Origin of the sequence: Chitinophaga sancti (genome assembly GCF_034087045.1) — a bacterium.
Taxonomy (GTDB): domain Bacteria; phylum Bacteroidota; class Bacteroidia; order Chitinophagales; family Chitinophagaceae; genus Chitinophaga; species Chitinophaga sancti_B.
In genome coordinates this window covers 2,585,240-2,642,910 of the sequence record NZ_CP139247.1, presented here as the reverse complement: position 1 = coordinate 2,642,910, position 57,671 = coordinate 2,585,240, and the positions used below count along the sequence as shown (strand labels likewise).

46 protein-coding genes (1 of these 46 cut by a window edge) are annotated in these 57,671 nt (G+C 44.8%); 15 read left to right on the top strand and 31 right to left on the bottom strand.

Annotated features, from left to right (window positions below):
* The first annotated feature begins 14 nt into the window (after positions 1–14).
* Positions 15–1,094 (top strand): S1C family serine protease, encoded by a 1,080-nt coding sequence (locus SIO70_RS11050; RefSeq protein WP_320580925.1) that lies wholly within the window; start codon positions 15–17, stop codon positions 1,092–1,094.
* 127 nt (positions 1,095–1,221) lie between these two features.
* Here SIO70_RS11050 and SIO70_RS11045 read toward each other — a convergent pair whose 3' ends face one another.
* The 15 genes from SIO70_RS11045 to SIO70_RS10975 all read right to left on the bottom strand — a co-directional run bounded on the left by SIO70_RS11045 (position 1,222) and on the right by SIO70_RS10975 (position 18,376).
* The gene (locus SIO70_RS11045) at positions 1,222–1,932 is read right to left on the bottom strand and encodes a carboxypeptidase-like regulatory domain-containing protein (RefSeq protein ID WP_320580924.1); all 711 of its coding nucleotides are present in this window, start codon (positions 1,930–1,932) and stop codon (positions 1,222–1,224) included.
* A 105-nt stretch (positions 1,933–2,037) separates the two neighbouring features.
* On the bottom strand, positions 2,038–2,187 hold the full coding sequence (locus tag SIO70_RS11040; RefSeq protein ID WP_320580923.1) for a lmo0937 family membrane protein: 150 nt from the start codon (positions 2,185–2,187) through the stop codon (positions 2,038–2,040).
* Between the two features lies 1 nt (position 2,188).
* The gene (locus SIO70_RS11035; protein ID WP_320580922.1) at positions 2,189–2,374 is read right to left on the bottom strand and encodes a CsbD family protein; all 186 of its coding nucleotides are present in this window, start codon (positions 2,372–2,374) and stop codon (positions 2,189–2,191) included.
* Between the two features lie 68 nt (positions 2,375–2,442).
* Positions 2,443–3,393: an aldose 1-epimerase gene (locus SIO70_RS11030; RefSeq protein WP_320580921.1), complete on the bottom strand. Its 951-nt coding sequence runs from the start codon at positions 3,391–3,393 to the stop codon at positions 2,443–2,445.
* An 80-nt stretch (positions 3,394–3,473) separates the two neighbouring features.
* Entirely contained in the window at positions 3,474–4,802 is a 1,329-nt protein-coding gene (gene xylA, locus SIO70_RS11025) for a xylose isomerase (protein ID WP_320580920.1), read from the bottom strand.
* Positions 4,803–4,845: 43 nt separating this feature from the next.
* Entirely contained in the window at positions 4,846–6,312 is a 1,467-nt protein-coding gene (locus tag SIO70_RS11020; RefSeq protein WP_320580919.1) for a xylulokinase, read from the bottom strand.
* 72 nt (positions 6,313–6,384) lie between these two features.
* Positions 6,385–8,082 (bottom strand): sodium/sugar symporter, encoded by a 1,698-nt coding sequence (locus SIO70_RS11015; protein WP_320580918.1) that lies wholly within the window; start codon positions 8,080–8,082, stop codon positions 6,385–6,387.
* Between the two features lie 103 nt (positions 8,083–8,185).
* Complete coding sequence (locus SIO70_RS11010) at positions 8,186–9,295, bottom strand: FAD-dependent oxidoreductase (protein ID WP_320580917.1); 1,110 nt, start codon at positions 9,293–9,295, stop codon at positions 8,186–8,188.
* A 10-nt stretch (positions 9,296–9,305) separates the two neighbouring features.
* Positions 9,306–10,262 carry an NADP-dependent oxidoreductase gene (locus SIO70_RS11005; protein ID WP_320580916.1) on the bottom strand — a complete coding sequence of 319 codons (957 nt, stop codon included), beginning with the start codon at positions 10,260–10,262 and terminating at the stop codon, positions 9,306–9,308.
* 101 nt (positions 10,263–10,363) lie between these two features.
* Positions 10,364–11,620: a threonine ammonia-lyase IlvA gene (ilvA, locus tag SIO70_RS11000; RefSeq protein WP_320580915.1), complete on the bottom strand. Its 1,257-nt coding sequence runs from the start codon at positions 11,618–11,620 to the stop codon at positions 10,364–10,366.
* A gap of 61 nt (positions 11,621–11,681) precedes the next feature.
* On the bottom strand, positions 11,682–12,272 hold the full coding sequence (gene ilvN / locus SIO70_RS10995; RefSeq protein WP_083721410.1) for an acetolactate synthase small subunit: 591 nt from the start codon (positions 12,270–12,272) through the stop codon (positions 11,682–11,684).
* Positions 12,273–12,300: 28 nt separating this feature from the next.
* On the bottom strand, positions 12,301–14,058 hold the full coding sequence (ilvB, locus tag SIO70_RS10990; protein WP_320580914.1) for a biosynthetic-type acetolactate synthase large subunit: 1,758 nt from the start codon (positions 14,056–14,058) through the stop codon (positions 12,301–12,303).
* Positions 14,024–15,703 carry a dihydroxy-acid dehydratase gene (gene ilvD / locus SIO70_RS10985; protein WP_320580913.1) on the bottom strand — a complete coding sequence of 560 codons (1,680 nt, stop codon included), beginning with the start codon at positions 15,701–15,703 and terminating at the stop codon, positions 14,024–14,026. The genes ilvB and ilvD overlap by 35 nt, the downstream gene beginning before the upstream one ends.
* 450 nt (positions 15,704–16,153) lie before the next feature.
* Complete coding sequence (locus tag SIO70_RS10980) at positions 16,154–17,059, bottom strand: branched-chain amino acid transaminase (protein WP_320580912.1); 906 nt, start codon at positions 17,057–17,059, stop codon at positions 16,154–16,156.
* Positions 17,060–17,473: 414 nt separating this feature from the next.
* Positions 17,474–18,376: a nucleotidyltransferase family protein gene (locus SIO70_RS10975; RefSeq protein ID WP_320580911.1), complete on the bottom strand. Its 903-nt coding sequence runs from the start codon at positions 18,374–18,376 to the stop codon at positions 17,474–17,476.
* Between the two features lie 232 nt (positions 18,377–18,608).
* Here SIO70_RS10975 and SIO70_RS10970 point away from each other — a divergent pair, with 232 nt between their 5' ends.
* From SIO70_RS10970 to SIO70_RS10955, 4 genes are all read left to right on the top strand, one after another.
* Positions 18,609–19,952 carry an alpha-L-fucosidase gene (locus tag SIO70_RS10970; RefSeq protein ID WP_320580910.1) on the top strand — a complete coding sequence of 448 codons (1,344 nt, stop codon included), beginning with the start codon at positions 18,609–18,611 and terminating at the stop codon, positions 19,950–19,952.
* A gap of 83 nt (positions 19,953–20,035) precedes the next feature.
* Positions 20,036–22,312 carry a family 20 glycosylhydrolase gene (locus tag SIO70_RS10965; RefSeq protein ID WP_320580909.1) on the top strand — a complete coding sequence of 759 codons (2,277 nt, stop codon included), beginning with the start codon at positions 20,036–20,038 and terminating at the stop codon, positions 22,310–22,312.
* Positions 22,312–23,199: a 1-aminocyclopropane-1-carboxylate deaminase/D-cysteine desulfhydrase gene (locus SIO70_RS10960; protein WP_320580908.1), complete on the top strand. Its 888-nt coding sequence runs from the start codon at positions 22,312–22,314 to the stop codon at positions 23,197–23,199. The genes SIO70_RS10965 and SIO70_RS10960 overlap by 1 nt, the downstream gene beginning before the upstream one ends.
* Before the next feature lie 107 nt (positions 23,200–23,306).
* Positions 23,307–24,107, top strand: coding sequence for a hypothetical protein (locus SIO70_RS10955; RefSeq protein WP_320580907.1), 801 nt, complete (start codon positions 23,307–23,309; stop codon positions 24,105–24,107).
* 66 nt (positions 24,108–24,173) lie between these two features.
* Here the strand turns inward: SIO70_RS10955 and lipB are convergent, their stop codons facing one another.
* Positions 24,174–24,887, bottom strand: a complete 714-nt coding sequence (gene lipB / locus SIO70_RS10950; protein ID WP_320580906.1) for a lipoyl(octanoyl) transferase LipB — start codon at positions 24,885–24,887, stop codon at positions 24,174–24,176.
* Between the two features lie 316 nt (positions 24,888–25,203).
* Between lipB and SIO70_RS10945 the strand changes: the two genes are divergently transcribed.
* Positions 25,204–26,271, top strand: coding sequence for an RluA family pseudouridine synthase (locus SIO70_RS10945; RefSeq protein ID WP_414017925.1), 1,068 nt, complete (start codon positions 25,204–25,206; stop codon positions 26,269–26,271).
* Between the two features lie 123 nt (positions 26,272–26,394).
* On the top strand, positions 26,395–28,056 hold the full coding sequence (locus SIO70_RS10940; protein WP_320580904.1) for a gliding motility-associated C-terminal domain-containing protein: 1,662 nt from the start codon (positions 26,395–26,397) through the stop codon (positions 28,054–28,056).
* A gap of 94 nt (positions 28,057–28,150) precedes the next feature.
* Here SIO70_RS10940 and SIO70_RS10935 read toward each other — a convergent pair whose 3' ends face one another.
* The 9 genes from SIO70_RS10935 to SIO70_RS10895 form a co-directional block, all read right to left on the bottom strand.
* A complete protein-coding gene (locus SIO70_RS10935; RefSeq protein WP_320580903.1) occupies positions 28,151–29,077 on the bottom strand; it encodes a hypothetical protein in 927 nt (308 codons plus the stop codon).
* A 27-nt stretch (positions 29,078–29,104) separates the two neighbouring features.
* Positions 29,105–29,935 (bottom strand): anti-sigma factor, encoded by an 831-nt coding sequence (locus tag SIO70_RS10930; protein ID WP_320580902.1) that lies wholly within the window; start codon positions 29,933–29,935, stop codon positions 29,105–29,107.
* 3 nt (positions 29,936–29,938) lie between these two features.
* Positions 29,939–30,490, bottom strand: a complete 552-nt coding sequence (locus SIO70_RS10925; RefSeq protein WP_320580901.1) for an RNA polymerase sigma factor — start codon at positions 30,488–30,490, stop codon at positions 29,939–29,941.
* Positions 30,491–30,706: 216 nt separating this feature from the next.
* Complete coding sequence (locus SIO70_RS10920) at positions 30,707–31,522, bottom strand: anti-sigma factor (RefSeq protein ID WP_320580900.1); 816 nt, start codon at positions 31,520–31,522, stop codon at positions 30,707–30,709.
* 49 nt (positions 31,523–31,571) lie between these two features.
* A complete protein-coding gene (locus tag SIO70_RS10915; RefSeq protein WP_083721395.1) occupies positions 31,572–32,120 on the bottom strand; it encodes an RNA polymerase sigma factor in 549 nt (182 codons plus the stop codon).
* 68 nt (positions 32,121–32,188) lie between these two features.
* Entirely contained in the window at positions 32,189–32,767 is a 579-nt protein-coding gene (def, locus tag SIO70_RS10910; protein ID WP_320580899.1) for a peptide deformylase, read from the bottom strand.
* 108 nt (positions 32,768–32,875) lie between these two features.
* Positions 32,876–33,286, bottom strand: coding sequence for a Holliday junction resolvase RuvX (gene ruvX, locus SIO70_RS10905; protein ID WP_320580898.1), 411 nt, complete (start codon positions 33,284–33,286; stop codon positions 32,876–32,878).
* Complete coding sequence (locus tag SIO70_RS10900) at positions 33,286–34,152, bottom strand: UbiA-like polyprenyltransferase (protein WP_320580897.1); 867 nt, start codon at positions 34,150–34,152, stop codon at positions 33,286–33,288. Before SIO70_RS10900 ends, ruvX begins: the two co-directional genes overlap by 1 nt.
* Positions 34,153–34,158: 6 nt before the next feature.
* Positions 34,159–34,689, bottom strand: coding sequence for an RNA methyltransferase (locus SIO70_RS10895; protein WP_320580896.1), 531 nt, complete (start codon positions 34,687–34,689; stop codon positions 34,159–34,161).
* A gap of 54 nt (positions 34,690–34,743) precedes the next feature.
* Here SIO70_RS10895 and mutS point away from each other — a divergent pair, with 54 nt between their 5' ends.
* Entirely contained in the window at positions 34,744–37,350 is a 2,607-nt protein-coding gene (gene mutS / locus SIO70_RS10890) for a DNA mismatch repair protein MutS (protein ID WP_320580895.1), read from the top strand.
* A gap of 145 nt (positions 37,351–37,495) precedes the next feature.
* Here the strand turns inward: mutS and SIO70_RS10885 are convergent, their stop codons facing one another.
* The 6 genes from SIO70_RS10885 to SIO70_RS10860 form a co-directional block, all read right to left on the bottom strand.
* The gene (locus SIO70_RS10885) at positions 37,496–38,797 is read right to left on the bottom strand and encodes a cytochrome c (RefSeq protein WP_320580894.1); all 1,302 of its coding nucleotides are present in this window, start codon (positions 38,795–38,797) and stop codon (positions 37,496–37,498) included.
* A gap of 3 nt (positions 38,798–38,800) precedes the next feature.
* Complete coding sequence (locus SIO70_RS10880; protein ID WP_320580893.1) at positions 38,801–39,355, bottom strand: redoxin family protein; 555 nt, start codon at positions 39,353–39,355, stop codon at positions 38,801–38,803.
* 62 nt (positions 39,356–39,417) lie between these two features.
* Positions 39,418–40,713, bottom strand: a complete 1,296-nt coding sequence (locus SIO70_RS10875; RefSeq protein ID WP_320580892.1) for a cytochrome c — start codon at positions 40,711–40,713, stop codon at positions 39,418–39,420.
* A 119-nt stretch (positions 40,714–40,832) separates the two neighbouring features.
* A complete protein-coding gene (locus SIO70_RS10870; protein ID WP_320580891.1) occupies positions 40,833–42,407 on the bottom strand; it encodes a SusD/RagB family nutrient-binding outer membrane lipoprotein in 1,575 nt (524 codons plus the stop codon).
* Positions 42,408–42,444: 37 nt separating this feature from the next.
* Positions 42,445–45,741, bottom strand: coding sequence for a SusC/RagA family TonB-linked outer membrane protein (locus SIO70_RS10865; protein WP_320580890.1), 3,297 nt, complete (start codon positions 45,739–45,741; stop codon positions 42,445–42,447).
* 795 nt (positions 45,742–46,536) lie between these two features.
* A complete protein-coding gene (locus SIO70_RS10860) occupies positions 46,537–47,568 on the bottom strand; it encodes a LacI family DNA-binding transcriptional regulator (RefSeq protein ID WP_320580889.1) in 1,032 nt (343 codons plus the stop codon).
* 382 nt (positions 47,569–47,950) lie between these two features.
* Here SIO70_RS10860 and SIO70_RS10855 point away from each other — a divergent pair, with 382 nt between their 5' ends.
* The 7 genes from SIO70_RS10855 to SIO70_RS10825 form a co-directional block, all read left to right on the top strand.
* The gene (locus tag SIO70_RS10855; RefSeq protein WP_320580888.1) at positions 47,951–48,826 is read left to right on the top strand and encodes an AraC family transcriptional regulator; all 876 of its coding nucleotides are present in this window, start codon (positions 47,951–47,953) and stop codon (positions 48,824–48,826) included.
* Positions 48,827–48,837: 11 nt separating this feature from the next.
* A complete protein-coding gene (locus SIO70_RS10850; RefSeq protein ID WP_320580887.1) occupies positions 48,838–48,975 on the top strand; it encodes a hypothetical protein in 138 nt (45 codons plus the stop codon).
* Between the two features lie 70 nt (positions 48,976–49,045).
* Entirely contained in the window at positions 49,046–49,633 is a 588-nt protein-coding gene (locus tag SIO70_RS10845; RefSeq protein ID WP_320580886.1) for an RNA polymerase sigma-70 factor, read from the top strand.
* Positions 49,634–49,730: 97 nt separating this feature from the next.
* Entirely contained in the window at positions 49,731–50,717 is a 987-nt protein-coding gene (locus SIO70_RS10840; RefSeq protein ID WP_320580885.1) for a FecR family protein, read from the top strand.
* A 222-nt stretch (positions 50,718–50,939) separates the two neighbouring features.
* Positions 50,940–54,359: a SusC/RagA family TonB-linked outer membrane protein gene (locus SIO70_RS10835; RefSeq protein ID WP_320580884.1), complete on the top strand. Its 3,420-nt coding sequence runs from the start codon at positions 50,940–50,942 to the stop codon at positions 54,357–54,359.
* A gap of 9 nt (positions 54,360–54,368) precedes the next feature.
* Positions 54,369–55,928 (top strand): RagB/SusD family nutrient uptake outer membrane protein, encoded by a 1,560-nt coding sequence (locus tag SIO70_RS10830; RefSeq protein WP_320580883.1) that lies wholly within the window; start codon positions 54,369–54,371, stop codon positions 55,926–55,928.
* A 398-nt stretch (positions 55,929–56,326) separates the two neighbouring features.
* On the top strand, positions 56,327–57,671 hold the beginning of the coding sequence (locus tag SIO70_RS10825) for a SusC/RagA family TonB-linked outer membrane protein (protein ID WP_320580882.1). The gene runs 1,775 nt beyond the window's last position; the window shows 1,345 of its 3,120 coding nt (coding positions 1–1,345); its start codon is at positions 56,327–56,329; its stop codon lies off the right edge, out of view.

Genomic DNA, 57,671 nt, shown 5'->3' with positions numbered 1-57,671 from the left:
GTGGTTTACAGGCGATGAATGATACAAATTTAATTCGTGATATTGAACGCTATCTGGAAGGCGACATGAATATGCAGGAAAAAACTGCATTCGAAGCGCTGTGTCAATCCAACCCGGTAGTAAATGAGCAGTTGAAAGCCCATCAGCACATTACGGCACAGCTGGAAAGTTACGGCCGCAGATTGGCGCTACAGGAGAAAATGGATCATATCCATGCCTCCCTCGATATGGACATGCTGCGCAATGCAGCCTCTCCTGCTCCAGCCAGGGTTATCCCTTTCCGCAGAAGGTTGCTTACTAACGTTGCGGCCGCTGCCTGTATCGCCCTCGTTACCTCGCTGAGCACGATCGCACTTATCCAGAAAGCTAACAGGCAAAAAACTACCGCACAATATGAGGATGTAAGACGGGTGCTGAACAATATTCAGCGCTCTCAGAACGCCCTTATCAACGATATTAATAACAAGAAACGGTTACCTGTCAACCCCGGCACTTACGGAGGCACAGGTTTTGCCATTACCGACAATGGGTATGTGGTCACTAACTACCATGTGGTTGCAGGTGCTGATTCTATCTATATCCAGAATACCAAAGGGGAAGCTTACAAAGCTACCAGCGTATTCGAAGACATCTCCAGCGATCTGGCGATCTTAAAGATCACAGATAGCACCTTCAGAAGCCAGCCTATTCCTTATTCTGTAAAATTCCAGAAAGCCCTGCGTGGCGAGAAAGTCTTTACACTGGGTTATCCACGTGACGAGATTGTTTATGGAGAAGGTTATATCAGTGCACAGACTGGTTTCAATGGAGACTCTGCCGCTTACCAGGTTTCTATACCTGTAAACCCAGGCAACAGTGGTGCACCGCTGATGGATGCAAAGGGTGATGTAGTAGGTATTGTAACCGGCAAACAAACAACTGCTGACGGGATTGCTTTCGCAGTGAAATCAGCACAGCTGAAACGCCTGCTGGAAGAAATGCCGAAAGAAAAGATGGGTAAATGGAATCACAAGAATCGCCTTGAGAATCTGACCCGCGTAGAACAGATCAAAAAGCTGGAAGACTTCGTATATATGGTGAAAGTCTACAACTGATAATATATTTTTTCTATTGGCCTCTGCAACCAAAACGGCCACTCTGGATTCAGGGTGGCCGTTCTTATTTAATGAGTTTTCTAAAACAAAATACCTTTATTGAATTTTTGCTGATATTTCTTTTTCACTACTTCTTCCACGCTTTATACTTATCCGTAATCCAATACATCAGATCCTCTGTCGGCATCATTCTCAGCGTATCATAGTCAGGATAATTCTCCATCATAAACAGTCTCAGGCTATCACCTTTCAATGTGGTCACCCTACTCACAAATAACGGAGTATACCTTGAATCGATGTATCTGTCCTTTTCAGCCTTGGCATAAATCTTCTTGAACTCTCGCTTCTGTTTCTCCCTTCTTGAATACCGGGTGAATGGACTAAACACGATCCCTGCGCCTACCGGTGTACTACCACCTGCCAATGGCTTGTTAGGATTATCCAGTATATACCCGAACAGATCCCGCCTGTTGATGGAGTCCAGCTGATAAGGTGTGAATTTCGTGGTCACCTCTACCCCATGCAATTGCCGGCTTTCTACTACCAGGTGAATCTCCCTCGTTACGATCCCATTGTCGGCACTGACTAACAGGCTATCGGGATTGTACCCAAGAAAAGCAAACACTACCATGTCTCCCTTCTTCGCTGAAATCTTGTAAAAACCGCCCTTATCAGAATAGGACCTTCGCCCGGTTGTCTTGTTTGTAATACTTGCGTATGGCAGTACTAATCCATTCTCCTTGTCTATAATCGTACCGGTGAGGGTAACCTGTGCCTGGCTCTTTTCTGCCAGTAGACTGCAAAGTACCAGCAGGAGCAATAAGGGCAATTGTTTCATATATCTGTTCTGTTTATTCCACCAAGTTCCTTAAAAAAACTAAAAATCCCCCCGTTGCCAGGGGGATTTTACATGATTATTTTGCCACAGTTAAAGTATGATTACTCAACTGGACCCTCTTATTACCTGTAAAAGAATGGCTATAATCGCTATTACCAACAGAATGTGGATTAACCCACCTGCGGAATATACAAAGAAGCCTAACAACCAACCGATAATAAGTATTACCGCAATAATATATAATAGACTTCCCATTTTACACAGATTTTAGCATTTTAATAACTTCGTCCCTGCTCTTGCCAAGCTTTTGCTGAATTTTACCGATCAACCGATCTTCCTGTCCTTCTTCATACAACAAATCATCGTCCGTCAGATCTGCGTATTTCTGTTTAATCTTGCCCTTAATCTCGTTCCAGGCACCTTTTATTTGTAAAGTATCCATAACATTAACTTTTTTGGGTGAAACAATGCTTTACAAAATTCAAAGACTATGCCAGAGGAGACAAGTTACTAATATGCTATAGCTGTGATGGCTGTGCTGAATACCCGTTCTTCACCGGGTTCCAGCGTCACCAGCCCCATGCCGTTATTAAAGGCATTCGGGGCACCGGTGAGGTGCTCAATCGCAATACTGTTGCGGTGATTAGGGATATAGATCTGTAAGATCGGATAACATGGTTCCGGGTAAAAATGGATCAATACCCGTTTCCGCGGATCCCGCAGTGTGGCCAGGGCGCTATGCCTGCTGAAATCTAAAACAAAACTGTTGTCCAGCGGTATGCCTGCCAGACTTTGGGCTTCCAGGAACCTGTCGTAAGGCAACACATTGCCGGTTGGTATCAGTTGCGCATTAAATTCTACTATTTGTTCCGAAGCAAATTGCAATTCCAGCTCATCGACCGGGGTACCTGTACTAAAATAAGGATGCCAACCGTCCATAACAGGAATAGGCCTGTCTGCATTGTTCAGTATAAAAGTTGAGATACGTAGCTGCTGACCGGGTTCCAGGTGATACTTCACCTCACAGTCATAGGGGAACGGATATCCTGCATCATTCCCTGTATAAGTATGGCGCAATGTCAGCACCGCACCTTTTTCATCAGCTCTCTGGCTCACTATTTCAAACGGTACATCGAAGAGCAGACCATGAATGGCATTGCCGGAACTGAGTGTTTTGACAATAGTATAATCCTGTTCTTCCCAGCGATAGGTGCCGGAAGGAATGCGACAAGCGAAAGGACTTAGCTTGGCGCTCTTATAGTATTCCGGCAGGTTCACCTTGTAATCCTCCAGACTTTCATAACTATCGATAATGTTCAGGAAATTTTCTCCATACGGTATTTTAAACGCATGCAGCAATGCGCTGTGTGCCGGAATGATTTCTGCCCGTGTACCAGTGTCGCCATCGATAAGAGCGATAATATCAAAGCCTGATTGATGATATGTTTGAATGGAAAACATAGTGTTGAATTGGATATAATACCAAGTTACACAAAAAAGGCCGCTACAATGTAGCGGCCCTTCTATATAATCAGTTAAATTTAGATATACTGATTGATGATATTTTCTAACCATTCCTGTCTGCCACTGATCATCTTTGGCTCGCCATTCGCAATTGCAATGCTGCGCAGATCTTCCAGCGTCAGTTTACCATCTTCAAATTCCTTTCCTTTACCGCTATCAAATGATGCATAACGGTCTTTACGGAATTGTTTGTAAGGAGACTGCTCCAGGATCTTTTCAGCTACGATCGCTGCGCGTGCAAATGAATCGATACCACCGATGTGTGCATGGAAAATGTCTTCCAGGTCTGTAGAGTTACGACGTGCTTTCGCATCGAAGTTCACACCACCACCTGCAAATCCACCCGCTGGTAAAATCACCAGCATCGCTTCGATCAGGTCATTCAGGTTCATTGGGAACTGGTCAGTATCCCAACCATTTTGTGTATCACCACGGTTCGCATCAATGCTGCCCAGGAACCCACCATCAACGGCCACCTGCAGCTCATGCTGGAAGGTATGACCTGCCAGTGTAGCATGGTTTACTTCAATGTTCAGTTTGAAATCCTTGTCCAGACCATAGTGACGGAGGAAACCGATCACAGTAGCTGAATCATAATCGTACTGGTGTTTGGTAGGCTCACAAGGTTTAGGCTCGATGAAGAACGTACCCTTGAAACCTTGTTTGCGTGCATAGTCACGCGCCATGCCAAGGAATTTCGCCAGGTGGTCCTGCTCACGCTTCATATCAGTGTTCAGCAGGGTCATGTAACCTTCGCGGCCACCCCAGAATACATAGTTTTCACCATCCAGTGCGATAGTCGCATCCAGGGAGTTCTTTACCTGTGTACCTGCATATGCAACTACAGAAAAGTCAGGGTTGGTACTGGCACCGTTCATATACCGGGGATTGCTGAATACATTCGCAGTACCCCAGAGCAGTTTTACACCACTGGCTTTTTGTTTTTCTTTTGCATACGCTACGATTGCCTGCATGCGGCTTTCGTATTCAGCAATGTTTGCACCTTCGTCTACCAGGTCTACATCGTGAAAGCAGTAGTAAGGAAGACCCAGTTTGGTAATGAATTCAAACGCTGCATCCATTTTGTCTTTCGCACTCTGCACAGCATCTGGCGCTGTAAGCCATGGGAATTGTTTGGTGCCCGGACCGAATGGGTCGCCGCCGGTTCCGCAGAAGGTGTGCCAGTAAGACACCGCAAACCGGAAGAGTTCCTTCATGGTTTTACCACCGATCTTTCTGTTCTCATCGTACCATTTGTAAGCAAATGGGTTGTTTGACTGAGGACCTTCATAGGCGATTTTGCCAATGCCTTTGAAGTATTCCTTGTTTCCAATTGTAATGCTCATTGTCAGTGTTTTTTTTGATCCTAACGTGTTATGTGTGTGTGTGTTAAAATTTCAATCCTTGTAACCACTCTTCATAAATACCCTTATACGGATTATTCGCCTCCGGCTCTATCGTAGCCAGACACTCCATCCCCTTAAATGCATCCTCAACGGCATACAATCCAGCTCCCACACCCGCTGCTCTTGCAGCACCCTGCGCACCATCTGTATTGTACAACTCAATCACCACATCAGCTGTATTTGCAAATACCTCTCTGAATAATGGACTCAGGAACATATTCGCATGGCCAGCTCTCACCCGGGAAATATTCAATCCCATATCCTGCATAATATCCATCCCGTATTTCAGTGCAAATACAATCCCTTCCTGTGCGGCACGCAGCATATGTTCCCTGCCATGAATATTGAAGTTGAGTCCTTTGAACTCCGCACCAATCTCCTTGTTAGCAAGAATACGTTCTGCACCATTGCCAAACGGGTAGATCTTCAATCCACGTGAACCTACAGGTGCTACTGCTGCCAGTGCATTCATCTCTTCGTAAGATGGTTTGCCTACCAGTTGCCGCATCCAGCTATTCAAAATACCCGTACCATTCAGGCACATAAGTACGCCATTGCGGTGTGCAGTGGCTGTATCATTCACATGTATAAAAGTATTTACCCTGCTCTCTGCATCAAATGCAATATGATCATGTACTGCATATACCACACCCGAAGTACCTGCTGTAGTCGCAGCTTCACCAGGTTGTAATACATTCAGCGAAAAAGCATTATTCGGTTGGTCACCCGCACGGTAAGTGACCGGTGTACCTGGCGCCAATCCCAGCAACGACGCTGCCTGCGCAGTCACCTTGCCTTGTAAGCCAAAAGTAGGAACCACATCTGACAACAGCTTCTCACTGATACCATAATGTTTTAGCAACACCGGCGATACCTGGTGCAGACTAAAATCCCAGAAGATCCCTTCAGACAAACCAGAAATAGTAGTAGCTGCATCACCCGTAAGGCGCATAGCAATGAAATCGCCGGGGAGCATCACTTTGTCAATGCGCTCATAAATGGCAGGTTCAAACTCCTGTACCCAACGTAATTTAGAAGCTGTAAAATTTCCGGGAGAGTTTAAGAGATATTGCAGACACCAGTTAGGGCTCAGCTTTTCAAAAGCTGTATTCCCAATTTCAACTGCCCTGCTGTCGCACCAGATAATTGCAGGACGCAAAACCTGCTGATCCTTATCCACACATACCAGCCCATGCATCTGATAGGCAATGCCTATACCTGCTACAGCCGATCCATCAAAAGGGTGAATTTGTTGTAACTTTTTCGTTGCATTTTGAACTTCCTGCCACCACATCTCAGGATCCTGTTCTGCCCATCCCGCCACCGGCGCATGCATGGGCATTTCCTGGGCAGGGCTGATAGCCGTAGCCACACATTTTCCTGTATCAGTATCCAGCAGGGCCGCCTTTACTGAAGACGATCCTATATCATAACCTATCGTATACCTCATAACGCTTGCAGGTTTATAAAAAAAGAAAGCTGGCTAAACAGGATGTTGTTAGCCAGCTTTGTCAAATATGTCTTACCAGAAAATGGTATATAATGCTACCAGGATACCGCAGATCAAAATCGCTGTGATGGCAAATGGCATAGATGTCCTGAACATAGAAGCATCCACTTCCAGACCTTTAGACTCATCTACCATTTCAGCACCCGCCACTTTCACCTTAGCAGGAGCTACCAGTGAAATCAGGATCATACCAATCACACACACTACGAATACAATACCCATACGATCCAGGAACGGAATTTCATAGATACCGTTTGCTGCCGGTACGGAAAAGCCAATGCTATTCAAAGCAGAAAGATCAGCCCAACCTGGCAGGAACTTCAGGATGATAGAAAGTGCAAAACCACCGATCATTGCAAACAGCGCTGCACCTGAAGTAGTACGTTTCCAGAAGAATCCCAGCAGGAACATCGCAAAGATACCTGGTGATACGAAACCCGTGTATTCCTGTATAAACTGGAAACCGCCTTTCTTATCAATACCCAGGAACGGAGAGATGATAATCGCCAGGATCATCGCAACAATTACCACGATTTTACCTGTACGTACCACATGCTTTTCATCCGCATTTTTCGCAAAGTGTTCTTTATAGATATCCAGTGTGAAGATGGTAGAAATACTGTTTGCCTTACCAGCCAGGGAAGCAACTACCGCAGCTGTCAGCGCAGCAAATGCCAGCCCTTTCATACCGATTGGCAACAGGTTCATTAACACCGGATATGCATTGTCAGGATTGAGTTCACCACCCTTCATCATTTCGGCCTGGAATAGACCGCGGCTATGCAATACATAAGCAGCAATACCAGGTATTACCACGATCAGTGGCATCAGGAGTTTCAGGAAACCTGCGAAGAGCAGACCAGAACGCGCTGTTTTCAGATCAGCACCCAATGCACGCTGTGTAATATATTGGTTACAACCCCAATAGTTTAAGTTTACAATCCACATACCACCTACCAGGATAGATAATCCAGGCAGATCCAGGTAGTGAGGATCTTTTTTGTCCAGGATCATATGGAAGTGATCACCAGCATGTTCTGTCATCAGGTGGAAACCTTTGAGCACACCAGTTGTGCCGAAATGCTCAGATACCAGGTTCAGGGCCAGGTAAGTAGTAGCCAGACCACCCAGGATCAGGAAGAAGACCTGGATCACGTCTGTATAACCAATCACCTTCATACCACCCAGCGTGATAAACACGGCAAAGACGGCCAGCAATATCATACAAACATTAAAGTCTATTCCTGAAATAGTGTTGATTGCCAGTGCTCCCAGGTACAGGATGGAAGTCAGGTTCACCACTACATAGAGTAGCAACCAGAATACCGCCATAATGGTACTCACTGTCTGGTTATACCTGCGCAGCAGGAACTGCGGCATGGTATAAATCTTGTTTTTCAGGTAAATAGGGAGGAAAAATACCGCTACGATAATCAGGGTAGCAGCAGCCATCCATTCGTAAGTGGAAATCGCCAGACCTATATTAAAACCGGAACCGGCCATACCTATAAACTGCTCCGCAGAGATGTTGGAAGCGATCAGGGAAGCACCAATGGCCCACCATGTAAGGGATCCTTCTGCCAGGAAAAAGTCTTTGGAGTCAGTAGTTTTTCGTTTCTTTTTCTGGTAGATATATATACCGTAACCGGCAACTATCGCGAAATACACCAAAAAGACAACATAATCGAGGAATTGTAAACTCTTTTGCATAAAATCAACGTGGTATAAAATAATTGTTGGTCAATATAGTAACATTTTTATTAAACGTAAAATTTACATTTAAAAATTATTTCAGTGGTGGAATTGATCGTGATCATTCTTTGATAAGGATAGCGGCTAATTGTGCCCCTATAGCGGTTCCAATTGCAACACCCATACCGCCCATTCTTACGCCCAGCGCGATTCGGGGTGAATGACGGCGGATAACCGGCTGCCGGTTCTGGCCAAAAGCCATGATGCCCGCCCAGCGGTCAGCAATATTAAACGAAAAACCCGGCAAAATAATATGGCGTAAACGGTTTTCCAGCTCTGTGTGAATTGGGGTATTCAATTCAAAAGCAGTGGTTGCCTCTCCGGCAAAGTCCATATTACGACCTCCCCCGAATAGTACACGGCCTTCCAGCTCCCTGAAGTAATAATACCCCTCGTCCATATGGTAGATGCCTTTAAAAGGTAATCCTGGGATAGGATCGGTTATTAATACCTGCCCCCTGCCAGGTACTACATCAAGTTCAGGGATCAGCTCACGGGTAAATGCATTTGTACAGATTCCTACCTGACCTGCCATAAAGGAATACTCCCCCACTGACACATATACACCACCATCTGATTCCGAAATACCTGAAATCGTACACCCCGTCTTAATCTCTACCCCATAAAAAAGCGCCAGGTCTATCAACCGGCGCATCATCTTCCCCGTATGTAACTCCCCCTCAAAATTATTCCTGATCAAAGCCTTTACATACGACTTATTAAACCCGAAATCACTGGAAACCAACGTAAACGCATCTCCCCCCAACATAGGCCGCAACAAGTCATTCATGCCGTCGATTTCTGAAAGTGCAGGCAGCTCCTTCTCTCCTATCAGCTCATAACTCCCATTCTCCCTGTAATCCATATGCTGATCACCCACACGATGCCGCAAGGCATGCAACCCTTGCCAACGCAACTCCAACAATGCCAATACTTCAGCAGCTGGCAATTGTCGCAAATCTGCCAGCAACTCTGTCAAACTCCCTATACAGGCAAACCCCGCGTTCTTTGTACTCGCCCCTGTTGGCAACACGCCCTTCTCCAATACAAGCACACGAGCCTGCGGCTGCGTTTCGCGCAGACTGATAGCCGTAGACAAACCCACGATTCCACTGCCGGCAATAATGTAATCGTATTGAAGAAGTGATTGTTTTTCCCAGTAACTGAGCATAATTTATCTTTTAGATCACCAGCACAACCTTGCCGGTTACATGACCCGTTTCCACAGTTTCATGTGCTTTCCCCACATCTTCCAGTGGGAAAGTCTGGTCAACTTTTACTTTCAGATCACCCACCGCCAGCAGATCGGCCAGTTGCTCCATTCTTTCTCCAGATGGGGTTACCATCATCCATTTCACCACCACTCCTTTGGAAGCAGCTTTCTCCAGGATCGCCGGATCATCTTTATACATCGAAGGCAGGCATACCAATACACCCCCGGGTTTCAATACATCTATAGAACGAAGTGAGTTTTCACCACCTATACCATCCAGCACCACATCCATATCCTTTGCAATAACAGTAAAATCCTGTGTGTTATAATCCACCGGCAGATCCACACCCAGTTCATTCAGCAGACCATGATTCTGCTGCGAAGCTGTACCTACTACATAAGCACCTTTCCATTTAGCCAGTTGTACTGCAATATGGCCTACGCCACCCGCTGCTGCATGGATCAATACTTTTTGCCCCCCAGCCAGCTGGCCATGGTCAAACAATGCCTCCCAGGCTGTGAGTGCCGCCAACGGGGTAGCTGCTGCTACCTCATTACTCACCGAAGCGGGTATCAGGGCAAATTCATCTTCCTGCACAATCGCGTATTCTGCATACGCATTCCCCGCATGTGGAAAATTGCTCATCCCAAACACACGTTCATTTCTGTCAAAACGGCTTACACCATCGCCCAGGCTCACCACCTCACCGGCTATATCCCAGCCAAGTACAGCAGGGAGTACCAGTTCTTTGGCAGCTATACCTTTACCATTACGGGTTTTATAGTCAACAGGATTAATACCTACGGCGCGTACTTTTATAAGTAACTGACCTGCAGCTGGCAGGGGTACGGGTATTCTTTCGATAGTCAGGTTACTGGCAGGGCCAAATTCCCGCAGCAGGGCTGCGCGCATGAGATTGCTCATCTTCCGGAATTATTTATCTAAATGTAATTAAAAGGGGCAAAATAAAACCTCCTGCGTAATACAGGAGGTTAATTTCTTGTTACCAGATATATTGCAACACCTTACACTAAGTAACCAAATAAGTCATCATCTTCATTCAGTGCAGTATAATGAATACCGTACTTCGAAAAATTGGCTATCAGAATATCATAATCCTCTTTCTTTTTCAGCTCCACCCCAATCAGGGCAGGACCCATTTCTTTATTATGCTTCTGTATAAATTCAAATCTTGTAATATCATCATCAGGGCCCAGTACATGGTTTACAAACTCTTTCAGGGCTCCCGGGCGCTGTACAAAGCGGATGATGAAGTAATGTTTCAGCCCTTCATACAGTAAAGACCTTTCTTTGATCTCCTGCATGCGATCAATGTCATTGTTACCACCACTTACTATACATACTACTTTCTTGCCCTCAATTTCTTTGGCAAAATCGTCCAGTGCTGCGATAGACAATGCGCCAGCCGGCTCCACTACGATCGCATCTTCATTGTACAATTTCAGGATGGTAGTACAAACCTTACCTTCTGCTACGGTGTGCATTTTATCCAGCACATCTTTACAGATTTCGAAATTCAGCGTACCCACTCTCTTCACAGCAGCACCGTCTACAAAGCGCTCAATTTCGCCCAGCGTTACAGGTTCACCTTTTTCCAGTGCTGCAGTCATAGACGCAGCACCTTTAGGTTCTACCCCGATCACTTTAGTATGCGGACTGTATGTTTTAAAATAAGTACCGGTACCGGCAGCGAGGCCGCCACCACCGATGGGCACAAAGATATAATCAATATGAGACTGGTCTTCCAGTACCTCTACTGCTACTGTACCCTGTCCTTCTATGATCTTAGGGTCGTCAAAAGGGGCAACGAATGTCATACCGTGCGCATTTGTATACGCCTGCGCTTCGGCAGAACAATCATCAAATGTATCTCCCACCAGCCTGATCTCAATATTATCTCCGCCAAACATGTTTACCTGGTTCACCTTCTGCTTCGGGGTAATGATCGGCATGAAGATGACGCCTTTAATATCCAGCTGACGACAGGCATATGCAACACCCTGCGCATGATTCCCTGCGCTGGCGCATGTTACGCCTTTGGCCAGCAGATCTTTGTCAAGACTACTGATCTTATTGTAAGCACCACGCAGCTTATACGAGCGTACAATCTGCATATCTTCTCTTTTCAGATAAATATCAGCATTGTACCTGCGTGACAATGTTGGACTATAGGTCAGCGGTGTTCGGTTCACCACTGGTTTCAACTTCACCGCTGCATCGAGAATATTGAGCGGATTAACACTTGTTAATACCTGGGACATGTGATTGAGATAAGAATTAGGGCTGACCATACAGTCAGCCCTAATGAATTTTATTTAGTTATTAGATACTCTCTGCCTGATGTGAACCTGGCTGTCCGTGTGTATAATCCACTTCGGCCAGATCATCTGTCTCCTGTTCGGACAGATTTTTCAAATGATCATGGAAACGACGACTCCATTTCACGATCGCCACGCGACCGCTCTTGGAATATTCTATCAGTCCATAAGGAGCCAGTTTAGCCTGTAGCGCTATCAGCTCCTCCTGGTGACCGGTCTTCTCCAATACAAAGTATTCGTCTGTAATGGTCAGGATCCTTGCCGCATTTTCCCGGATCAGCTTTTCGATGCTGCCATTCTTCAATGCCTTGGTAGAGATCTTATACAGTGCCAGCTCCTGGTATACCACTTCATCCTCTTCATGTACAAATGCACGATGAATTTCTACCAGTCGCTCTATCTGCCCCACTACTTTATCCAGTAGCGATCTTTCTGACAGTACAGTGATGATGAACTTGTAAACACCCTCAATCTCCGTTGGTGCGGTTGTGAGGCTGGTGATATTGATTCGACGGCGCGTAAAGATAACAGTGATACGGTTCGTGATACCGATCCTGTCTTCTGTATATACCGTGATTGTATATTCTTTTTGCATAAAAATTCTTCGTTGTTAAAAAGGTTTACTACTCGAGCCTGATATGAGCAATTGGAGCACCAGCTGGTACCATCGGGAATACGTTGTCTTCCTTTTCTACAACCACTTCCAGCAGGTAAGCACCATCGTGGGAGATCATTTCATCAACGGCCGCCACAATATCAGCACGGTCAGTTACCTTCTTGCCAGGAATGTAAAACCCTTTCGCAATCTGTACGAAATCAGGGTTAGTCATTTCGGTGGAAGAATAACGCTTGTCATGGAACAGCTGCTGCCACTGACGCACCATACCCAGGAAGTTGTTGTTCAGGATCACGATCTTCACACCAATCTGTGACTGGTAAATCGTACCTAATTCCTGTAAGGTCATCTGGAAACAACCATCCCCAATCACTGCTACTACTTCTTTTTCCTGAGCACCCATCTTAGCACCCATGGCAGCTGGCAGTGAGAAACCCATAGTACCCATACCACCACTGGTAATATTGGTATTTGGATCCTTGAAGCGGTAGTAACGGCTGGCAATCATCTGGTGCTGACCTACGTCTGTAACCAGTACTGCTTTACCTTCGGTACGTTCAGAGATGATACGTACTACTTCCGCCATTTTCAGTGCCCCTTCGGTAGGATAAAGTTCACCACGGTTTACTTTCTCCTGTTCCTGCTTATCTGCCTCTTTGAAGCCAGCAATCCATTCATCGTGTTTGGCTTCTTTCACCAATGGCAACAAGGCTTTCAGCGCAGTTTTAGCATCGGCATGTACACCTACTGTTGCAGTGATGATCTTGTTGATCTCAGCCGCATCGATTTCGATGTGGATAACCTTTGCCTGTTTTACATACCTGGTAACATCACCGGTTACGCGGTCGTCAAAGCGCATACCTACAGCAATGACTACATCACACTCGTCTGTTTTGATGTTAGGTGCATAGTTACCATGCATACCCAGGAAACCCACATAGTTAGGATGATCTACCGGAACGGCAGAGAGACCTAACAAGGTGGAAGCGATCGGTATACCTGCTTTTTCAGACAGGGCGATCAGTTCCTTTTCAGCGCCAGCCAGCAGTACCCCATGTCCACACAGGATATAAGGTCGCTTAGCTTCGTTGATCAGGGCAGCTGCAGATCTCACCGCTTCGTTGTTCAGCTTTGGAACAGGGTGATAACTGCGGATATATTCACACTTGCTATATTCAAAATCGAACTTAGCAACCTGTGCATTCTTGGTAATATCTACCAGTACAGGACCCGGACGACCGCTGGCTGCAATGTAAAATGCTTTAGCGATAGCACCTGGAATATCTTCAGCACGGGTTACCTGTATATTCCATTTAGTAATAGGAATGGTAATCCCGATCACGTCAGTTTCCTGGAAGGCATCGGTACCCAGCAGGTGAGCAGCCACCTGACCTGTAATACATACCATTGGAGTAGAATCCATATAAGCATCTGCCAGACCTGTTACCAGGTTGGTAGCACCGGGGCCGGAAGTAGCAAATACCACACCCACCTTACCGGAGGTACGGGCATACCCCTGCGCAGCATGGGTAGCACCCTGTTCGTGGCGTACTAATATATGATGGACCTCATCCTGAAAATCGTATAGGGCATCATAAATGGGCATAATGGCCCCACCTGGATAGCCGAAAATGGTTTTCACATCTTCTGCAATCAGCGAGCGGATTACGGCTTCGGAACCGGTAATATGTAGTTTTTCCGCAGTAGCCGCTGCTGGCTGATTAGCCGGCTCAGGCTTCATCGGTAACACATCCTTCTGTTGCATTTGAAACGAGTTTTGCGTATTTATATAATACCCCACTAGTTACCTTCAGGGCAGGTTTTACCCATTTGGCGCGGCGTGCAGCGATTTCTTCATCGCTTACTTCCAGCTTAATGGTGTTTTGTTTTGCGTCAATTTCGATTATATCGTTGTCTTCAACCAATCCGATCAGGCCACCTTCTACCGCTTCAGGGGTAATATGACCTACCACGAAACCGTGGGTACCGCCAGAGAAACGGCCATCGGTGATCAGTGCTACGCTCTTACCAAGACCTACACCCATGATGGCGGAGGTAGGCTTCAGCATTTCAGGCATACCTGGTGCACCTTTCGGACCTACGTTGCGGATCACCACTACGTCGCCGCTCTTTACACGGCCACTGGTGATACCTGCTATCAGTTCATATTCACCATCGAAAACCCTTGCAGTACCACGGAAAAATTCACCTTCTTTACCAGTGATCTTCGCTACGGAACCCAGTTCTGCCAGGTTACCGTACAGGATCTGGATGTGACCGGATTCTTTCAGTGGTTTTTCTACCGGAACGATGATGCTCTGGCTTTCAAAATCCAGGTCTGGTACGCTTTCCAGGTTTTCAGCTATCGTCTTGCCAGTTACAGTCAGACAATCGCCATGGAGCAAACCAGCTTTCAGCAGGTATTTCATTACCAATGGAACGCCGCCAATTTTGTGCAGGTCTTCCATCAGGTATTTACCGCTTGGTTTCAGATCGGCAATCAGTGGAGTGCTGTCGCTGATACGCTGGAAGTCGTTGATATTAAACTTCACACCCACTGCTTTTGCAATAGCGATCATATGCAGCACGGCATTGGTACTACCACCCATGGCCATAATCACTACAGCAGCGTTTTCAAAAGCCTTGAAGGTCATAATGTCCTTTGGCTTGATATCTCTTTCGAGCAGCAGACGAATATACTGGCCTGCCAGTCTACATTCTTCGCGTTTTGCTTCGCTCTGAGCAGGAGTAGAAGAACTGTAAGGAAGGCTCATACCCATCGCCTCGATAGCGGAGCTCATGGTATTAGCGGTATACATACCACCACACGCACCGGCTCCAGGGCAGGAGTTCATGATGATACCTTTGTAATCCTCGTCGTTCATATTACCCGCCATTTTCTGGCCGAGTGCTTCAAAAGCGGAAATGATGTTCAGATCCTGTCCTTTATAATGACCAGGAGAGGTAGAACCACCATATACCATGATAGCAGGACGGTTTAAGCGACCCATTGCTATCAGGGAGCCTGGCATGTTTTTGTCACAACCAGGAACAGTGATGAGGCCATCATAATATTGGCCACCCACTACAGTTTCGATGGAATCAGCAATCAGATCACGGCTGACCAGCGAGTAACGCATACCTGGTGTACCATTGGTCATACCATCGCTGACGCCTATGGTATGAAAGGTAAGGCCGACCAAATCATTAGCCCAGACCCCTTTTTTGACCTCCTGTGCCAGTTCATTCAGGTGCATGTTACAGGTGTTGCCATCATATCCCATGCTGGCAATGCCCACCTGTGCTTTCTTCAGGTCCTCATCTGTTAAACCTATACCATACAACTGTGCCTGGGTTGCAGGCTGTGTAGGGTCCTGAGTGAGCGTTTTGCTGTACTTGTTCAATTCCATCTTTAAGTAAATGTTTGCCTGGGTTCCGGTGCTGTTCATTCAACCGGTTCCCAAATGTTGAATATCATGTTAAGCAGGATACAAAGAAGCGGCTATATACGCCAAGTTCCAAACCGACATTTGGGGGTCCAACCGGATTTCAAGCGTGTCCATTTTCGTCTCAAAACCGCTATGGTATTGAATAAAATGGACTCAAAAATCCAAAATCCAACTATTAAAAAATTCTTCTAATACGTACGCAGATCCTTTAAAATGGGAGTGGTCTGACGGCCGGCCGCCATCGGACCACTCACCTATTGAATATCAAAGCGAAGCAGTGTTCATTGGGTATACCAGGCAATAATGCACCCGGTATGTTCTTATTTCTAAATTATATACAAAATACAACCTCTATTCCAGAAAAAGATCCTGAAAATGATCCAGTTATATATTCTGAACACCTTTTATCCCTTACGCTACCTTCACTGAAGAACGATCGAATTCCTTCTCCAGCACCTTAGCTTTATAAGCCTGTTGCAGCAACTTACCCAGAGATTGTGCCCAAGGCTTGCCAAATGCATGACCATCCAGAGATTCTAACCCGATCAGTTCAGCGGCAGTACCACAGAAGAATGCGCAATCAGCCTGCTTCAGTTCGTCGGTAGTGAACAGTCTTTGTTCCAACGGAATATTCAGTTCCTCGCACAGTTCAATCACTGTAGCACGGGTAATACCAGGCAGAATAGCTCCTAATGGCGGCGTAACGATCTTACCATCTTTTTCGAAGAATATGTTTGCACCCGGACCTTCAGCTACATAGCCATCCAGATCCAGCAGCAGCGCCTCGTCATAACCAGCGGATTTAGCTTCCTGCGAAGCCAGGATGGAGTTTACATACAGACCAGCTGATTTGGACTCAATCTTAAATGCCTTTGGATTTGGACGCTGAAAAGAAGAAGTCATTACTTTCAGCAGCTTCTCACCCAGGTAAGCACCCCATTCCCATGCACAGATCATCACGTTCATTTCGGATGCAGCTTTCAGGGTCATGTTCGGCGGGCAATAAGCCAGCGGACGAATGTATGCTTCCTCCAGGTTGTTCAGTTCCAGCACCTTATAGCAAGCGGTGATTAACTCCTCGTTGGTGTAGTTGTAAGGCATATGAATTAACTCACAGCTACGACGGAAACGATCGAAGTGCTCTTCTGCCTTGAAGATCTTCACTTCTCCGCTAGCAGTCTTATAAGCTCTGATACCTTCGAATACGGCGTATCCATAATGTAATGACTGACCAAACAGGTCGATTTTGGCTTCGGTGGCTTTCTTATACTCCCCGTCCACGTAAATGATGGTGTTCTCGTTGTAATAGCTATACATATAATTCAGATATTAGAAATCCAGTGAAATAACAGGCATAAAAAAAGCCTCCCTCTGGTGGAGGAAGGCTGTATATTGATTTGGTTGTACACAGTTACCTATCCTCCATACTGGTGGCTAATAATGACAACGACGATCACAACGAGCGTAATAGCCCAATTGAGCTGAGCTACGATGTGATTAATCTTGTTATTGTCTTTATTTACCCACATGGGAGGAATGCTTTGTTGTTTAACTGTACAAAAGTATTGGTGATTGAAGTAAAAAACAATACAATCAAAAAATTTAGTGATTTCGCAAACAAATCTTCCCTTTTTGAAAATATTGAAATTTAACCCCTTTTCTTTGTACATTTTTAATAAAACCTGCAGAATTATTGTATAACGACTGACGTTAATAATACCAGATGTTAGTTTATTTCCACAGGTTAGTTGGATATTCTCCTGACTCAACCAGTGCTGACAAACTAGCCTGTACGCCTGGCGCATCTTCCTTGTATGTAACACCGAACCACTGTGCACCGGTAGGTAACACATTTACCACACCCAGTTTGTTCTTAATGAAGTTGTCCACTACAATCGGAATAAAGAATTCAGACTTCGGCTTATCACCATCTTTCTCCAGGAATTCCTTGAACAGCTTCTGGCTCTTCTCAAATACATTCTGGTGGAAACCCCAGAAATTCATGGATACCGGTGTTTCAGGTGCCAGTTCGTGCTTGCTGCCATCAGCATTTTCGTACACGATCTTATCGCCATCCTTATATACCTTGGTACGCTCGTTGATCTCAGCCAGGTTGCCATTGCTATCGGCGGCGCATACCCCACGGGATACGGAACCATGCTCAGAAATAGTCTTGTTCAGCTGATAACCCACTACGCTATATACATCAGGTTTGCAGGAGTTTTCGAGAAATTTCGCCATTTTCTCAAATGAGTCACGACCATAAAAGTCATCTGCGTTGATCACTGCAAATGGTTCGTTGATCGCGTTTTTAGCACACAATACAGCATGCGCTGTACCCCACGGCTTAGTACGATCCGCTGGTACCGGATATCCATCCAGGAAAGCATCCATCTCCTGATATACGTAATCAGTCTGTACGCGACCCTTCAGCTTAGGTTCAAATATCTCTCTGAATTCCGCTTCAAAATCCTTCCTGATAATAAACACAATCTTACCAAAACCTGCTCTGATCGCGTCATAGATAGAGTAGTCGATAATAGTCTCACCGCTAGGGCCAAACTGCTGTATTTGTTTCAAACTACCATAACGGCTCGCCATACCGGCTGCCAGAATCAATAAAGTGGGTTGCATCTTTAATAGATTGTTTTAATTAATTTTTTATTGTACTTGGCGAAAATCCAGGGACTAAATTTACTGATTAAAACTATTTTCACGCTTTCTTTTTCAATTAAGTAGGTGTTTCTACCTTCGTAGCTCTAGCCATTAGAGTTACCTGTAATATTAGTCCTGTAGGTGGTATCAAAGCAGCAAACACTATACCAACCCGGACTTTTACATTCTTATTATCAATTTTTATCTGACAATGAAAAGAATCTTATTGCAGGCTGCTATTGCCCTTGCGTCATGTGCCAGCGCCTTTGCCCAACAACATGTTCCACCTTCGGAAATCTCTCAAAAGATGCAATGGTTCTCCGATGCGAAGCTCGGAATCTTTATTCACTGGGGCATATATTCCGTAAATGGGGTAGACGAATCCTGGTCATTCCACAATAAAAAAATATCATATCAGGACTATATGTCACAACTAAAAGGCTTTACTGCTTCCGGTTATGACCCTGTTGAATGGGCTTCGCTCATCAAAGAATCAGGCGCCCGCTATGCGGTGATCACCACCAAGCACCATGATGGGGTAGCACTGTGGGACAGCAAATTAAGTAAGCTGGACGCGGTGAACAGTACACCCGCCAAAAGAGATGTAATCACCCCCTTCTATGCCGCCCTGCGTAAAGAAGGCATTAAATGCGGCGCTTACTTTTCGTTGATCGACTGGAGTTATCCCGACTATCCCGGCTTTTTGAAAGATAGTTCCCGCTATAATGCCAATAAAGATACTGTACGCTGGCAACGCTTCCGCAACTTCTACGAAGGACAACTCAAAGAAGTAATGACCCTGTTCAATCCTGACCTCTGGTGGTTCGATGGCGACTGGGAACACAGCGTCGCTGAATGGGAAGCACCAAAAATACGGACCATGCTCACCACCCACAACCCTAACGCGATCATCAATGGACGCCTGCAGGGATATGGTGATTACGAAACACCGGAACAAAACTTCCCGGTCACCCGCCCTCACTACAACTGGTGGGAACTATGTATGACTATTAATAGCAACTGGGGCTATCACCCTGACGATACCAACTGGAAAACACCTTATGAAATCATCACCATCTTTGCAGATGCGATCAGTAATGGTGGTAACCTCCTGCTGGATATTGGCCCTGATGCCGCTGGTCACATTCCCCCCGAAGAAGTGAACGTACTGAAAGAACTGGGTGCCTGGAACAAAAAACACGCACCGGCTATCTTCAATACTGTAGGTGGTATTCCCCAAGGTCACTTCTATGGTCCTACTACCCTCTCTAAAGATTCTACAACCCTCTACCTCTTCCTCCCGGGCAAAGTAACAGGAGCCATTATGGTAAAAGGTCTTATGAACAATATCAGGAATATTCAGGTAGTAGGAACAGACGTTCAACTATCTCATAAAATCGTTGGTAAAATTTCATGGAGCAGTGTGCCCGGTCTTGTGTATATTGACGTACCTGAAAATGTTCAGGATAAATACATGACTGTATTAGCCCTGCAATTGGACAAGCCTGTAAAGCTGTACAGGGGTAAAGGAGGTTTCCTGACGAATAACGATTAATTTTTAATGCCGGCCACAGGCCATCACAGCTTCTACATCTTTTGCCCAAGGCGAAAGTCGTAAAAGCAAAAACAGCTTAGCATATGAAAAAACTAATCCTGTCAACTCTATCTGCGCTGCTGTGCCTGTATGGTACTGCTCAAAAGAAAACAGCTGACATCATGATCATCCCGGAGCCAAAGTCACTGCAAAGTATACCGGGTAGTTTTGTGTTGAATGAGAATGCACTGATCCATTATGAAGGTACTGCCGCCAAAACCACTGCCGGTTTACTCAATGCTTTTTTGCAAAGTGCTTATGGGTTTAAAGTAGAAGTGACTGATAAACCAGTGCCGAAAGTAAAGTCCACCGCCGTTATCGACATCAAAGAAACAACCGGTGCGCCAGAGGCCTATACACTTTTTGTAAACAATGGTACCATTGCACTGAAAGGTGATGCAGCGGGTCTGTTCTATGGCCTGCAAACTTTACAACAGTTATTACCTGCTGAAAAAAGCGCTGCGATCCATATACCAGGGGTGGAAATTTCCGATGCACCCCGCTTCGCCTATCGGGGTCTGATGCTGGATGTAGGTCGTCATTTCTTCCCGCCTGATTATGTAAAAAAGTTCATCGATGTGATGGCACAGTATAAGTTCAACCGCTTCCACTGGCACCTCACAGAAGATCAGGGATGGCGTATTGAAATTAAGAAATATCCACAGCTTACAAAGATCGCTTCTCAAAGAAAAGAAACCGTAGTAGGTCATGCTGCACGCAGCAATACTTATGATGGTAAGCCATACGGTGGATTTTATACACAGAATGAAATCAGGGATATCGTAAAGTATGCTGCGGACAGACATATCACAATCATTCCTGAAATAGAAATGCCAGGCCACTCACAGGCAGTACTGGCAGCGTTTCCCAGCTTTGGTTACGGCAAGCAATATGAGACCATGACCACCTTTGGTATTTCGAAAGAAGTACTGAATCCTGCAAATGATTCTGTATTCACTTTCCTGCAGGATGTACTTACAGAAGTAATGGATCTCTTCCCAGGTAAGTATATTCATATAGGCGGTGACGAATGTCCGAAAGATCGCTGGAAAGAATCGCCACAGGTACAGGCACTCATGCAGAAACTGGGATTAAAAGACGAGCATGCTTTGCAGAGTTATTTCATACAGCGAATGGAAAAGTTTGTGAATAGTAAAGGTCGCAACATCATTGGCTGGGATGAAATTCTGGAAGGTGGCTTAGCACCAAATGCAACTGTTATGAGCTGGCGGGGAGAAGCGGGTGGTATTGCTGCCGCAAAGGAAAAACATGATGTAATCATGTCTCCTAATACTTACCTCTACCTCGATTACTACCAAAGCCCTGAGGCGACAGAGCCCAGCCGAATTGGCAATTATCTTTCACTAAACACAGTGTATAACTACGAGCCATTGCCACCTTCACTGAATGCAGAAGAGCAGAAATATATCAAAGGTGTGCAGGCGAATATATGGACAGAATATATGCCTGATCAGACTTATGTAGATTACATGGCCTGGCCCAGAGCATTAGCATTGTCTGAAGTAGCCTGGTCTCCTGCTGCTAAGCGTGACTGGAACCGCTTCCAGAAGAAAGCACCAGCCGTACTAGCAGCTATTGACAAGCAGGGAGTAAACTTCAGAATACCAGAACCTGCACAATTGAAAGATACGCTGATTGCGACAGCAAATACAACGGTGACACTCACTCCCGGTGTAAAAGGCGCCGCTATATTCTACACCATTGATGGTAGTGGACCAGCTATTACCAGCAAACGGTATGCACGGCCATTCGCCATCAGTGTACCTGAGAATGGAACGGTTGTATTGAAGTATATAGAAGTAACACCTGGTGGTCGTAAGAGTAATGTATACAGCACGACTTATACACGTAAACCTTACAAAGAAGCTGCAAATGTAAAACCTGCAAATAACGGATTACGGTTCTCAGCAGTGTATAAGAATGTGCCCAAAACTGCAAAAGAGCTACCGGAGAAAGGTGATAGTGCGGGTACGATTGCGGGTCTGGATCTGCGGCCTTTCCTTGCTGCAAAGAAAGATTTCGGAATCACTTACAAAGGTTATGTAAAAGTAGATGCGGATGCCCTGTATACATTCAACCTCCTCTCTGACGACGGATCGGTTTTATACATCGATGATGAAGTAGTAGCAGATAATGATGGTGTACATGGCACGACAGAAAAAGTAGGCGTGATCGGATTAAAGAAGGGATACCATAAAATCAGGATACAGTATTTTAATACTGGTGAGATTGGCTGGATAAATGTCTTGCTGTCAAAAGGCACACAAGCATTAAATTTGCGCAATAGCCTGTTTTATTAATGTTTGACAATCGAAATATTCAGTTACAAAATATTACACCAACATGGCTGCCCGGTACAATACAGGCAGCCATGTTGCGTTTAGACCTTTTACACAGTGAAGTATCAGGAAATAAATGGTTCAAGCTGCAATGTAATATTGCGGCTGCTAAGGCGGATGGAATGGATCATATTGTAACTTTTGGAGGTGCATATTCCAATCACCTGGCGGCCACAGCGGCAGCATGCAGATTGTTGGGAATGCGGTGTACGGCAGTAGTGCGGGGAGAAGCGGCGCCTGTGTTAAGTCATACTTTAGCACTGGCAAAACAACAGGGTATGCAGTTGCATTTTGTAACAAGAGAGGTGTATAAACAGAAAGAATCGATTGATTGGAAAGAGGTCTTTCGGGATGCTTATTTTGTGCCTGAAGGAGGGCATAATGCGGAAGGTGCGGAAGGGTGTGAAGAGATCTTATCTATCCAGGATGTTTCCCGTTTTACCCACATTATTTGTGCGGTAGGGACTGGTACAACGCTGGCAGGGTTGATTAATAGTGCGGAGCCATCCCAGCAACTAAAAGGGTATGTAGCTTTAAAAGGGGCACACTATCTTTCAGAAGAGGTAAAAGCATTGCTGAAAGATCGCAGTGCCCCCCAGTGGGAATTGGTTCATGAACACCATGGTGGCGGGTATGCAAAGGTCACTCCGGCCCTCATTGAATGCATGAATCACTTTTATAATGAAACTAAAATCCCATTGGATGTAGTGTATACAGGCAAATTGGTACAAGGATTTAAAAAAGATGTAGAAAGTGGTTTATATCCCCCGGGAAGCAGGGTTTTATTGATCCATTCAGGCGGATTACAGGGCAACCTTTCACTCAAACCAGGGTTATTACACTACTAAAGAAAAATATCTTTCTCCTTCTACCCGGTATATTAGTATATTAACGAATATTTAAAAAGGCGTTTACTATATTTGAAGCTAATTGTAGTTACAGGAATCAGGAATTTATGAAGCAGTTGTCGCGAATTTTTATTGTCACAGTATTAGCACTATCAGCATTAGTATTTTCAGTACAGGCTCAACAGGTTCAACAAAAACCACTCCCGGTATTTCCGGAATTTTCGGCCCTGATTCAAACAGGGAAGAACCGTCTTGAATTTATATCGGGTTTCAGAGACGTGAAGTCGATCGGCGTTCAGCGCTCGCTGGACAGCGTCCTGAACTTTAATACCATTGGTTATATCGCCAATCCCGGAGATATCCGGTGTGCCTACGACGACGGTAAGCCATTACCAGGCTCCAACTATTACCGTATGTTGATCATTTTTAACAACGGCCGCTACTTTTTTACCAAGGTTGTCCTGGCTGTTCCGGACTCCACCATCAATGACAGGGAAAAACTGACCGCCGCCGATGTAAAAGCCGCTATCTCCGCAGCCAAAGCCGCAGGTATAGCGACCTCCACCGCACCGCCACCTGTAATGACTGACAAAGGAGCTGCCACGGTAAAGGAAAAGGAAGCACCCAAAGAAGAGAAGATCGTATGGCATCCTTCCAATTACATTTATACTACTGCTGATGGCAATGTGAATATCAAACTGCCTGAAGCACCCAATAAAAGATATGTAATCAAGTTTTTTGAACAGGATGGAAGCTTCCTATTCGACATCAAAGAGGTAAAAGAGCCTTTCCTTATCCTGGAAAAAGCCATCTTCCTCCATGCCGGCTGGTTCAATTTCGAAATTTTAGAAGACGGAAAAGTACTGGAAAAGTGGAATGTATTCATCCCACTCATCTATAGAAACTAAAAAGAGGGTATACCATCAGGTATCCAAATTAAAAGAGGGTGTATCTTTCCTGATACACCCTCTTTTTTATGCGATCACCGCGTCAAAGACTTCGGCAAAATGTTTTAATAATTTCTCCTTCACTTCTGACAGGGGAATTTCCCTGCCCAGCTCTTCCTGCATGGCAGCTACTTTCTTATCCACAATTCCGCAGGGAATAATGTTACTGAAGTAATTCAGGTCAGTATTTACATTCAGTGCAAAACCATGCATGGTCACCCAGCGGCTGCAACGTACTCCCATCGCACAGATCTTGCGGGCTTTTTTAGGATCTTCAGGATCCAGCCATACGCCCGTCTCTCCCGGAGAACGGTCTCCTTTGATGCCATAGTCCGCCAGTGTGCGGATCACGACTTCTTCCAGTAAACGAAGGTATTTGCCTATATCAGTAAAAAAATGTTCGAGGTCCAGGATCGGATACCCTACTACCTGTCCCGGGCCATGGTAGGTGATATCCCCTCCCCTGTTGGTGGGTACAAAAGTAATACCCTTGTCCGCCAACTGTTCTTCATTAAGGAGCAGGTTTTCCATATGCCCGCTCTTGCCAAGGGTGTATACAGGGGGGTGTTCACAAAAGAGGAAGTGATTTGTTGTTTCTACTACACCATTGGCGGGGAGCTCTCCCCTGCCTCTTGCCTGTTTGATTCTTACGTTCTCCTGCAGCAACTGCTCCTGGAAATCCCAGGCTGGTTGATACTCAATTACTCCAAGGTCCTGGATATGAATGGTTCTGTTGGTCATAACCGGGCAAAGTTACTGAAATGTTGTCTTCCGGAAATGAAATCAGCTCCTCGTTACAACTCACTACACACGGCCATCCCGAAGCGCCATCCGCTCTATAGCACGACTATAGCCATCTCAGAGAGATATCCCGCCTATAAGCCGCATATAACCCGCATATAACCCGCCTATAAGCCGCCAATAAGCCGCATTTATAGAGAGGCGGGTTATCTACGGGATATCTACGGGTTATTGACAGGTCAGGTATAGGATCGGCCTATGGCCATACTTATGAAACGGCCAAAATGACATACCTTTGCAGAAATTTTTGAACTACATGACCGAAGATCTGATTGAACTGGATGATGAGCTGGAAAGCGGCGAAGGCAGTGAAGAGCTATATGAGCGTGTCAATATTGTTGCCGACAAGGGACAAGAGCCTCTTCGTATCGATAAATTCCTGATGAACAGGGTAGAAGGTGCTACCCGCAACAAAATTCAGCAGGCCTGCGAATCAGGTTGGGTCATTGTCAATGATAAACCCGTCAAGTCCAACTATAAAGTCAAAGCCTTCGACAAGATCGTGGTAATGACGAGCAAGAATCCTGAGAATACAGATGTAATACCAGAACAGCTGGACCTGAATATTGTATTTGAGGATGAAGACATTATGATTATCAACAAGCAACCAGGAATGGTAGTACATCCGGGTTGCGGAAACTATACCGGTACCCTGGTAAACGGGCTGGCCTGGTACCTGGGTGGTCAGAACGCTGAGGTCACGGAGCCTGAAATCCCCCGTTTTGGCCTTGTACACCGTATTGATAAGAATACCAGTGGTTTGCTCGTCATTGCCAAATCAGAAAAGGCGATGAATGACCTGGCAAAGCAATTCTTTGACCACACAGTACAGCGCCGGTACATTGCCCTGGTATGGGGAGATTTTGAAGAAGATGAAGGAACGGTTGAAGCCCACGTAGGTCGCCACCAACGTTTCAGAAAGATCATGGATGCATATCCTGAAGGAGAATATGGAAAAGACGCTATCACCCACTACAAGGTGCTGGAACGCTTTAACTATGTCACACTCATTGAGTGCCGGCTGGAAACGGGTCGTACCCACCAGATCAGGGTGCACATGCAGCATATCGGGCATTCCCTGTTCAACGACGATACCTATGGCGGTAACCGTATTCTGAAAGGCACCGTTTTTAATAAATACAAGCAATTTGTGGAGAACTGCTTTGAGCTCATGCCAAGACATGCCCTGCATGCCCAGACTTTAGGCTTTATTCATCCACGTACCCGCAAGCCTGTCCATTTTGAGAGTCCAATGCCGGAAGATTTTAAAGCGGTGTTAGAAAAATGGAGAAGATATATCTCTGCAAGGCCGCTGGAAGATTAGTTGTTAATCAGGCATCCCGCATGGCGGGATGCCTGAGCATGGAATGAAGTTGTATGTTTCTATTAAAAAAATACCATATATCATGAATTTCTGTTAATTTTATGCCTTACCCATGTCCCAAGCATGAGAAACCTATATCTAATTTTTGTTGTATTACTCGTTTTACTCGGTTCAATCACCGCGCAGGCGTCTACGCCTTTTACCTTCAACTCAACCTGCCAAAACGATAGTATTCGTTTTATCATTGCTAGCGCTGACCGTGACGGCATCGACTCCGTCAAATGGTATTATGGCGATCCGGCATCCGGCAGGTACGATTCTTCCAAGGCCATCAACGGGGTTCACCTTTACAGCACCCTTGGCGACTATACCATTACCCTGGTTGCTTACCGGAGTGGTGTGGAAGACATTTCGACCAATTTGGTCACCATCGTGGCACCCGTACCTTACGACTTTGGTCCTACCGACTCTACCCTCTGCGAAGGCACTACCATTACCCTGACCGCTCCTTATGTAGCCGGGGCCTCCTACCTGTGGCAGGACAGCTCCACCGGTCAGAGCATCGTGGTAGATACCATGCAGACTTACAAGGTAAAGATCAATGGTTGCCTGGTACCTGATTCCATGAACGTATTCTATACCCCGGAACCGGAAATAGAACTGGGAAACGACGTGGTGCTTTGTCTCAATGAATACTTGCAACTGGACGCTACCGCCCAGAACTGTACTTTCTCCTGGAATACGGGAGAAACTACGCCGGATATCGTTGTTCATAGCGACACCGCCCGTGCGCCATTCATGTATATCGTGAATGCCAACGCCAAAGGTTGCGGTATTTTTAGCGACAGTATCACTATTTCATTTGCTGGCACTGAGCATCCATACTCACTGGGTCCGGATACTTTATTATGCCCTGACGAAACAGTGATTATCAATGGCAGTACTTCCGGGGCAACAGCTTACCTGTGGAGCACCGGTGCTACCACCCCCACGGTGTCTGCCAGCCGCCCGGCAGATTTGTGGTGCTATGCTACAATCAATAACACCTGTAATGTGATCGATACCATCCGGGTACGTTACAATGCCCTGCGCAATGTAAACCTCGGTAATGATACCATCATCTGTAAAGGTGAAAAACTTATATTGACTGCCGATTTCGGCACCGGTACCTACCGCTGGCAGGATACCAGTAAGCAGGCCACCTATTATGTAACCAAAACCGGTTATTATTATGTGCGTGCACAGATAGGCAGATGTGTATCCAGTGATACGGTTCATGTACAGATCGAAGATACCCTGCGCGTAAGCCTGGGTAGAGACACGGTGCTATGCAACGGAGAGATTTATACCCTGTATCCAAAAGGTGCGGGCAATAACTATAAATGGCAGGACAGTAGTACGGTAGCACTCTACAAAGTGAATACCGCCGGCATCTATGCCGTCGTGGCGCAAAATACCTGTGGTACAGCGATTGATTCTGTGGAAGTAGGGTTTAAGGATTGTGAATGTCAGGTATGGTTACCAAGTGGTTTTAGCCCGAATGGAGATGGGAGCAATGATCTGTTCCGACCGAAATACAGGTGCCCCCTGCAGTCGTTTTCGATTAGTGTATATGATAGATGGGGTGCGCAGATCTACTATACCACAGATCCGGATATTGGCTGGACAGGTACGAGGAACGGAACAAGGGTACCAGTCGGAACATATGTGTGGGTGATGGAGTATACAGTGCAGAAAACAGGAGAACACATTAGAAAAACAGGCGCCATCACGGTTATACATTAAAACAGCACAGTCATACATTAAAATAGCACAGTCATACATTAAAATAGCAAAAGCCCCGTTCCTCGGAACGGGGCTTTTGCTATAATGCCTCTATTTATCTGGTAAACTCATGAAACTTCGCTATAAATATCGCCGTCTCTCTTTTTCTGAAAGGCACATCCCATGTACCTTCGTAGGTTACTAAAACCGGCGTCAACAGATTTTCTCTCTTTACCAGCTGCACATTCATCTTCACATTGAAATCAAATACCAGTGTTTTATAAGAAAGTGAATATTTCCTGTTGACGATATCAAAGCTTTCTTTGGAGAAGTAAGTGATCAGTTCATTGATCACGATATCATTCTTATCAAAATACCCCAGGTTCTTTTTCGCTGTTGCAGAAAACACCCAGCAGGGTACTCCATTGAATTCCTCTGAAGTAATAGAGAAATCGTACAACCGCATCACTTCCGGGTCAAAGATGGCTACCTTACCACCTACGATAGGTACGCCCTTGATAGGCTGACCAGGATTGAAAATCAATTGTTTTAGCTGGGCTTTGTGCTTGGCGAGGTTACCTTTGGAGGATTCTATCGATTCACCGTTTGCTTTGGCACACACGGTACCTTTTGTAAAGAAGAAGTTTGCATACAGTTCAGCAGTATAGTACTTATAATCGCCTTTGGAAGTATAAAAATCGCCACCCGTCTCTTCGTGGAGTACTTTCATGGTACGGCAGGTTCCCTGCATGGTTTGCACGGTCTGGCTTTTCAGGAAAGCATCTACCTTTCCTTTCTTCCCATAAATGCGGATATCATTGTCGGCCGAATAGCCCAATAAATGAAGGTTCCGAAAAGCTCTGTAGAAGGTAGTATCTGTCTCTACCCGCTTGATGAAGCTATTGACATCAAAGCCCACCCGTTTGGCCTGCACGACTACTTCGTCCAGATTGACGGTCATCCCCCTATAATTGGCCGTATCCTGGGCAATTGAAATGTGACTGATAAAAAAAGCAACAATGAATAACAACAATGATCGCATGCTGCAAAATTACGAAATACGGTGGGATTATATCTTACCGGCTACGTACATCTGATCTAAAGTTGGTTCCGGACTACCACCTTTTTTCTCCAAAGTCACGGCAAACATCTCAGCATTGCCAATAGATTTCATTTTCTGGATAATTTTGGCGGCGGTACCGGTTTCAAATACGCCCATGTCTACGGGTTTACCATCTACAATTGCCCATAGCTGGTATTGCTTTTCAGAAGAAGGTTGTGGCAGGTTGTTTACCATTACGAAGACCTCTTTGGAAGTCTGGTTCCAGTATATGGTAGCGAGTGCGGTCGGGAACGATTTGGTACCCGGCATCTTCACCGTTTTCATGGAAGGATCCTGTACAATGTGCAGATCTTGTTCTGCCTGTTCCAGTCGGGTACGATATACATTGGTTTCTGCAGCTACAGAAGTATTTGCCGCAGCCATTGCTTCGTATCGCTGTTGTAAACCATTGTACAGTGTATACTGGTTATAATTTAAAAATGCACTACCTATAAGTAAAAGGATTGAAGCAGCAGCCACCCAACGCCATGCGCTGCTAACCAGTATTCTACGTACGGGTGTTTCCGATATATTGTCTTCATCTACGTAAGTACCGTTTGCACGTGCAGTTTCTTCGGTATCGAGCTGTGTAAATAATCTCTCTTTTAAATTGGCAGGTGGCGTAACTGATTGATAGATTATATATTGCTCCATATCCTGCTGGCAGCTTTGGTACTCTGCAGCAACCTCGGGGTATTGTGCTATAGCAAGTTCCAGTTCCTCCTTTTCACTGGAGGAAGCCAGTCCGCTGACATAGGCTTCAATAATCCCAGAAGATATGTAACTTTTTGAACCCACTTCTTAAACTAATTTTAACAGGTTTCTTAATTGAATGATCGCGTTCCGCATCCTTGTTTTCACAGTACCCAAAGGGATCTCCAGCACCTTGGAAATTTCTTCCTGAGTGCATCCTTTGTAGTATGCCAGATCAATGATGATACGTTGCTCTTTTGTCAGTTTTTCCAGAACCTTAGAGAGTCCGAGATGGTCAACGGAAGGGTGTACGGCTAAGTTGCCAGTATATAGATGTACGTCATCTCCGATGTCCTGGATTTTCTGATCCATTTTATGTGCCTTAGAACGAAGCGTGTCAATGGCTGTATTACGTGTAATATTGAGCATCCAGGTAAACAACCGACCTTTACTTTCGTCGTAACGATCAATGTTTCGCCAGATTTTCAAAAACACTTCCTGCAAACAATCACTCGCATTGCTTTCGTCGTTGAGCACTTTCAGCGCCACGCCGTATAATGCCGGTGAGTAACGGTCGTACAGGTAGCTAAACACCTTTTGGTCTTTAGCTTTTAAGCCCTGAATCAGCTCAGATTCCGTATATGTGAACGCGGATTCCAAAACAATTAAAGAATTATGTTAAAAATTACTTTTCACGTGTGCTCCCACATCATAGCCGTAAACGCTACAGAAAAAAGTACCCGTGTTCCGGTACAGCTGCGTGTGATTACAATAAATACAAATAATAGTTAATGGTTAAAGGGAATGCAATAATAAAGGAAATATAGCAATTATTACGGAATAATTGAAAATGAGAGAGTAAGAGACTTTTTTATATCATCCAGACACCTTTCCGGCTACAAACATCTGGTCTAGTGTGGGAGTTGGGCTACCACCTTTCTTTTCGAGGGTTACGGCGAATGCCTGTGCATTGACGACGTCTTTGACTTTTTGCAGGGAGGCAGACAGATCGCCGGTAGCGAACACACCAGCATCTATACATTTACCATTTACAATGGCCCATAGCTGATATTGCATGTCAGGCGGCGGTTCTGGCAGTTTTTGTGCGAGAATAAAAGTTGCTTTTGATTCGGGATCCCAACAAATGGTGGCTACATTTCCTGTATGCCTGGGCGTTCCCAACATTTTAATCCATTTGAATGCAGGATCTTTCATCATCGCCAGTTCTTCCTGAGCATGGTGCAATTGTGCAGTCAGGGAGTCCTTTTCGAGAGTAAAAGCGGACTGACTGCTTTGAAGGCTGGCGTACTGGTTCTGTGAATCGTTGTATTTGGTATAATAAGCAATGTTCATGACAGCACTGGCTACAAGCAAGGTAAATGCGGCAGCGGCACCATATTGCCATATTCTTAAAGGAGAAACTGGATTTTTGGGGGCGTAGTCGATTACAGGAATTTCCTCTTCGTCTGCAACGGGTTGGGCTACGGGAATAACCGGCTCATTGGCAACGGTATCCTGCTTTAATTTATTGAGGATTTGCTTTTTCAGATCAACGGGTGGCCTTTTCGCATACATCATCACGTACTTCTCCATATCCAGCTGTACAGCATCGACAGCAGCCTTTACTTCAGGATGCTGTTGGATCGCGGCCTCCATTTCGCGGTTTTCCGCTTCAGAGACTAAACCGATCACATGGTTTTCAATAATTCCGGATGATATGTAACGTTGAACATCCACTTGCTTACATCTGTTTTAGTATATTCCGCAATTGTATGATCGCATTTCGCATTCTGGTTTTGACCGTACCAAGTGGGATATCCAGTATTTTGGAGATCTCATCCTGGGTACAACCTTTATAATAAGCCAGATCAATGATAACACGTTGTTCCTTGTTCAACTGTTCCACCACTTTAGCCAATCCCAAATGATCAACAGACGGGTGTACCGCCAGTTGATCGACTATGTGGGAATTATTTCCTATTTCCTGAACTTTCTGGCCCAGCTTGTGGCCTTTGGAGCGGAGGGTATCGATAGCTGTATTGCGGGCTATGTTCACCATCCAGGTAAACAGACGACCTTTTTCTGTATCGTAACGGTCTATACCTCTCCAGATCTTGAGAAAGATTTCCTGCAACACATCGCCGGCAAGCGTTTCATCAACCACTACTTTGAGGGCGATACCATATAATGCCGGTGAATAATGATCATATAAGTAACCGAAAAACTTTTCGTTTCTGGCTTTTAATCCAGTTACCAGTTCGGCTTCAGTATATGTAAGTGCTGCTCCCAAATATAGTTGATTAGTTTGCAGGCACTAAAATAATAGGGATTTTTAACATTACAAAATTTTCACACGTTTTATTTATGAAATATCATCTTGTAATCAACCTTGATTTTCCCCTTGGAAATATCGTCCAGCTTGCTTTTAATCATTCTACGCTTTAGTGGCTTGAGATGATCGATGAATAACTTACCATCAATATGGTCGTACTCATGGAATATAACGCGGGCTGTGACGCCGGTAAAAGTATCTTCGTGAGGCTGGAAGTGTTCGTCCACATAGCGGATGGTCACGGTTTCAGGACGGTAAACGTCTTCTCTTACTTTAGGGATACTGAGGCAACCTTCGTTGTAAGGCCATTCTTCGCCACTGGTGCCTACGATATGTGCGTTGATGAAAACGCGTTTTACACCAGCATCGCCAGGGTATTCGTCTTTTTCATCTTCTTCCAGGTTATTGATAATTTGTTCGCTATCTATTACGAAAAGGCGGATGGGCCTGTTAATCTGAGGTGCTGCGAGGCCTACACCGCTGGACGCGTACATGGTTTCCCACATATTAGCGATCAGCTTGTCTAATTCTGGGTAATCTGGTGTGATATCTTCACACATTTTACGGAGGACCGGATGGCCGTAGGCAACGATTGGTAAAATCATTCTATGGTATTGTGTTTAAAAGTGCGAAGTTACGAAAATGACAAAAAAATCGCTTTGGCCATAGGCAAAAGCGATTTTTTTGTTCGGGCAAATGCCCAAATGGAATGTCTATTTTGAACGCAGATATTCCTGTAATATGATAGTGGCGCTGATCTCATCGACCAATCCCTTGTTCTGTCTGTCTTTTTTCTTTAACCCACTATCTATCATGGTCTGAAACGCCATTTTAGAAGTAAACCGCTCATCTATCTGCTTCAGCGGTATATTCGGGAAGTTCTTTTTCAGAATGCGTACACATTCTGTAGCCAGGGCCGTTGCATCTGTATCGCTCCCATCCAGGTTCTTTGGTTCACCTATCAGAATAAGTTCTACCTGCTCGGTTTCGAAGTATTTTTTCAGGTAAGGGATCAGTGTTTGAGACGGTACTGTGGTAAGACCAGTTGCTATTATCTGCAAAGGATCTGTTACTGCCAGTCCGGTCCGCTTCTTTCCATAATCTATTGCCAGTATTCTCCCCATTATGCTAAAAATAACATGTCTGTAATTGCAAATATTGCAAATACTACGCTTGCAATACCATTTGTGGTCATGAAAGCGATATTCACCTTACTCAGGTCATTAGGCTTTACCAGCAGGTGCTGAGAGATCAGCATGATGATAAATACTGCCGCTCCAATGGCATATAACCAATGGAACTGCCCCATTAACCCGATCGTAATGGCCAGTGCACCCGCTACTACATGCAATCCTTCAGAGAAATGCAAAGCACCTGCCTTTCCTAACCAGGTAGGTACAGAATTCAGGGCCTGAGAACGGTCAAAATCTTCATCCTGTAAGGAATAAATGATGTCAAAACCAGATACCCAGCAGAGCACCAGACATGAAAGCAATACCGGCAATGCAGCAAACTGCCCTGTTACAGACAGGTATGCTCCTATAGGTGCCAGTGACAATCCTAAACCCAGGACCAAATGGCACAGCGCCGTAAAGCGCTTGGTATAACTATATCCCAGCACCACAATCAGCGCGACCGGTGACAGGATAAAACAAATCATGTTGATAAAGTAAGTAGTGAGGATAAATGCGCCACAGTTCACAATGATGAACAACAGGGCGTTGTTCTTCGTAATCACACCAGCGGGAATCTCGCGTTTAGCGGTACGTGGGTTGATCTTATCGATATCCACATCCAGCCAGCGGTTAAAGGCCATGGCCGCGCTCCTTGCAAAGACCATACATAATACCACCAATACAAACAGCTGCCAGCTGAAAGAGTAACCTGCCTTGGCAGTGGCGATAAAGAAGCCCGTCAGCGCAAACGGCATGGCGAATATGGTATGGCTGAATTTTACAAGCGAGAGGTATTTATTTACAGTCGTAATCATCTCCTGTTACTTTTTTAACTTTACAAAGATATCCCAAACTACGATACCTGTGCTAACAGATATGTTCAGTGAATGTTTCATCCCAAGCTGCGGAATTTCAATGCACCCGTCTACCTGCTTCATCACTTCTCCATCCACACCAGACACTTCATTGCCAAATACCAGTGCCAGGGGCTGATCGCCACCAGGCTGGAACTGGTCCAGCATCACACTGTTTTCTGCCTGCTCAATGGCCAAAACGCGGTAGCCTGCTTCTTTTAAAGCGGCTACAGCTTCGCTGGTGGTGGCATAATATTGCCAATGCACCGTTTCGGTAGCACCCAGGGCAGTTTTCTGAATATCGCGGTGAGGGGGAACGGGCGTATACCCACAGAGTATAATGCCTTGAATCAGAAAGGCATCGGCCGTTCTGAATACGGAGCCGACATTGTGCATACTCCGGACATTGTCCATGACTAATACCAGTGGTGTTTTTTCGGCGGCCTTGAATTCTTCGATCGTTTTGCGGCCTAATTCGTTCATGCTCAGTTTTCGCATAGCGCAAAGTTATGGCAATTGCTAAATAAACCACATTTTCTATATTTTTGCCGAATGGCGAAAAGCAAATCGGAAGAAACCCCACTAATGCAACAGCACAAGGCAATTAAGACCCGTTACCCGGATGCCGTGCTTTTGTTCCGCGTGGGCGATTTTTATGAAACTTTTAATGAAGATGCAGTCATTGCCTCCAAAGTATTGGGGATTGTTCTGACCAAAAGAGCTAACGGCTCGGCCTCTTATGTAGACTTAGCTGGTTTTCCACACCACTCTCTGGACACCTATCTTCACAAACTGGTCAAAGCAGGCTACCGGGTGGCCGTATGCGATCAGCTGGAAGACCCCAAAACTGTAAAAGGTATTGTAAAACGCGGCGTTACCGAAATGGTGACACCCGGAGTTGCTGTGAATGACAAGATCCTCGAAAATGCCAACAACAACTTTCTGGCAGCTGTACATCTCCAGGATGATCATGCCGGCGTTGCGTTTCTGGATATCTCCACAGGTGAATTTTTTGTTGCACAGGGCACCATCGAGTACGCCGATAAACTGCTGCAAAGCTTTAAACCGGCTGAAGTACTCTACGCTAAACAACAACAAAAGAACTTCCGCCAGCACTTTGGCACTAAGTTTTACACTTACACCATGGATGAGTGGATCTTTACTGCCACTTATGCACATGAAATACTCCTCAGGCAGTTTGAGACACATAGCCTGAAAGGCTTTGGAGTAGATGGTCTCAATGACGCCATCATCGCCGCAGGCGCTGCCCTGCATTACCTGCGGGACACCGAACATCCTCACCTGCAACACATTACCAACATTCAGCGCATCGAACAGGATGACTTTCTCTGGATGGACAGGTTTACGATCCGTAACCTGGAATTGTTAGGTAGCAGTGTGGAAAACGGGAATACCCTGCTCACCACCATCGATACTACTGTAAGCCCGATGGGTGCCCGCCTGCTGAAACGCTGGCTCATATTTCCCCTTCGCGACATTAACCAGATCAATGAAAGACTGGATGTGGTGGAGTACTTTATCAAAGAAACAGATCTTGCAAAGAACCTGATCCACCACCTGAAACAAACCGGTGACCTGGAAAGACTGGTATCCAAGATCCCTTTGAAGAAGATCAACCCAAGGGAGGTGATGTCCCTTGCCAAAGCACTGCAACAGGTATGTGCCGTGAAGACCCTGCTGGAAAAAGTACCACATCCATACCTGGCAAAACTGGCCATGACCATGGATGGATGTAACGAAATCCTTGACAGAATTCTGCGCGAAGTAACGGAGACACCACCGATCCTCGTGAGCAAAGGAGAAGTGATACAGATGGGTATTCATACCGAACTGGATAACCTGCGTAAGATTGCACGCTCCGGAAAAGATTACCTGTTACAGATCCAGCAGAAGGAATCTGAAATCACAGGTATCCCTAGTTTGAAGATTGCATTCAACAATGTATTCGGATACTACCTGGAAGTGACGAATGCACATAAGAATAAAGTACCTGAAACCTGGATCCGTAAGCAAACGCTGGCGAATGCAGAACGATATATTACACCTGAGCTGAAGGAATACGAAGAGAAGATTACGGGGGCGGAAGAAAAGATCCTTGCCCTGGAAGCACAGTTGTTCGAAGAATTATTGTCTGCATTGCAGCCTTATATCAGGCCGATACAACAGAATGCACAGGTGATAGCGAAGCTGGATTGCCTGCTGAGTTTTGCGAACAATGCGGTACAGTTTAAATATCGTCGTCCGGGTATTACGGATGGTTACAATCTTGACATTCGTGAAGGACGACATCCGGTAATTGAAAGAGGATTGCCACCGGGTGAGAGTTATGTAGCGAATGATATCATGCTGGATAAAGAGACCCAGCAGATTATTATTCTGACGGGTCCCAACATGAGTGGTAAGTCTGCATTGTTACGTCAAACTGCATTGATTACGCTGATGGCGCATATGGGTAGTTTTGTACCTGCGGCAGCGGCAGAGATCGGGTTGACAGATAAGATCTTTACACGCGTAGGAGCTTCGGATAACCTGAGTGGTGGTGAGTCTACTTTCATGGTGGAGATGAATGAAACGGCAAGTATTATTAACAATATTACACCGCGTAGTCTGGTGATACTGGATGAGATCGGGCGTGGTACCAGTACGTATGATGGTATTTCAATTGCATGGAGTATTGTGGAGTACCTGCATGATATGACATCGGCTAAACCAAAGACATTGTTTGCCACGCACTATCATGAACTAAATGAGTTGGAGAATAAGCATGCGCGCATCAAGAATTTTCACATTACGAATAAAGAGTCGGGGAATAAGGTGATATTTTTGAGGAAGCTGGCCCCGGGGGGTAGCAGACATAGCTTTGGTATTCATGTGGCAAGAATGGCGGGAATGCCTCCTAAGTTGATTGAAAGAGCAAATGAGGTATTAGCGCATTTGGAGGAGAAGCAGATTGATGGGCCGGTGCAGGAGCAGGTGAAGAGTTTGGGAGGACCAGCGCAGAAGGTGCAGTTGAGTATTTTTGATACACATAGTGATACGTTCAGGACGATAAGAGATATGTTGGAGAATGTGGATATTAATAGATTGACACCGGTGGAGGCGTTGCTGAAGTTAAGCGAGATAAAACATTTGCTGTAGGCGCAGTATCAAAAATAAATTAACCTCCTCAGAAGGGCTTAAACGACTACCTATCTCCATTAAGGTACCCGAATAAAATGAGGCCGTATTTTACTTATGATGATATGGCCTCATTTTGTGGAGCGGCGGTGGCCTGCAGCCGGCTTTATTTCAACGGGATGTTTTCATCGCCGTCTTTATAAGGTAGTGTGACTATTACCAACGTCATCATCTCATCCTTTGTATTCATATTCTCCATGACCAATGCGGGTGGTAAGTTTGGATTGTAAGGATTATTGATCGTGTTATCATAAGTGGCTTCTATGTGAATAGTCGATCCTTTCGGAATCTTCACCATCTTTGGAAACCAATAGATCTCCTGCCAGTTAAAATCCCACACAGGTATATATACTAACGGTATCGTGTCTTTGTCCGGCCTGATGGCATAGGCTTTAAACACCTGCCCAAGCAAGTGCATATGCGGCCATACATACAATAATGACCTATCCTCCTCCATCTTTACATCCAATGAAAAAGTACGCACTACATCAGGAGGCAGATAAAAGAAAGGCTGTATTTGTTTTTGCGACTCACTACCAGATCCCAGGCTCTCGTTTTTGATCCGTCTGGTAATATTTGATTTTGTCGTCCAGATCTGTATACCACTGAGCACATCTTCTGCTTTGCCTAACGGTGCATAATGCACTGTCAGTAATATCACCCCTCTCTTTGGCATCACCCAACCAATATGTTCCGGATAAGATTCCATAGTAGCACCCGGTATCCAGCCACCAAAGTACATGATCCGCTTACGATAGGATACATAGTTTTCAAAGTACTTTACACTTTCATTGGCATAATCCACATAGTCCGCAGTCTTAAATATATCCATACCTGGTACATCATCTATCTCATAGTTTGCATGGTGGATCACCTTGCGGTTATTGGTGATGAACTCCACTCCTTCCACATTCATAGAATCCGCCAGTTCAAAAGGTATTTTGTATACGATGTAATGGTCTTTGTTATCCCCTTCCAGGTGATAACTCTCCTTCATCTTCAACACCAAATCAGGTGGTCGATTGTATACCGTACCGGGTACAAAGTTGTGTTTGTCTTTTGCATCCCCCACATTGCCTTTAGGCATATCATGGGTGGCCCAGTTGGCAATCATGGAAATCTCTTCATCAGACAACCTTCGTTCATTGGCATATTGTACATAGTGTGGATCTGGTTTCCAGGGTGGCATATACCTCGCTTCCGTAACCCGTTGAATCATGGAAGCACGTTTTGCCACATCTTCATATGTAACAAGGGGAAAAGGCGCAGCCTCTCCTGTTCTGTGACAAGGTGTACAATTGGTGTGAATGATGGGCGCTATGTGTTTATACCAGGTGATATCCTGTGCGCTCCCCTTTCCGTAAATAAATAACGATACCATCAGGATTATCGCAACGACAACATGCATACTTTAATAATTACTGATCAGACAACCTATCGGTGTGGTCTTTGTAACAGTGGGCACACCTGCCACCAGATTACGGATAGACTGATCCAGGTATAGCTGCGTGGTTTTTGCACGCTTGGTACCAAGACCTGTGATCCAGTCATCAATCAAACCACGATAATATTCTTTGCCATCACTTCCTACCAGCAGCGCTTCGGGCGTAACAGTTGCTTTCAGTGAATTGGCAACTTCCTTATCCGTATCCAGGAGGACAGGGAAGGTGAGATTGAAATCTTTTACATAAGCGCCGATCTGCAATTTGGTAAAGGTGCGGCCACTGATGATGCCGTAGAATTGTACCCCTTTGTACTTTTCTGACAGCTGTTGTACGATAGGTGCATAGTTTCTGCACAATGGACATTCAGGTGAGAGAAACAAATACACGACAATCTTTCCCTGTGGCCTGATGTCATAAGCTTTGCCTTTATAATCCTTTAATCGCTCAGTAAAGGAAGTACCATGTGGATGCCCTATCGACTGCATCGTTATTAGCAATGACAGGAGTAGTAGTCTTAACATAACGGCTCGTTGGTTGACAGTGGTAAATTACATTATATCTATTGGTTATTATATGATATATCTCATCGCTTAATTTCCATCTTCTCATCCCCCTTTTCATAAGGCAAATAAATCATCACCAGTGTCATCATCTCATCAGTCGATTTCATATCGCCACTACTATAAATGAGTTGAGGCGGATTATTTGGATTAGCGGGATTTTCAGCAGTGTTATCATACGTTCCTTCTACATAAATAGTAGATCCTTTCGGTAATTTCTTTAATGTAGGGAACCAGTACATTTCCTGCCATGCTACATTCCAGTCAGGAATAGACACTAAGCGTACTGTATCATTCGCAGGCGTTACACTATATGCCCTGAAGATTTTTCCCAGGTAGTGCATATGTGGCCAAACGTATAGCAATGACTGGTCTTCGGGAACATTTACTTTCACCTTGAATGTCTTCACTGCATTGGCTGGAATATAAAAGAAAGGATCAATATCCTTTTCTCCTACACCACCGGAGCCGATGCTCACAGCGCGGATATCTCTCTTTACCTTATTCTTTGTGAAGTATAACTGTATCCCGCTGATGCTTTTCTCATCCTTACCCACAGGTGCAAAGTGCAGTGTGAGCAGGATCACTCCTCTCCTGGGCATCCGCCAGCCGATACCGGAAGGGTATGATTCATACGAGGCACCTGGAATCCAGCCTCCGTAATAGATCATGCGCTTGCGGTAAGGTACGTACTGAGTATATTTATTACGATCATCTTCCGTGAGGTTGATGTAATCAACAGTGTTGTATAGATCCAGCTCAGGCACATCATCAATTTCATAATTCGCGTGGTGGATCAGTTTGCGGTTGTTTGTGATGAAGCGGATGGCTTCCACATTCATAGAGTCAGGTAGTTCAAATGGGATCTTATAAACAATGAAACGTTCTACATTATCTCCTTTGACTACGAAGGCTTGTTTCATGGTAAGCTCAAGATCTGGCAGGCGCGAGACTTTGGAAAAAGTGATAGTGTCTGGTTTGCGATTATCATTTTTCCCTATTGGCATCTGGTGGTCTGTCCAGTCAGCGATCATGGCAATTTCTTCGTCGGAGAGGCGGCGTTCATTGGCATAGCTTACATAATGCGGATCTGCTTTCCATGGTGGCATGTACCTGCTTTGTGTTACTTTCTTCACCATCGCGGCGCGCTTGGCTACATCTTCGTAAGAGATAAGAGAAAAAGGGCCGGCTTCTTCCGGGCGATGACAGGGGGTGCAGTTAGTATGAACAATGGGTGCGATATGCTGGTACCAGGTAATGCGCTGCGCGCTGGCAGCAAATGACAGTACAATCAAAAGGAATAGGAATAGGCGTTTCATACTTAATTACCTAAAATAGATAATTTTTTCTCAAATGTATAATATTTTGACTTTTTAGTTAAAAACAAAAGGCCCCGGCATAAATGCCGGGGCCTTTTCTATAAATTATCTAAGCGTTATTAGTTAACGTCCCAGAAGATTTTAGTGTCGCGGGTATCCTTAGACTTAACAGTGCTGTAGTTAGCAGTGTTATATAAAGCCTCGTTTGAAGGATACAGGAAACGTACAGGAGGATTAGCCTGAATACCGTTTGAAACTGGCAGTTGAATAGCAGGATAACCTGTTCTTCTGTATTCAGCCCATGCCTGGTTTGCCTGCATGATGAAGAAGTTCACCCATTTCTGAGTATAGATTTTCTCCAGTTTCTCAGTAGTAGTACCAGTGTAAGCAACAGCGCTAGCTGTTTTCCACAGCGCTACAGTGTCAGTATTTACAACCTGTGTAGCCCATTTGTACTGGGTAGAACGGTCGCTAACTTTTTTGTTCAGCATGTAGAAGTATTCAACAGACAGATCGAGACCTTCTGTGTATGCAGTAGCAGCAGTACCCAGACCCCATCTTTCGTAAGCTTCAGCTTGCAGGAAGCTAGCTTCAGCAGCTGTGAACAGTACACCTGGCAGGTTGTAGTTATAGAAGAAGGTAGCAGAATCGTAAGATGCATACCCACCATTGGAAAAATCGTTAGAAGTTCCATTGTAAGGGAAACCTTTGTAACCATTAGTAGAATCCGGATCGAACATTACTTTGGTACGAGGGTCATTGTTAGCAACCAATACATCTTCCAGCAGATACTGAGGAGCGTAAGGGAAGCTGGTGAATGCACTCAACAGGTCACTAACCAGGTTGGTTGGGCTTTCCCACAATAATGCATCCTGCGCGTTTGTTGTGATCAGCGGATAAGTGCTGGGATTGTTCAGCATAGTCGTAACTGCTGCCTGTGCTTTAGCTTCGCTCACGTTAGAGATACGCATCAGAAGACGCAGACGCAGAGAGTTTGCATAACGACGCCACAGGGTGAGGTCACCGCTGTAAATTCTGTCATACAGTTTCAGGTTACCGCTTTCTGTAGCTACTACAGATGCAGTAGTCAGGAAGGTATTCACCTGATCCAGGTTATTGATCAGTGTATCGTACAGTGCAGCAGCATCGTCATATGCAGCATACTCGATAGCACGGGTAGAAGTGTTCAGGGAGTTTGCCTTTGAAAAAGGAATATCGCCCCACAGGTCAACCATCTGAGCTGCCTGATCTGCTACAATTACCTTAGCCAGGTTCATGTAAATATCCTGTGCTGCCTGGTCAGTTGCAGACAATGCATTGTAAGTAGACTGCATCTCACGATAGTTGTTCAGGATACCAGGACCATTATAGTTATAGTCAGTACCGGTAGAACCGTTATAGAAGTCAGTCCATTTACCATCAGTATAGCTGGAGGTAGTTACATACATGGTGCTGCTTTGTACAGCAGGAACGATACCAGAGAAAGCACCGGTATAAGACTGAATAATAGTATAGTAATCCCAGTAAGAAGGGTGAATTCTTTTGTTGAAGAACATACCGGCAAACAGCTTACCTATGTTACCTGAGGTAGTCAGTTCCGGGTTTTGGTAGTCTTCATCGATCTTTTTCTTACAGGAGCTAAAAGAACCTGCCAGTAAGACCAGAAGAGCTGCGTTTATAAGAAGTTTTTTCATTAGTTTTCTTTGTTTCGTCATTGAGCAAATAAATACATTAGAAGCGAGCACGAACGCTAGCACCAAGGCTTCTTGTAGGAGCCATACCACCACTGTTCATACCCTGATCAATCCAGCGTGAGCCAGTTGCAACTTCCGGATCCAGGCCATAAGGCAGGGATTTGTAAACGTAGAACAGGTTACGGCCGATCAGTGCTACCTGCAGACCCTGGAAATGTAATTTGTTAATGATGCTCTTAGGCATGTTGTAAGTCAGTGCAACTTCACGCACTTTGATATAGCTGTTGTTGAATACTGCCTGAGAGTAGTCACCAGAATGCCATCCGTACTGTGCATCATAATAGATACCAGCGGAAGTAACTTTAGTGTTTTTAGTACCGTTGTCGTCCGTAACACCATCCAGGATCACACCATTATGACGGGTTGCGGTTTCACCAACGGCAGTTGCCACATAATTAGGAGTAGAAACGTTTTCATTACCAACCACATTATAACCAATACCGCCATGAGCTGCATCTCTATATTTGAGAGTGCTCTTGTACATACCAGCACCAACTGCATAGTAAGAAGGAATAGATACCAGTTTACCACCTAAACGGTAATCCAGAGTCACATCCAGTGAGAATGCTTTGTAAGAGAAAGTGTTTGAGAAACCACCTACAACCTTAGGCATCATGTTACCAACCTTGATGTAAGCATCGGTATTGTAAGTATACAGACCGTTACCGTCTACTTTGTAGTTACCGTTTGCATCCATGTTGTGTGGGTGAACGTAGATGTTACCCAGCGGATCTCCTACTTCTGATCTTGCGATTACATAACCACTTTCCAGATCGTTAGTGATGTTAGGTAATGTAGAAGGCAGGCTAACCAGTTTGTTACGGTTCACTGCAACGTTCAGACGGGTATCCCAACGGAAGTCTTTAGTCTGAACCGGAGTTGCGTTGATTGCACCTTCAAAACCGAAGTTTGCCAGGTCACCAGCGTTGATGTACTGGGAAGTAGCACCTGCTGTTTGTGGAGTAGTGATCTCGAGGATCTGTTTCTTTACTTTGTTATTGTAGTAAGTCAGATCTACACCAACTTTACCGCCAATGATTCTTGTTTCCAGACCAAATTCAAACTCTCTCTTCTGCTCAGATTCCAGCTTATCGTTACCGAAGCTGCTACCCTGAGCTTGTTGATATACCAGGTATTGACCATTCAGGGAAACACCATACTGGCTGTAAGCAACTGGTGCTACGAACAGGGTTGGGTGGTTACCGGTTAAACCGTAAGAAGCTCTCAGTTTACCATAGTTCCACCAGGATGGTAATTTGATTACATCAGAGAAAACGAAACCTGCGTTTGCAGAAGGGTAAGTGTAGCTATTTCTGCCTGGAGCCAGGGTAGAAGTCCTTTCAGAACGACCCGTTGCTTCGAGGTATAACCAACCTTTGTAGCTTAAGTTAACGATACCGAAACCAGCAACGTCAATCTGCTCACCACGATTAGATAATGTATACAGCGTACCTGCAGAGTTGTTCAGAGAGAACCAGTTTTCACTAGCCAGACCAACAGTGGTAGTGCTCTGCTGATACTGGAAGTTTTGTTTTCTGGCAGTGAAACCACCGGATACACCCAGATCCCAGTTCTTTCCAATCTTAGGATTGTAAGTCAACAACGCATCACCGTACAGGAGGCTGTTTGTTCTCTGTTCGATACCATATTTACCACTGGTACCTACATAAGTAGGCTGGGTATTATGTTCTTTATTTTCAGCTTTCCAGCCAGTGTAGTCATTACCAATACGACCACGGAACTTCAGATTATCCAGGATAGAATAGTTTAAAGTTACGCTGTTGATGAAACGGTTTTGGTTTTCATTGTAGTCGTTTTTCAGCTGTGTCCACATATAGTCCATCAGCTGAGTAGCTCTGATCGGGTAAGCTAGTTTTTCGTCCTGATCGTAGCTGGTATTAGTAGAAGTTACATACTTATAACCATGAGAAGTCTGGTACTTGTTGAAGTATGTATTCATATCATCCATACGGCTGAAGAAACCACCGTAAGAATTCAATACATCGCTCAGCGTAGTAGGACGGTTATGAGTGTAGTTGTTATTGAAAGTAGAAATGATGTCTAAAGTTACTTTCTTGTGCAGTTTCAGCGTAGCGTTCAGGTTAAAGTTATTCTTGTTCAGGTTAGATCCTGGAGTGATAGCTTTATAATCTGTACGGGTATAAGAGAAACGGTAAGAAGCAAATTCGTTTGCGTTAGCAACAGCAGCGTTGAACTGAGAGTTGTAACCAGTCTGGAAGAAATCCTTATAGTTATTCTTGTTCGCTGAATATGCACGGGTAGAACCATCCCAATATTTAACACTTCTGCCATCGAATTTAGGACCGAAAGACTCATACGCTCTGTAGAAAGGACGCAGAGAACCATCAGTGTCAGTAATCCAACCTTCTGCACTTGCACCTGCACCAAGGTTGTAAGATTCTGCATAACCAGGACCATATTCGTTCTGATAGTCAGGGCTGTTCTGCAGCATCTCAGCAGTGTAAATATAGTTCAGATCAACACCTATACCTCTTGATTTGGTACCTTTCTTGGTAGTGATTACAACTACACCGTTGGTCGCTTCAGAACCATACAGTGCAGATGCAGAAGCACCTTTCAGTACAGTCAGGCTCTCGATATCTTCAGGGTTGATATCCAGTGCACCATTACCATCAATACGGTTGTTAGTAGTATTAAAGCTTGATTTGGTAGGATCAGCCATGTTTCTGATAGGCACACCATCCACAACATACAGTGGCTGAGAGTTACCAGATACGGAAGTGATACCTCTCACCTGGATTGATACACCAGAGCTGGCACCACCTGGAGCAGAAACTACCTTTACACCGGCAGCTTTACCGTACAGGGCAGAAGCGAAACTAGGTGAACCGGTTTGGGAGATGTCTTTTGCGCTAACAGTACTTACAGAGTAACCCAGTGAACGGGCTTGTCTTTTAATACCCATCGCAGTTACAACCACTTCGCCCAGATTTTTGTTATCTGTAACCAGGGAAACATTAATTGTGGACTGGCCGCCTACTGGAATTTCCTGAGTGGTATAACCTAAAAAGGAAACAACCAGAGTGCCTTCGGGAGCAACAGAGATTTTAAAGGAACCATCCGGAGCAGTCATTGCTCCGTTCTTAGTGCCCTTTTCCAGGATGGTAACTCCTGGAAGAGCCTGTCCTTTGTCATCTTTAACAGTCCCGGACACAACTTTTTTGTTCTGTGCCAAAGCAGTAAAGCAGCAGAACAAAAGAAGCAGTGTGCTTACTAATAGAGATCTTCGCATAGCTTTCTTTAGTTAGATTTTAAGTATGATAAGTGTTTAGTCACAAGTGTAATTACATACAGACACGCATAGCATGTACCTGCTTCTCTTTTCAGAAGCTTACAAGCTTATTATTCCCTGAATGTGATGTTATTTTCTCTTTTAGTCTTGGGTACCTTTACCTGGAATTGTAATCATTTTTTAGTACATTCAGGTGGTCACCGTTTACGTTTTATTTAACTTAATTGTCGGTATAGGACATTTTAATTCCCTTCTTTAACTGGTGTTATTTTCACCTCTTTGTCCCTCAGTACAATTCACGCTTCCAAAATGCCATAGTTTTTCTCTACATTCTTTTAATTGACAGCGCCAAACTACCCAAATAATTTATAGAAACAAAAAAGATTTAACATTTTTTTATCGAATCTTTCATTATCTGTTAACTTCGGTAAATTAGCACACCTTCACGAGAAAATACCATCGGAGAAATACACTCAAATTGAAGAAATCGTAATATAAATTCCATTCATGCCCCAAGACTTTACGAAAATTTAATAAGGAAAAATTTATCCGTAGCACGATAGAAGGTAATTCGTTCTTTTCATGGTATAATGATTTCCTGATATAAAAAAGCAGATTATGGGTATTAGGCATTTTCACAGTTTCCCGGCATAGGTCATTTTTTGCAACTTATAGAAAGTTTTCATTATGAGCAAATTATATTTGTATGGACGGTAATATTTAGGGCTAAAAAAATCGCTTCTGCTTGCGGCAAAAGCGATTATAAAATGTAAAAAGATTTGTTAAACGATTACATCATGCCTTTGTTAACAGCTTATCAGGCATGGACGATTCACGTTCTCTCAGTTCCAGTGGCAGTACTACCTGTTGCGGCCCTTCTGCTGTTTCATCCAGTTCCGCCATCAGGATCCTGATCAGCATTCTCCCTATCTCTTCTACCGGCTGGGCTACGCAGGTTACTGCCGGGCTTAGCAGACGGAAAATGTCGTGGTCATCGAAACTTACCATACCCAGCCCACTACCTATCTGCAATCCGATGGAGCGAATGCTTTCTATACCACAAATACCGAGATAGTTGGTGGCAAAGAACACGGCATCCAGTTCCCGGTTGTTCTGCAGGTATTTGGTGATCTCCTGTGTATATCCGGGCCTATCCAGGTCAAAAGGCAGGCGTTTGATCACATTCTTACCCGATGGCAGACCATGATTCTTCAAGGCGGCTGTAAAGCCTTCTAAACGCTGTTGCATCTGTATCTGGTGGGAGGTGGTGGTAATGATCCCAATATGCTTATAGCCCTTTGCCACCAGATGATCGACCGCAGTGACAGCCCCCTGGAAGTTGTCTACTACCACATAGGACAAGTCTTTGACGTTCGGAAAATAACGGTCCATCAGTACGACAGGCTTTGCCAGGGAGGCAATGTCCTTGTCCAGGTTGAGGGTGGGCGTAATGATATAACCGTCTACCTGGCGGTAACGAAGCACCTCCAACAGGCCACGGGCCTTTTCTTCATTGTCTTCGGTACTGCCGAAGAGTACTTTGTAGCCGTACTTGTCGGCTTCGTCTTCCACTACTTTCGCTACGTTGGCAAAGAAATTATTGGCGATGTCTTCTACGATTAACCCGATTGTTTTGGTTTTACCAGTGCGTAAACCACGTGCCAGTTGGTTAGGTTTATACTTTAGCTTGCCGGCAATCTTCAAAATACGTTTGCTTACCTGTTCGCTTATTCTTTTTTCTTTTCCTTTACCATTCAGAACGAAAGAAACGGTGGTTGGAGAAACGCCGGCCTGCTGGGCGATATCTTTAATCGATATTCCTTTCACGTGATTCAGATTTGGTTTGATTCGTTAGAAAATTATAATCTTAGTAGCAAACGACCAAATTAATTCCAGTAGAGGCTGTCCGGGAGCGAATAATACTTATCATCCCCCCGTTAACCCGCCCGGATAGGCGTTTCAACAGGAAATAAATGTTATTTACTAAAAAATGATGTTTTTTTAACCAAAATTTGATAATTTGGCACTTTCACAGGAAAAGTTCTGTCAGGGGGAATGCATAAAAGACTGCCTATCCATTTGGGACACAGTCAAGGAATATTGCTATTATAAATTGAATTGTTTCGGGAGGATAATGTCCCGTCTGGGGCTAGAAGACGAATCATCATCACAACGGAGCTAGAATAAAAACAGCTTAAACTTATACTACATGAAACCCATTCTGATTAAAGTGGGGGCGTTTGCCGACAATCAGATCACCATCATTGAGAGAAGTGATCCTTATTTCAATACTCCATTCCATTTTCACCCGGAATGTGAGCTGGTATACGTTACAGAGAGCAACGGTAAAAGAATTGTAGGCGACAGCATTGAGAGTTTTGATGTAGGAGATATGGTGTTTCTGGGACCACATATTCCACATGTATGGTACAATGATGAAAGCTACTACAAGAACAATGAAGCGCTGAAAGCCAGGTCTGTGGTTATTTATTTCCCGAAAGACATTTTCGGGGATAAGTTCTATGGATTGCCGGAAACAAAGGCATTGACTGATTTATTTCACCGTGCACAACGTGGAATGAAGATTATAGGCACTACCTATGATCTGTTGAAAGATCAGATCCTGCAGCTGCCAAAGAAAGAAGGACTGGAAAGGATCATTTCATTGCTGAGTATCCTGAAAGTATTGACAGAAACAAAGGATGTACAATACCTGGCTAGTACAGGTTATTCACATGCTTTCAATGCGAAGGATAACCATAAAATTGATGAAGTATTCAAATATGTGATGAGTAACTTCAGCAAGGAGATCTCTTTGCAGGATGTGGCGAGTATTACGAATTTGTCTCCGCAGTCTTTTTGCCGGTTCTTTAAGAACAGAACAAAGAAGTCGTTTGTACAGTTTTTGAATGAGGTGAGAATTGGGCATGCGTGTAAGAGATTGACAGAAGAGGATTGGTCGATCGCGGAGATTGCTTATTCGTGTGGGTTTAAGAACTTGTCGAATTTTAACAGGTTTTTCAAGGAAATAGTGGGGAAAACGCCTAAAGAGTATAAGAATGAATTACGATTGAAGGAAGCTTAAATAAACGCTTAATGCTTCAGATATTTTTGAAGCAGGCCGCAGGCCCCGCTTCAAAAACAAACGCTTCTGCCTACGGCAGAAGCGTTTGTTTTTGGGGAATTGGCATTGAATGGAAAATGCTTCCTTTTGCTTTTTGGTATTATCAATAAATGTGGTAATTTCCCCTCATATATACGCTTGTTGAGAACCTTAACCAAATCTATGTCACGACTGTAATCCATGTATAGTAATTACTCAGACACCCAATTACTTTCATTGCTTCAGGAAGATAACATAATGGCCTTCAACGCTATCTACGCACGTTATAGCCAGCCCTTATACCTCTACATCCTGAGCAAGATTGAACCTGCCGAAGCAGGCAAGGATGTATTACAGGAACTCTTTACCTCCCTCTGGGAAAGAAGACAGACACTGAGCGTCAACGAATCGTTGAAATCATACCTCTACCAGTCTGCCCGACATAAGATCATAGACATTTACCGCAAGAACAATACTTACCGCAAATACCTGCAACAACTCATCGAACACTTTGATGTACAACCCGGTAGTATTACAGAACTACTGGATAGCAAAACACGCACAGAAGATGTGTTTGAAACCATCAACCACCTCCCTGAAAGAATGAAGGAGATCTTCATCCTGAGCAGGGTAGAACACCAAACGGTGGAACAGATAGCCCTACGCCTGGGACTGTCTCAGCAAACGGTTAAAAACCAGATTACCAAGGCATTAAAAATCCTGCGTACCAACCATGCCCAGACAGACATCGTTTTGCTGCTGCTGACCGCCTCTTTTTTTTACAATTGATGGTACTTGTTGCAACTTGAAACGACACCATTAAGAGCATCACTAACGTTAGGGACAAACATTGATACATTAGGACATTATTTTAAATTACAACGCTGTGAACCTTGATCAGATAAAGCACATATTGGAACGTTATAACGAAGGACAGGCCACAGCCGGGGAAAAACAGTTGATAGAAGAGTGGTTTGAAGGGATACAACAGCCTGTTTCGCACATTCCAGACACTGTCATCCAGCAGGATCTCGCAGATGTACACACTGCACTGCAACAAAATGTCAACGTGGCCCGCCGGCGTTCATTGCGCCCGTGGTACTATGCCGCAGCCGCTATCACTATGCTGGTAGCTGCAGCCAGCTGGTTTTTCCAGCACTATACCCGCTCCGCAATACCTGCGGACAAAGCCGCTATGGCCAAAGTTGACAACCATAAAGAAATTATCAACGGATTCTATATCGTCACTACCGTAAAAGGTAAAACCGAACACCTTAAACTGGAAGATGGCAGCACCGTCGTGCTCAATGCCGGTAGCCGCCTCAGGTATCCTATACACTTCAGCGAAGGGCGCGACCTCTACCTGGAAGACGGAGAAGCCTTCTTTGACGTAGCCCCCGACCCCACACACCATTTCACCGTACACAGCGGAGGACTCAGTACAACAGCGCTGGGCACCTCTTTCAATATACGCGCTTACCGCAACGAACAGAAAATCACCGTGGCCCTGCTAAGTGGCAAAGTAAAAGTATCCGCTACCGGCACTAAGCCTGTAGTACTCGAATCCAGTGAACAGTTGAGTTATGACCTGCAAAGCCTGAAAGTGACCAGAACTACCTTTAGCACCCCGGAAGCCACCGGATGGCAACAAGGTACCCTGGTTTTCAAAGATGCCTCGTATGAACAAGTGCGCAATGCCATTGAAAACACCTTTGCCGTAACCGTCATCAACCAAAGCGACAAAAAAGCATGGACCTATACCGGTAGCTTCCGGCAGGAAACCCTGCAAAATGTGCTGGAAACAATCTGTCTGACTGAATCTCTGTCCTGGTCAATAGCGCGTGACACTGTAACTTTAAAAAATAAGAAATAATTTATGGGGTTAGCCCCGGCACTACAATCAGGTGGCCGTATACACATGTAACGGCCCTTTAACATCTAACACGTTTTGGTACTATTACAAAGGTTCCTCCCGTAAAACGGAGGACCCCAGCTATTTTATTATTCGCTCCCCAGAGCATTCCTGCATGTAGTATTTGGGTAGCCCCATAAATGTTTATTGCTGCTTTACTATGTTAAAATCACCGGGGCTGAAATGAAGGGAAGATCATACTTAATGAAAGTATGTATTGTCGTAATATTCCTGTTAATATCACTATTACCAGGCAGGAAAGCTGTTGCCCAGATCAGCATTTCACTTCATAACAAACCCCTCACGGAAATTATGGGTGCCATTGCCGCCAGGCAACAGATTAGTTTCCACTATGATAAAGCCACCATTGATGTGGATAAACCCGTTTCTTTCAATTGTAACAATCTTACCCTGGCACAGGCACTGGACCAGCTGTCTGCCTTGACTGGTTATCAATTTACACTCAGAGGCGAGAATGTGGTTGTGAGCACTGTACCAGAAAATATACAGCTGCATAACCCCATAGCATTGCAAAAGGAAATCAGTGGCAGAGTGGTGTCTATGCATGGTTCACCACTACCCGGTGTGACAGTCATGATCAGAAACACCACAAGAGGTGTGAAGACAGATGATGCAGGGTATTATGCAATTAATACCGGTTTGAGCGATGTGCTCATCTTCCGCTCTGTAGGTTATATCAACAGAGAAATAATGGTGCCGGTAGCGACTACTAAACTCGATATCACACTTACTGAAAATATAAAAGGGCTGAATGAACTCATCGTGACCGCACTGGGTATTCCAAAAAATAATAAAGAACTCCCCTACTCTACCGGTTTACTCAACAGCGATGATATCTCCACCGTAAAAGATGCCAATGTGATCAATAACCTCTCAGGCAGAATAGCCGGTGTGATGATCAACAGAAGTGCTTCTGGTATCGGCGGCTCTGCAAGAGTGGTATTGAGAGGAAATAAATCTACCCGCGAGAATCAACCCTTGTATATCATTGATGGTGTACCAATGGCGAACTTCACCCCTTCTCAACCTACTGACATCTGGGGTGAATCATCAGGTATCACCGGCAATGGTGGTCGTGATGGCGGTGATGGGATCTCAAACCTGAACCCCGATGATATTGAAAGCATCAGTGTACTAAAAAGTGCTTCTGCGGCAGCTTTGTATGGTAGCCAGGCAGCAAATGGCGTGATCATGATCACGACTAAAAAAGGGCATTCAGGCAAAGGACATATTGAAGTATCTTCTGACCTTACGGCAGAAACACCTTTGCTCCTGCCCGCCCTGCAATATCGCTATGCACAAACTACGCCTCCTTATACTGATGAAAAGCAAGCCGGTTCTGCCGATAGCTGGGGTGCACCTATTCATGCCAAAAACCATGTGAAACCTTTCTTCAGCACAGGACTGACTTCTATGAATGGATTATCTATCAGTGGAGGAATTGAGAAATCACAGTATTACATATCGTATTCTAATACCATGAACAGGGGCATCATGCCCATCAACAGACTACAAAAACATAACTTCAATATCCGCGTCACCAGCAACCTTTTGGAAAATAAACTACATATAGATGCGAACATCTCTTACCTGGTACAATATGCTGTAAACAGGCCCTCAAGTGGTTTATATTTTAACCCGCTTACTGGTTTATACACATTTCCACGAGGACTGGATTTCAACAGTTACAAAGACTACCAGTACTTTGACAATAGCAAAAACATGTATATGCAGAACTGGTGGAATATCAACAATAGCCGGGGTTGGACCGGACAGGATGATCAACAGAACCCCTACTGGATCCAGAAAAGAGATGAACGGGAAGATAACCGCTACAGAGGACTGGCTTCTCTCTCTGCCAGATACCGCTTCAATGACTGGCTCACATTACAGGGCAGAACTAACTTTGATAAGAGCGACGACCAATACGAAATGAAAGCCTATGCAGGCACCCAACAAGTACTCTCTCCACCCAATGGCAGGTATACCCTTGAAAAAGAAAGTAACAAACAGTTCTATGCAGATATGATGCTGACTGCTGCAAGACAGGTATGCCCCTCCTGGAAACTACAAGGCATGCTGGGTGCCAGCATCACCGATATCAGGGCACACGACAGGAGCCTGATCAGCACAAATGCCACAGCGGCAGAAGGATTGATCGTAGCCAATCAATTCTCTGTAAAAAACATTGCACCCAATGCCTTGGATGCACAGCAAAGTGTAGAACGAAAACAACTACAGGCGCTGTTTGGGAGTGCACAGGTACATTTTAAAAACAGTATATTTTTAGACCTCACAGGTCGTAATGACTGGAGCAGCACCTTTGCTTTTACTCCTATCAAAGACAAAGGATACTTTTATTATTCTTCAGGTATCAGTACCATTATCAGTGAACTGGTAAAACTACCTGCTGTCATCAGCTTTGCGAAGGTGCGGCTTTCTTATGCAAAAGCAGGGAATGACATTGCTCCTTATTCCTCCCGGCCTGCAAGGTTTATCCTACAAACCACTGCTGGTGTATCAAGAGTGAATTTCAATACACGTACACCTTATCCTGGTATTTACCTGAAACCGGAGGATAACCGTTCGCTGGAAGCCGGTACGGAAATCAGATTACTAAAAGACAGGATCAGCTTTGACTTTACCTGGTATAAGAACAATAACTATCAACAATACATGGAGGTGCGTGCACCTTCCGGTTCCGGTTATCTCTACTACTACCTGAACCTTGGAAACATCCAGAACAAAGGTGTGGAGGCCACGCTCACCATAGTGCCTGTACAACATAGTAATATTCGCTGGTCTACGACCATCAATTGTACAGTAAACTGTAACAGGGTGAAACAGCTAAGCAGCAATACCATTCCCGGTGCTGGTCCTGACAACTACTATATTCTCACTGACTTCAATACCAACATGTATGGCTCCTTTATTAAAGAAGGTGGCAACTGGGGTGATATCTATACCAACAAAGAACTGTATAAAAACGAGAAAGGCCAGTATGTGATAGATGAACAGGGCAACCTCGTGACGAGAAATGTATTCAAAAAAGTAGGCAACCCCAATCCACGCCTGATCACCGGTTGGAGTAATACCCTCGAATACAGGCATTTTACACTCAGCTGTCTCATAGACGGCCGCTTAGGTGGCGAAGTTATGAGTGTGACCAGCTCTGTGCTGGACAATTACGGAGTAAGTGAGCGTAGTGCCAAAGCCAGAGATAACGGTGGTGTAGCGCTGAATGCGGTGTATGAAAATGGAGTGCCTCTCACCGTACCATACGATGCCCGTAAGTTCTTCTCCACCATAGGGGGCAGAGCCGGCATCGGAGAAATGTATATGTATGATGCTACCAATATAAGATTGCGAGAACTGTCATTGACTTATGAAGTACCAGTCAAAAACAAATACGTCAACCGCCTGCAAATAGGATTATTGGGAAGGAACCTGTTCTTCTTTAAACTGAAAGCCCCCTTTGATCCGGAAGTGGCAATGAGCAGTGGAAATGGATTGCAGGGCATTGATGTATTTGGAGTATCGGCTACAAGAAGTATTGGCATACATGTGAAGGCTGCATTTTAAAACGATTCTATGCGTAACATGATTCTGGTGTGTATGGTGGTTTTGCTGCTTACTGCCTGCACAAGCAAATTTGAAGAGATCAATACGAACCCTTATGACCTGTATGACGATGAGCTGAAAGGAGATTTTAAGCTGCTGGGCGATCCGCTTACCCAATCCATGCTGAATATATTATCCAGCAGTGATGTAAGTGTGGCACAATTACAGCAGAACCTGATGGGTGATGTTTTCTCAGGATACATGATGACACCTAATCCCTTTCAGGACAACAGGAATAATATGACATATGACCTGCTGGATAGCTGGAATGACGATGCATGGCTCACTGCTTATGGCAGTGTAATGCCTAACTGCAAATTTGTGATGGACAATGCACGGGGGAAGTATATAGACTTCTATGCATGGGCACAGCTATTGAAAGTGATAGCCATGCACCGCATCAGTGATATCTATGGACCGGTGATCTATACACATTATGCTATGATCAATGACGATCATAGTATTGATTACGATTCTCAGCAGGATGCTTATACCGCCTTCTTTCACGATTTAGATTCTGCCATTACAACGCTCTCCAATTTTGCAGATAGTACAGGTACAAGGCGGTTTGCCGACTTCGATCTGTCATATAAAGGGGATTATAAGAAGTGGGTGAAACTCGCAAATACATTGCGCTTGCGGCTGGCGATCCGTATTTCCAAAGTAGATCCTGTCAAGGCACAGCAAGAAGGTGAAGCAGCCCTCTCTCATCCTTATGGATTGATCAGTACAGTGGCAGATAATTTCAATATTGATATCAGTCCGGCTACGCACCCGGTGAATGTGATTTGTAATTCCTGGAATGATATCAGGATGGGCGCGCCAATGGAATCTATATTGACAGGGTATCATGATCCCCGGTTGCCGTTCTATTTCAATTCTACCGAAGCAAAAGATTCTGTTTATCATGGCATCAGGAACGGGATTGCCATTCCCGGTAAAGACGTGTATATAGGCTTTTCAAAGCTGGCATTGCTGCCATCGCATATTCAGTTATTAACAGCAGCAGAAGCTTATTTTTTAAAAGCAGAAGCCGCCTTGTATGGATGGAAAGGTGCTGGTGGTGTACAGGACAATTATGAACTGGGCGTGTATATGTCTTTCCAGCAATATGGAATTACAGCAGCTTATAATAATTATATTCACAATAGTACTTACGTACCTAAGGCTTATGTCGATCCTCAAAATGCATTGAATAATATTGACTCCCCTTTAAGTAAAATTACCATTCAGTGGGACCCCAATGCAACGATGGCCTGTAAGCTGGAAAGGATCATTACACAGAAATGGATCGCCATGTTTCCAGATGGACAGGAGGCGTGGTCTGAGTTTCGGCGTACGGGGTATCCGAAGCTATTTCCCATTGTGGTAAATAATAGTAGTGGAAAGATACCGACGGAAACGTTTATAAGAAGGATACCTTTTATACAATTTGAATATACTACGAATCAGGCGGGCGTGAACAGAGCGGTAGCAACATTGAAGGGAGCAGATAATGGGGGAACAAGATTATGGTGGGATCTGCCATAAATTTACTTTACTAAAAAAACGACCGCAGCCAGATCAAAATATTTTTTTCTCCCACGATGGTACTATTTTAATTTCCACACGACACCTCATTATGCACCTGAAAAAAATCCTGTAGACACTAAGGGGGAATCAGGGCAGCACGTATTGAACATGTTAGTAAAACATCGCAATGGTATAGGTGAAATGCGCAGTTAACGGCGCATTGTATCACATTATTTTATTTCTGCTACACGGGCCCATAGCTGAAAAGATTATGTCATACTGCTTATCAACCAAAATCTAAAATCGACAATCAAAATTCACTAACAGTTACGTTGGAATTGCCTGGATGTAATACATCCACTGGCATTCCTATGGGAAACAACATCCATTTAGGTCAATTTTTAAAGGCAGTATCTATGAAACGTACACTACGTTTGACAAAAGCATGCAGTGCCGCAGGCATTGTGCTGGGCCTCATGCTCGCAACCGGCATACAGACCGCCGTTGCAGCTCCTTCTCTTTTAACTTATGCTGCAAGGCAACAAAGAGACATTACGGGTATTGTGCGTGACGTTCAGGGCAATCCTTTGCCTGGTGTGACCGTAACGCTCAAAAATAGTAACAAGGGTACTAAAACAGATGTCAGCGGCACTTACCGCATTGCCGCAGGGGCAGGCGATGTACTGGTATTTTCTTACGTTGGCTTTACCCCTAAGGAAATCACTGTAGGCGCTGAATCTACCGTCAGCATTGTTCTGGAAGAAACTGTAAAAGGCCTTAATGAACTGGTAGTAACTGCACTTGGTATACGAAGAGAAGCCCGTAGTCAGGGTTATGCCGTATCCAAAGTACAAGGTGCAGATATGACCAAAGCCCGCGAAATCAGCGTGGCCAATGCACTGGAAGGGCGCGTAGCCGGTGTAAACAGCACCCCTCCTTCCACAGGTCCGGGTGGCTCATCACGCGTAACCATCAGGGGTAACTCCTCTTTGAGTGGCAACAACCAGCCGCTCTATGTAATAGATGGTATCCCCATGAACAATGCGAACCTTGGTTCTGCTACCATGTGGGGTGGCGCTGACCTTGGCGATGGTATATCCAGCATCAACCCTGATGACATCGAAGATATGACCATCCTGAAAGGCGCTGCTGCTTCTGCCCTCTATGGCCAGCGTGGTGTAAATGGTGTGATCCTCATCACTACCAAATCAGGTAAAGCCGGTCAGCTGGCAGTAGAACTGAACAGCAATATCACGGTGGATAAAGTGAACGACTTCCTCGACTTTCAGGATGTATACGGACAGGGTATTCAGGGGGCACATCCTACTGATAAACAGTCTGCCCTGAACAGTGGTCTTTCCAGCTGGGGTACCAAACTGGATGGCTCTGCGGTGACCCTCTTCGACGGACAGACACACCCCTACTCCAAACAAGGTAACCACTTAAAAGATTTCTATAAAACAGGGAATACGCTCAGCAACACCATTTCTGTGGCTGGTGGTAATGATAAAACCACTTATCGTGTAGCCCTCGGAGACCTGCGTAGCAACGGTATCTATCCGAATACACAGTACATCCGCGACAACGTGAACCTGGACCTCAATTACAAAATGTCTGACAAATGGAGTGGACAAACCAACATTACATACGCCAAGGAAGTGACCAACAATCGCTCTAACCTGAGTGATGCACCCGGCAATGGTAACTATGCCATCGCCTTCCTGCCAGCGAATGTGAAAGCGTCTTACCTGGCACCGGGCT

Excerpts from the sequence above, each read along its gene's own strand:
- SIO70_RS11050 (WP_320580925.1), top strand. The coding sequence starts at position 15 with ATGAATGATACAAATTTAATTCGTGATATTGAACGCTATCTGGAAGGC.
- SIO70_RS11045 (WP_320580924.1), bottom strand. The coding sequence starts at position 1,932 with ATGAAACAATTGCCCTTATTGCTCCTGCTGGTACTTTGCAGTCTACTG.
- SIO70_RS11040 (WP_320580923.1), bottom strand. The coding sequence starts at position 2,187 with ATGGGAAGTCTATTATATATTATTGCGGTAATACTTATTATCGGTTGG.
- SIO70_RS11035 (WP_320580922.1), bottom strand. The coding sequence starts at position 2,374 with ATGGATACTTTACAAATAAAAGGTGCCTGGAACGAGATTAAGGGCAAG.
- SIO70_RS11030 (WP_320580921.1), bottom strand. The coding sequence starts at position 3,393 with ATGTTTTCCATTCAAACATATCATCAATCAGGCTTTGATATTATCGCT.
- xylA (WP_320580920.1), bottom strand. The coding sequence starts at position 4,802 with ATGAGCATTACAATTGGAAACAAGGAATACTTCAAAGGCATTGGCAAA.
- SIO70_RS11020 (WP_320580919.1), bottom strand. The coding sequence starts at position 6,312 with ATGAGGTATACGATAGGTTATGATATAGGATCGTCTTCAGTAAAGGCG.
- SIO70_RS11015 (WP_320580918.1), bottom strand. The coding sequence starts at position 8,082 with ATGCAAAAGAGTTTACAATTCCTCGATTATGTTGTCTTTTTGGTGTAT.
- SIO70_RS11010 (WP_320580917.1), bottom strand. The coding sequence starts at position 9,295 with ATGCTCAGTTACTGGGAAAAACAATCACTTCTTCAATACGATTACATT.
- SIO70_RS11005 (WP_320580916.1), bottom strand. The coding sequence starts at position 10,262 with ATGAGCAATCTCATGCGCGCAGCCCTGCTGCGGGAATTTGGCCCTGCC.
- ilvA (WP_320580915.1), bottom strand. The coding sequence starts at position 11,620 with ATGTCCCAGGTATTAACAAGTGTTAATCCGCTCAATATTCTCGATGCA.
- ilvN (WP_083721410.1), bottom strand. The coding sequence starts at position 12,272 with ATGCAAAAAGAATATACAATCACGGTATATACAGAAGACAGGATCGGT.
- ilvB (WP_320580914.1), bottom strand. The coding sequence starts at position 14,058 with ATGCAACAGAAGGATGTGTTACCGATGAAGCCTGAGCCGGCTAATCAG.
- ilvD (WP_320580913.1), bottom strand. The coding sequence starts at position 15,703 with ATGGAATTGAACAAGTACAGCAAAACGCTCACTCAGGACCCTACACAG.
- SIO70_RS10980 (WP_320580912.1), bottom strand. The coding sequence starts at position 17,059 with ATGTATAGCTATTACAACGAGAACACCATCATTTACGTGGACGGGGAG.
- SIO70_RS10975 (WP_320580911.1), bottom strand. The coding sequence starts at position 18,376 with ATGCAACCCACTTTATTGATTCTGGCAGCCGGTATGGCGAGCCGTTAT.
- SIO70_RS10970 (WP_320580910.1), top strand. The coding sequence starts at position 18,609 with ATGAAAAGAATCTTATTGCAGGCTGCTATTGCCCTTGCGTCATGTGCC.
- SIO70_RS10965 (WP_320580909.1), top strand. The coding sequence starts at position 20,036 with ATGAAAAAACTAATCCTGTCAACTCTATCTGCGCTGCTGTGCCTGTAT.
- SIO70_RS10960 (WP_320580908.1), top strand. The coding sequence starts at position 22,312 with ATGTTTGACAATCGAAATATTCAGTTACAAAATATTACACCAACATGG.
- SIO70_RS10955 (WP_320580907.1), top strand. The coding sequence starts at position 23,307 with ATGAAGCAGTTGTCGCGAATTTTTATTGTCACAGTATTAGCACTATCA.
- lipB (WP_320580906.1), bottom strand. The coding sequence starts at position 24,887 with ATGACCAACAGAACCATTCATATCCAGGACCTTGGAGTAATTGAGTAT.
- SIO70_RS10945 (WP_414017925.1), top strand. The coding sequence starts at position 25,204 with ATGACCGAAGATCTGATTGAACTGGATGATGAGCTGGAAAGCGGCGAA.
- SIO70_RS10940 (WP_320580904.1), top strand. The coding sequence starts at position 26,395 with ATGAGAAACCTATATCTAATTTTTGTTGTATTACTCGTTTTACTCGGT.
- SIO70_RS10935 (WP_320580903.1), bottom strand. The coding sequence starts at position 29,077 with ATGCGATCATTGTTGTTATTCATTGTTGCTTTTTTTATCAGTCACATT.
- def (WP_320580899.1), bottom strand. The coding sequence starts at position 32,767 with ATGATTTTACCAATCGTTGCCTACGGCCATCCGGTCCTCCGTAAAATG.
- ruvX (WP_320580898.1), bottom strand. The coding sequence starts at position 33,286 with ATGGGGAGAATACTGGCAATAGATTATGGAAAGAAGCGGACCGGACTG.
- SIO70_RS10900 (WP_320580897.1), bottom strand. The coding sequence starts at position 34,152 with ATGATTACGACTGTAAATAAATACCTCTCGCTTGTAAAATTCAGCCAT.
- SIO70_RS10895 (WP_320580896.1), bottom strand. The coding sequence starts at position 34,689 with ATGCGAAAACTGAGCATGAACGAATTAGGCCGCAAAACGATCGAAGAA.
- mutS (WP_320580895.1), top strand. The coding sequence starts at position 34,744 with ATGGCGAAAAGCAAATCGGAAGAAACCCCACTAATGCAACAGCACAAG.
- SIO70_RS10885 (WP_320580894.1), bottom strand. The coding sequence starts at position 38,797 with ATGCATGTTGTCGTTGCGATAATCCTGATGGTATCGTTATTTATTTAC.
- SIO70_RS10880 (WP_320580893.1), bottom strand. The coding sequence starts at position 39,355 with ATGTTAAGACTACTACTCCTGTCATTGCTAATAACGATGCAGTCGATA.
- SIO70_RS10875 (WP_320580892.1), bottom strand. The coding sequence starts at position 40,713 with ATGAAACGCCTATTCCTATTCCTTTTGATTGTACTGTCATTTGCTGCC.
- SIO70_RS10870 (WP_320580891.1), bottom strand. The coding sequence starts at position 42,407 with ATGAAAAAACTTCTTATAAACGCAGCTCTTCTGGTCTTACTGGCAGGT.
- SIO70_RS10865 (WP_320580890.1), bottom strand. The coding sequence starts at position 45,741 with ATGCGAAGATCTCTATTAGTAAGCACACTGCTTCTTTTGTTCTGCTGC.
- SIO70_RS10855 (WP_320580888.1), top strand. The coding sequence starts at position 47,951 with ATGAAACCCATTCTGATTAAAGTGGGGGCGTTTGCCGACAATCAGATC.
- SIO70_RS10850 (WP_320580887.1), top strand. The coding sequence starts at position 48,838 with ATGCTTCAGATATTTTTGAAGCAGGCCGCAGGCCCCGCTTCAAAAACA.
- SIO70_RS10845 (WP_320580886.1), top strand. The coding sequence starts at position 49,046 with ATGTATAGTAATTACTCAGACACCCAATTACTTTCATTGCTTCAGGAA.
- SIO70_RS10835 (WP_320580884.1), top strand. The coding sequence starts at position 50,940 with ATGAAGGGAAGATCATACTTAATGAAAGTATGTATTGTCGTAATATTC.
- SIO70_RS10830 (WP_320580883.1), top strand. The coding sequence starts at position 54,369 with ATGCGTAACATGATTCTGGTGTGTATGGTGGTTTTGCTGCTTACTGCC.